We start from the raw sequence: 56,052 nt of genomic DNA, 5'->3' as shown, positions 1-56,052 counted from the left end.
GATGCATTTTTCGCCCGTAAAGGCTGCGGTGCGGCCGTCTGCATCAATCAGATGGATCTGGCGCGAATGACGGCCGTCGTCTCGGTCAACCACGGTATCCAGCACACTTTGCGCCGAAACGCCGGAACGGAGGAGGGTCAAACCCTCGGTTCCATATAGGGGACTGACGAGCGCCTGTGTCGCGATAGCACCGACTTGTCCCGCCAGGTGTGGCACGACGGCTCCGGCGGCAAAAAACCGGCTTGCCACGGCAATACCGAAATGCCCATTGACCTTGTCCCGGGCGACAATTGAAAATGTCATCTGGCGTCCTCTTTCTATCTGCCTGCCGCATATGCCTGCATCAGGCGCGGCGTTGCACCGGCCCGCAGCAAGCCTTGCTGGTCGCGTGCGGCAACGGTCAGCCTGCCAATTGTCCATTCATCCGCCACTTCGACCGAGTGTCCCCGGGTCCTGAGGCTCGACAACGTGTCGGTGCCAAAACTCTCCTCGGCCATGATGTGGCCCGGCTGCCGTTGCCGTGGATGGAAGGAAGCCGGGAAATGCGTGGTGTGAAAGAGCGGCATGTCGAGTGCGGCCTGAAGATTGCGTTCGTGATGGGCCAGTCTCAGGAAAAGAACGAGCTGCCACTGGTCCTGCTGATCGCCTCCGGGTGTGCCGAAGGAAAGGGCGGTACCGTCCTCATGAAACGCGATGCTCGGCGTGAGAGTCGTGCGCGGGCGTTTTCCGGGCGCGAGGGATCCCGGCAGGCCGTCTTCAAGCCAGTACATTTGTGCACGCGAGTTCAGCGCGAACCCGAGACCCGGAACAACCGGAGAAGACTGCAGCCAGCCGCCCGACGGGGTCGCGGACACGATGTTGCCCCAACGGTCGATGACATCAATGTGGACGGTGTCGCCGCGTTTTTCCGACAAATGCGCCATCGTCGGTTCATAGACGCCGGTTTCGGAAATCCCGGTACGCCTGATGACTTCCATGGTGCGTTCAACCTGGTTTTCAAAGCCGGGAATAAGGCCAGGAAGCAGATCTGTGGCCGCGCGTCCGGTGATCTGCGAGCGCCGTGCAGCATTGTAGGTTTCGGACAAAAGCGTATTCAGCGGAACATCGCAGAAATCAGGATCGCCGTAATACGCCTCCCGATCCGCATAGGCGAGTTTCATGGCTTCGGTCACGAGGTGGACGAATTCCGGACCGGTCGGATCGAGCGAGTCGATGTCAAAACCGCGCAACAGCGACAGCGACTGCAATAGGACAGGACCCTGTCCCCAGGGACCGGTCTTCAGAACAGTCCAGCCGTCATAAAGTGCGCTCAGCGGGTCTTCATAGGTTGCGGCAAAACCGGAAAGGTCGTCTGCGGTCAGAACGGCCTTGTGCTTTGCTCCTGACGCGTCCATGACCTCTGCAGTTTCCAGGTATTGGCCGATGGCTTCGGCGATGAAGCCGCGATAGAAGCAGTCGCGGGCCGCGTCGATCTGGTTTTCGCGGCCGGTTGCTGCCTCGGCCTCTTTCAGGAGCCTTGACCAGGTTTCGGCGAGAACCGGGTTGCGGAAATTCGACTCCGGAGCCGGGACATTGCCTCCCGGGACCCATGTCTGATGGGACGTCGGCCATTCGGTTTCAAAGAAGTCCTTAAGCCCGGCAATCGTCATGCTCACTCTTGGCAGGAGCGGGTGCCCGTGGCTGGCGTAGTGAATGGCCGGTTCCAGCACGGTTCGGAGCGGCAGACTGCCGTGGTCCCGCAGGAGCAGCATCCAGCCGTCGAAGGCACCGGGAATGACGGTCGCAAGAAGGCCATTGCCGGGGATGAGGTCCAGGTTCTCGGATCTGTAGTGATCGATCGTGGCGGCTGCCGGGGCCGGACCTTGCGCGCACAAAACCTTGGTTTCGTTCTGGCTTGCGTTGTGGAAGAGGACGGGCAGATCGCCGCCGGGGCCGTTGAGATGCGGCTCGACCACTTGCAGCACCAGCCCGGTTGCGACGGCGGCGTCGAAGGCATTGCCGCCGAGTTCCAGCGTGCGCATTCCCACGGCCGTGGCAATCCAGTGTGTCGACGTGACGACACCGAAGGTGCCTTTGATCTCGGGTCTCGTTGTAAAGACTGTCATTTGGGGATCCGGGTTTGAGCGTTTCCTGAGTGTTTTTATGTTTCCCGGGGATCGAGTGCATCGCGCAGCCCGTCGCCGAGTAGATTGAAGCCAAGGACGACCAGAAAGATCGCGATGCCTGGCCACATCGCCATCCAGGGAGCCTGGGTCATGAAATTCTTGGCGACGTTGAGCATCGATCCCCAGCTCGGTGCCGGGGGCTGCTGGCCGAGGCCGAGGAACGAAAGGCTCGCTTCAGCGATAATGGCTGTTGCGATGGTCAGGGTCGCCTGAACGAGAATCGGAGCAAACACATTCGGCAGGATGTACCGCGCCAGCAGAACCGGCGTGGACAGACCAATGGCATGCGCGCCTTCGACATAGTCTTCCGTCTTGACGGCCAGAACCTCGCCTCGGGTCAGCCGGATAAAGATCGGCATCGCCGACAGGCCGATCGCGATCATCGCGTTGGTGAGGCTTGGCCCGAGAAAGGCGGCGAGGGCGATTGCCAGAATAAGGAAGGGCGTGGCCAGGAGCGCGTCGGTCGCCCGCGAAATGATCTGGTCGATCCAGCCTCCGAAGTATCCGGCTATCAGCCCGAACGGGACGCCGACCGATACGGCGATCAGCACAGACACCACACCGGCGAGCAGCGACGCCTGCGCGCCCCAGATCATTCTGGAAAGAATGTCCCGTCCGAGTTCGTCCGTCCCCAGCCAGTGGGCGGCGGACGGACCCTTTCGAATGGCGCCCCAGTCGGTCGCGGTCGGGTCGGAAATGGGCAAAAGCGGTGCCAGAGCGGCGATGGAGACGAAAAACACGACCAGCAAAAACCCGACAAAGGCACTTTTGTTTGCCTTGAGTTTTTTCCAGGCCCGGTTTCCGGAGCGCGGCTGCTCGTCGGAAACGGCAGCGGGAAGGTCGGCGGCAGCGGTCACAGCGCGGTCCTCATGCGTGGATTGAGGAGGAAATAGAGGACATCGGCGACGAGATTCATGAGAATGAAGCCGACCGCGGTGCACATCACCACGCCCTGCACGACTGCATAATCGCGCGTGAAAACCGCATCGACAATCAGTTTGCCGAACCCGGGAATGGTGAAGATCTGCTCGGTGAGGACAGCCCCGGCGAGGAGTTCCCCGAAGAGGAGAGCGCTCAAGGTGACGATCGGCAACAGGGCGTTGCGGAACGCATGTTTCAGCACGACCACTTTTTCCTGCAAGCCTTTGGCCCGCGCGGTCCGGACATAATCCGTCTTCAGAACACCAAGCATTGCCGAACGGGTGTGGCGCATCAAGGTGGCTGCAAGAGCGGTTCCAAGCACGAAGGCAGGCATGATCATTGTTTCAAGGGAGCGGACGGGATCGACGAATGGAGATTCGTAGCCTGAAGCCGGCAGCCAGCCGAGATGGACCGAAACCAGCATGATCAGCATGATGCCCAGCCAGAAATTCGGTATCGACAGGCCGGACAGCGCAATGATGTTTGCCGTATAGTCGACGGCAGTGCCTTTCCTGACTGCGGACAGAATTCCAGCCGGTATGCCGATGATCATCGCGATGATCATTGCCATGACGGCGAGCTGAATTGTGACGGGCAGCTTTTCGCCGATGAGTTCCAGAACGGGCTGGTTGGTCCGCAGAGATATGCCGAAGTCTCCCTGCAACATGCCGCTGACCCAGTAAAAATACTGCGTCAGGATAGGTTCGTTGAGGTGATACTTTTCCCGAATGAACGCCAGTGTTTCCGGGTCGCGCTCTTCGCCTGCCAGAACCAGCGCCGGATCTCCGGGCAACAGTTTCTGCAGGAAGAAGACGAACACCGAGACCAGAAAAATGGTCGGTATGGCAATCGCGAGACGTCTTGCAATGAAAGACAGCATTTGGGGTTCCGCCGGTGGCCGGAACCCGGCAGTGAGGCCGGGTTCCGAAGCTTTTTTGGACTTACTTGAACTTCACGTTCTCCAGACGGATCATGCCGTCTGGATAAGGTGTGAAGCCCTCGAGCTTGTCCGAAAGAGCCCAGATCCAGGTGACGTGATAAAGATAGATCAGAGGCATATCCGCGTTCAGGATGTCGCGGGCCGCATCATATTTCTCTTTTCTGATTTCCAGATCCGTTGATGTGCGTGCCGCATCGAGCAGGGCATCGATTTCCGGGTTGCAGTACTTGCTGTCGTTGATGCCGCCTTCGCAGGTCACGAACTGGTGGATGTTGCCATCCGGGTCAACGCGTCCCGACCATCCGATCTGGCTGGCCTGATAGTTGCCGGCCGACTGATCGGAAAGAAGGCTGGCAAACTCCATCGACTTCAGTTTGACGTTGAAGCCGGCTTCGGCCGCCATTGACTGAACCACCTGCATCAGTTGCGTCTGCACAGGGTTGTTGGCGACCTGCACTTCCACATCGAGGCTGTCGTACCCGGCCTCCTTCAAGAGTGCCTTCGCCTTGTCAACGTCCCTGGCCGGAACCGGGTGGTCCTTGTCGTACCAGGGGCTGGTCGGCGGGTAGGGCTGGTTGCCGGGCGCAAAAGCGCCTTCAAAGACGACCTGGTTGATTGCATCGCGGTCCAGCGACAGGCTGAAGGCTTCGCGAATCTTGGCATCCTGGCCGATCGGATTGTTGGCGCGATCACCGTTGCCAACATTGATTGTGATACCTTGATAGCCAAGGCTCACGGCTTCCTCGTACTGGAGAGAACCGTCTTCTTTCACGGAGGCTGCATCAGTGGCTGCCAGACGCTCCAGCATGTCGAGATCGCCGGAGCGCAGGTTCGCCAGGCGGACAGTCGTATCCGGAATGGGAAGGAAGGTAACCTTGTCGAAATTGATGCTGTCCGCATTCCAGTAGTCGCTGAATTTTTCCAGAACAATCCTGTCCTGCGCAACCCTTTCAACAAATTTGAACGGTCCGGAGCAGATCGGCTTCGCGCCGAGATCAACACCGGCAGCAGCCGCGGCAGTCGGTGACAGCATCATGCCGGAGCGGTCGGCGAATTGCGCCAGCAGGGTCGCGTCAGGGCCTTTGAGTTTGAACTGAACCTGATGCGGACCAGTGACTTCAACGGACTCAATGTTCTTAACTTCACTCTTGCGTCTGCTTTCCGGCAGGTTCTGAGAGCGGTCGATGTTGGCTTTCACCGCTTCCGCATCAAACGGTGTGCCGTCATGAAAGGTAGCATCGTCGCGCAGGTCCATCGTGAGGGTCAGACCGTCATTCGACCATGACCAGCCCGTGGCGAGCTGCGGAATGATCTCAAGATCCGGCGTGATGTCGACAAGCTTGTCGCACAGGGACGCATAGACGATCCGGCCAACGAAGGTCCGCGACTGATCGGGATCCAGAACGTCCGGATCTTCCTGCAGGCCGATCCGAAGGTCAGCGGCCATCGCAGGTGCGATAAGCGAAGAAACACTGAGAAGAAGTGCAGCTAGGAGAGAGTTACGCATTATTGTCTTTCCTCTGGGTGGTTGTGACACCGGGGGCGGAGGATGGGCCTTTCGACTTGTTTTTTCGGCTCCACTCCCGGTAAAGGGAAAAGCGTTTCGCAGCGGCCGCACTTCGGGGCGGCTCTTGTTTTTGCGGGGTCAGGCTCGCGGCGATCTTTTGCCAGTGGTGGCAGGCGACCTCGCGCTGTCCGTCCGTGGGTTCAAGGGCGGGACGCTCGGCCCCGCAATTCGCGTCCGCATGGTGGCAGCGGGTGTGGAACCGGCATCCGGACGGCGGGTTGAGCGGCGAGGGAATATCCCCGGGAAGCTCAGCCTGCATCGAACGCCGGCCCGGAGCCGGCACCGGGATCGCGCGCATCAGCGCCTGGGTATAGGGATGCCGCGGAGCGCTGTAGACGGTTTCCGTATCTCCGATCTCGACGATTTCCCCGAGATACATGACAGCGACCCGGTCACTCATATGACGGATGACGGCAAGATCGTGGGCGATCAGAACAAGCGTGAGGCTGAACTCGCTTTTCAGATCCTCAAGCAGGTTGATCACCTGTGCCTGGACGGAAACGTCAAGCGCGGAGACCGGTTCGTCGGCGACGATCACCTTGGGTTCGCTTGCAAGGGCGCGTGCGATGCCGATGCGCTGTCTCTGGCCGCCTGAAAATTCGTGCGGGTACCTGTCCGCCATGCTCGGTCGAAGGCCCACCCGTTGCAGCAGACGGGCAACCTTTTCTTGCCGCGCTGGTTTGCCGTCCTGCGTGTGAATGGTCAAAGGTTCTTCAACGATTGCGCCGACGGTCATCCTTGGATTGAGGGACGAAAACGGATCCTGGAAGACAAACTGCAGGTCCTTGCGCAACTCCCGCATGCTGCGTGTAGCCAGATGCGCGATGTCGGAACCTTCATAAAGAACCTGACCGCTGGTTGGTTCCAGAAGCCGCACGAGAGTTCTTGCAAGTGTGGATTTCCCGCAGCCGCTTTCGCCCACAATCGCCAGGGTTTCGCCGCGCCTGACCGTCAGGTCGACGCCATCGACGGCGCGGACAACGGTCTTTTTCTGGAAAAGTCCGCCGCCGCGCGTGAAGGTGCGGCCAAGACCGCGGGTTTCCAGGATGGTGTCTTGCGAGAAGTGTTTCATACCGCTTCCACCACGTGTGCTTCGAGCGGCGCGAAATGACAGGCCGCCAGATGGTTCCGCGACAAGGACGTCAATTCGGGAGCCCGTGCGATGCAGGTCTCGTGCACAAACGGGCAGCGCGGCGCGAACCGGCAGCCGGACGGCATGGTTTCAATCGTCGGGACCATGCCGGAGATTGTCGTCAGCCGGCTCTGGCGCTCTCCAAGCGAGGGCAGGGAACTCATCAGGCCGATGGTGTAGGGGTGCTGCGGATCGTCGAAGATGGCGTCAACCGGACCTTGTTCGACGATCTTGCCGGCATACATCACCGCCACCTGATCGGCGATTTCGGCCACGACACCCAAATCATGCGTGATCATGATGAGCGCGGTTCCCGTTTCCTCCTGAAGGGTCCGCATGAGTTCGAGGATCTGCGCCTGAATGGTCACGTCGAGCGCGGTTGTGGGTTCATCGGCAATCAGAAGGTCCGGGTCATTGGCAAGGGCCATGGCGATCATCACCCGCTGGCGCATGCCACCTGAAAGCTGGTGCGGGTAGTCGTCCAGCCGCTCGGCTGCAGCGGGGATCTTCACCCTGTCCAGCATTTCCACGGCCCTGCGGCGAGCGTCCGCCTGACTTATCGACCTGTGACGCAACACGCCTTCGGCGATCTGATCGCCAATGCGGAAGGCGGGATTGAGCGATGTCATCGGCTCCTGAAAGATCATCGCCATGCGGTCGCCGCGCAGATCTGCACGAGCCTTGGGAGAAAGGGTGAGCAGATCCCGCCGATCGAAGACCATACGCCCGGAAGCAATCTCCGCAGGGGGCATGGGCAGAAGGCCCATAAGCGCGAGCGCGGAGATGGATTTGCCGCAGCCGCTCTCACCCACGATGCAGAGCGTTTCACCGCGGTCGACGTTGAAGGATATGCCATCCACTGTATTGGCAGCGGCGTTGCGGAAGCGGATTGAGAGGTTTTCGACCGTTAGCAGCGGCGGGTCGTCCGGGTGGTTCGCCTGGTTTTCCGGCCGCTCACCCATTGTCGGCGCTTTCCGGCGACTGGAAAAGGAGCCGTTCCTGCAGAGACAGCAGATGCTGACGCATCAACCGTTCAGCGGAAACAGGGTCATGGCGCTCGATCGCATCGACGATGTCGGAGTGCTGCGCCTTGTATTGCGTGACCGTTTCACGGGTGCGCAAGGCTTCGCGCACATGGCGCCAGCTATCATTCTGGCGCATGCGGTCAACAACATCGAAAAGCGCAAGAAACAGCGTATTGCCGGCAGCCTTGGCGATTGCACGGTGCAGGGCACCGTCCCAAAGTTCGCGTCCGTCCATGTCGTCCGCCTCGCCGACCTTGTCCGCGACATGACGCATCTGGATGATGTCCTGCGGCGTTGCCCGAATGGCGGCCAGTTGTGCCAGCGCCGGTTCCAGACGCAGGCGGACTTCCATGACCTCGAGCATGTTGCTCATCTCGGGCAGTTTGTTGAGCTGCGGCTCGCCGTCGCTCGGCTTCGACCCGATGAACGTGCCCGCCCCTTGCCGCCGCCAGATGAACCCTTCGGTTTCAAGAACCTCCAGCGCCCGGCGAACTGCGCGACGACCGACACCAATTTGCTCAGAAAGGTCCCGTTCCGTAGGAAGCTGTCGAACGCCGTCCAGAGCGAGCTGGTCGACAAGAATACGCAGGCGTTCCAAGGCAAGACTGGAGTTTCGTCGGGTTGGACGGTCTTCTGTCATGTGGGATCTTTTCATGGAACCAATTTTGATTGGTTACATTATTTGTCCCTTTTTACGCGCTTGGCAACAGCTCCAGCGGTATTTTTTCAATTGGGGGGCGTCTTTGGACCGCCTGGATGCGCGATTGGTCTCTTCAAACGAAGCACTTGCTTCCTGGCGTGCAGCCAACCGAGTGCTTGAGTCCTAGGAGGTTTGCAGGGCTTTCGCGTCTGTCGCACTTTTGCGGATGGCATTCGCGAACAAGGTGACATCGATGGCCGTTGCAACAAATGTTGCGCCAAGGTCCAGGCAGGTTCGCTGAAGAGCTGTATCCAGCGTGAGAATTCCACCGGCCTTGCCGGAAGCGACGATCGTGCCCATGGCATTGATCACGGCCTTTGCCACGTCAGGGTGCCCCGGATTGCCGATATGGCCCATATCGGCGGCAAGGTCCGACGGTCCAATGAAAACGCCGTCGAGGCCGTCGACTGTCAGAATGTCGTCCAGTGCCGCAAGGCCTTTCAGGTTTTCGACCTGTACCAGCAGGCAGATTTCGTTCCGGGCCGTCGTCAGATAGTCTGGAATGCCGGCAAATCCGGAAGCACGTGCGAGGGCAGAACCCACGCCTCGGACACCATCGGGCGGATAGGTGACGGCAGCGACGAGCTCTCGTGCCTGCTCAGCGCTTTCGACCATCGGAACCAGCAAGGTCTGTGCCCCGGCATCCAGGAGCTGCTTGATCATCCAGGTTTCACCGACAACGGGCCTGACAACCGGATGGCTGTCCGACGCCGCGATCACCTGCAACTGCGCGATGATCGAACGCAGGTCGTTTGGAGCGTGCTCGCCGTCGATCAGGAGCCAGTCGAAACCCGCATGCGCACTGATTTCGGCAATGTAAGGATCTGCCAGGCCCAGCCAGCATCCCATTTGCGGGTTTCCGCTTTTCAGGGCTGCCTTGAAGGCGTTGTGAGGGGCGGGCATCGCTGTCTCCCTAGGCGAAATTGATATCGACCGCTCCGAACGACCCGAAATCGGCATGGATTTCCGTACCCGGAGGGCATTCGATGGGCCGGATGAAGCTGCCGGACAGAACGATATGACCCGGTTCGATCCGCTGCCCGTAGCCGGCCATGCGCCGGGCAAGCCAGGCAACGCTTTCAACCGGGTCGTTCAGAACACCTGCTCCCAGCCCGGTTTCCTCGATCTCACCGTTGCAGAACACCATCGCCCCGACCCACCTGAGGTCGAAGTGATCAGGAAGGTGGCGCCTGTTTCCCAGAACGATACCGGCGTTTGCCGCATTGTCGCTGATCGTGTCATGGACGGTGCGGGTCTGGCCGGTCACCGCGTCTTTCCGGCGAATGCGGGTGTCCAGGATCTCAAGTGCGGGCGCGACATGTCCGGTTGCCGCAAGCACATCTTCGCGCGACACGTCTTCGCCGCCGAGCGAAGACTGCATGACGAAGGCGATTTCGGCCTCGATGCGTGGCTGGATAAAGCGGCCCGCCGGCACCTTAGAACCGTTCAGAAAGGCCATGTCGTCAAACAGGATGCCACTGTCGGGAATGTCTATGTTGAGCGCTGACTGCATCGCCTTGGAGGTCAGTCCGATCTTCCAGCCGATGACTTTGCGCCCCTCATCCAGCTTTTGTGCATAGATGGCGTTTTGGATGGCGTAGGCATCATCCATGCCCATCTCGGGATGGCGCAAGGACAACAGTCCGATCTGCTCACCGGTCCGTTCCGCCTCAAGCAGGTCCCGGGCTGCACGTGCGTGATCGTCCGGTGTCATGCTTCGTCCTCCACGCCGTTGCGCAGAAGGCCGATGCCGTCCACTTCGATCTCGACCACGTCGCCGGGCTTCAGATAGCGGGGCGGGTCGAAACGCGCCCCGGCGCCGGTCGGGGTTCCGGTGACGATCACATCGCCGGGCTGAAGCGTCATGAACGTTGATATGTAGGCGATTTCCTCGCGAACCGGAAACAACATGCGTTTGAGATAATCGTCCTGTCGAACCTCTCCGTTCACCCGGGTGATGATCCGGGCCTCATCGAGTTGTGCGGCATTCCTGAACGGCACCAGCCAGGGCCCCATGGCTCCGGACCGGTCCCAGTTCTTGCCTTGGGTAACATTGAACTTGGCGTGCCGGACCCAGTCGCGGATCGTCCCTTCGTTGCAAAGCGTCAGCGCAGCGATATGGTCATAGGCGTTTTCTGCCTTGATCCGTCTGCCCTCCCTTCCGATAACAATTGCAACTTCGCCTTCGTAATCCAGTGTGTGGTTCTCGGGTGGCCGGATCAGCGGACGGTCATGCCCGGTAAAGCCACTAGCAAAGCGCGGGAACAGAGACATGTATTTCGGCAGTGCGCTGCCGTCCTTGTATTCGGCATTCCTGTCGGGAAAGTTCACGCCGACGCAAAGAATGCGCGGTGCATCCGGCAGCACCATTTCGTAGACAAAGTCAGAGTGGGTTACGGATTTGCCGTTCGCAGCTTCTGCCAAGGTTTCCAATCCTTGGGCGGCCATGGCGCTGTAAAGCGTCGGCCACTGCGGAAACTCGGGAGACAGTGCGATCATGCCTTTCTCGGTCACCGCGCCATAGTAGGATTTGCCGCCGGCGGTATAGGTTGCGAACCTCATGCGATTTTCCTCCAGACATCTCGGATGACATCTGCGGCCATCATCACTTCCTCACGCGTCGTGTTGAACTGCCCGACCTGAAATCGGATGATCTTGCGTCCCTGAAAAGCGCCCTGCGTGAGATAGATGCGCCCGTCGCTGTTGAGCGCGTCCACCAAACGTTGCTGGGCATCGTCATCTCCCGGACAGCGGAAGGAAAACAGGCTGAGGATCGGTTCGGTGACAATCTCGAAGCCCTCCATCGCACGAATTTCCTCGCAGATATCCCGTGACCAGGCGACATGGTTGCGGATGCGGTCTCTCAGGCCTTCGAGCCCGTAGGCACGGATCATGAACCAGATCTTCAAAGCGCGGAACCGGCGGCCGAGCGGAATGGTCCATTCCGAGTAGTTGGTCACCGCATCGCCAGATGTCTTCAGGTATTCGGGTTCGATCTTCAGCGTGTTCAGTTGCGGCGCGGGATCGGCCAGAAACTGGACGGAACAGTCGAACTGGGCACCGAGCCATTTGTGCGGGTTGAAAACGATGCTGTCGAATCCGTCAACACCGTCCCAGAAGTCGGCGCGAAACTCGGGGCAGATCATCGCAGCACCGGCCCAGGCCGCGTCGAGATGGCTGTAAAGATCGTGCGCGCGAATGACCTGAAGAACCGGCGCGAGTGCGTCGGACGCTCCGACGCCTGTCCCACCCGTGATGGCAATGACGCCAGCCGGTGTGTGACCGGCGGCGCGATCGGCGGCAATCGCCTGCTGCAAGGCATTGGTGTCCAGTGCGTATCTCGGACCAGTCGCCGGGAGCTTGACGAGGTTTTCCTGTCCGATCCCGGCGACCCAGCAGGCGCGGTCGATGGAACTGTGCACCTGATCCGATGAATAGATCCGAAGATTGCCCTTGCCCGAGAGCCCCTCCCTGTTGCCTGTAAAACCTGTTGCCCTTTCGCGCATGGTCAGAACGGCCGAGAGCGTTGCCGAAGAGGCACTGTCCTGAATGACGCCGCTGTAGCTTTGCGGCAAGCCCATGGCCTGGCGCAGCCAGTCGACCATGACCGTTTCCATTTCAGTTGCTGCTGGCGACGTCTGCCAGAGCATGCACTGCGCGGCGATCACCGTGACCAGCATTTCCGCCAGCATCGAAGGCGGTGCTGCATTGGCAGGGAAATAGGCGAAGAAACGCGGGTGCTGCCAGTGGGTGATGCCGGGCATGACGATGCGCTCGAAGTCGGAAAGAACCGTCCCCATCTCATCTGCGGATTCGGGCGGCGAACCGGGGAGTTGCGCAGCGATCTCGCCAGGTGCCGTCTGGGCGCGGACGGGCCGCTCGGACAGGGTTTTGTGATAATCCGCTGCCCAGTCGGCGATGTGCTTGCCCCAGTGGGCGAACTCGTCCCAGTCCATGGACTATTCCTTAGAAATGAACGACCCGGTCATGGGCGATTATGAGCCAATTTCAGGGTGCCACAATCGGCTGTGCTGCAAGACTGGACGCCTGGATTTCGGTGCCTTCGAAAAGCGATCCTTCCTCGAACCAGCTTTTCGGGGCAGGCGCCCCCCAAAGGGTCTGGCGCTGCGGATCCTTGAGGTCCCATTTGATCGGTTCGAGGTCCGGGTCCACCGTTTGGTAGTCGGAGCAGTAGATTTCGGTCCGGTGACCGTCCGGGTCGCGGATATAGAGGAAGAACGCGTTGGAGATCCCGTGCCGGCCGGGTCCGCGCTCGATGTTGGATACCCAGCCCGTAGTCGACATGAGGTCGAGCAGGTCGATGATGTTCAGGGGTGTCGGCACCCAAAAGGCCGTGTGATGGAGACGCGGTCCCTTGCCGTTGGTAAAGGCGATGTCGTGCACGCCGCCCTTGCGATGCGTCCATGCCGCCCAGAGACGGCCGGTTTCCTCGTCCTCGGTGTATTCGGTCACCCGGAAGCCGAGTTCGTTATAGAACGCGACGGACTCGTCCACATTCGGCGAGAAGCAGTTGAAGTGATCGATGCGGAGTGGCTTCACACCGCGGTAGAGCGCGTATTTCTGGTGGATCGGGGGCAGGCGGTCCATCCGGCAATAGAATTCCAGCGGGATGCCATGGGGGTCCCGGGTCCGGAATGTGCGCGACTGAAACGGCCGCTCCACCCATTCGACCGGCAGGCCCTTGCTTTTGAAGAAATGCGCCGCCTTGTCGAGGCTGTCTTCGTCAAAGATCTTGAAACCGAGATCGCGGGCGCACGCCTCGTCGGACTTTCGCAGCACGACGCAGTGATGGCCGCGTTCTTCCATTGCGCGCAGATAGATCGCGTCTGAGTTCTCGTCGGTGACCTGCAGCCCGAGCGTGTCGACGTAGAACGCCCGGCTTTTGGCAAGATCCGTGACCGCCAGTTCCACATGGCTGAGGCGGACGATGTTGAAGGGCGGGTAAAGATTGGGAGCGGGGATCGGCATCGTATTTTACCTGCTGGTCTTATTGAACCGGGAAGATGACGTTGGTCTGGCCGGTGCCGGAACTCGGGAAATACTCCGTCACGACTTCGCATTCGCTGTCGTAGGTATCCCAGCCAAGCGCGCCGTAGAGCATCGCCGTATCATGCATGGACCCCTCGCCGCAGCAGTGTTCTGCATAGTCCGGCAGCATTTTCAGGAAGGCGGCATGATCGCCCCGTTGCCACATATCCAGAACATGCAGGTCAACCTGGCGATTGAACTCGGAGGAAATTGTAAAAGTGCCGTTGTTGGCAGCGTAGTCCTTGTTCGCCCATATCTTGTGTGACAGGGACCCGGATGCGACCAGCAGCACCTTCTCATCGCTGGCATCGACCGCCTCCCGGATCGCTTCACCGATACGCCGGCTTTCCTGGTGATCGTGAACGGTGCACCAGGCAGCGACCGAGACCACTTTCATCTCGTGTTCGCGGCTCATGAAGCGCATGGGAACGAGTGTGCCGTATTCCAGTTCCAGGCTGTCGAGATGGTGGGCAAGCGTGTGTGTGCCCTTGTCCATGGCGGCCTTGGCAATGGCGTCGCCCAGTTCCGGATTGCCCCGGTAGCTGTAGGGCAGGTTCTGAATGAAATGCGGAAATTCGTTCGAGGTGAAGAGGCCCTCGAACCGGCTGTTGGCGTTGATGTGAAACCCGGCATTGATCACCCAGTGGGTATCACAGACAACAACGGTGGTGGCACCGAGTTCCTTTGCCCGGCGCGCGATTTCGTAATGCCCGTTGATCGCGGGCTGGCGCTTTCCCTTGACCGGGCCTTCCTGCTCGGACATCAGCATGGTCGGCACGTGCGTGACCTTTGCCGCGAGTACGATCTCACCCATTTTTTCCTCCCGGAAGCCGTCGGCCTGGCTCACTGCGCACCGAGGCGCGGGATCGCATGCTGACCCGTGGCGAAGGCGACATTTTTCTGTTCCATGTAGAATTCGAAAGACCAGTCACCGCCATCACGTCCGATGCCACTCGCCTTGACACCTCCGAAGGGTGTCGGCAGGTGGCGGACATTCTCCGAGTTAACCCAGATCATGCCTGCTTCCAGGTTGTTGGTGAACCGGAGCGCCCGCGTCAGGTCATTGGTCCAGACATAACCGGTGAGGCCGTACTGGACGTCATTTGCAATGCTGAGTGCTTCGTCTTCCGTCTTGAAGCGGATGCTGGTCAGCACAGGCCCGAAAATTTCTTCCTGGGCAATGTTCATGCGGTTGTCTGCATGCGTGAACAGGGTCGGGCGGACGAAGAAGCCGGTATCGCCGACCCTGCTGCCACCGGCAGCAACTGTCGCCCCGTTTTGCCTGGCGACATCGAAATAGGTCGTGACCTTCTCAAAGTGGGTGCTGTGAATGAGCGGGCCGACCTCTGTCTTCGGATCAAGCGGATGGCCGACCCTGATGTTGTTCACCCGTTCGATCAGCCTGGCCTCGAACGCATCGGCAACGCTGTCCTGCACCAGCAGACGCGAGGAGGACGTGCACCGCTCGCCGTTGAGCGAATAGATCATGAAGATTGCGGCATCGAGCGCACGGTCCAGATCCGCATCCTCGAAGACGATGACCGGGTTCTTGCCGCCGAGTTCGAAGTGCACCCGTTTCAATGTATCCGCGCCTTGCTTCATGATCATGGACCCAGTCCGGCTCTCGCCGACAAAGGCAATCGCCTTGATGTCCGGGTGTTCCGTCAGTGCCTTGCCGGCGTCCTCACCGAAACCGTTCACAAGGTTCCAGACGCCTTTCGGCAGACCGGCGTCTTCAGCGATTTCCATGAGGATGCGCGCGGTCAGGGGAGAAAACTCCGCCGGCTTGTGCACGACAGTACATCCGGCCGCCAGCGCAGGCGCGATTTTCCAGGTCGACAACATGAACGGTGTGTTCCAGGGCGTGATCACGCCGACCGGACCGATGGGGACACGTGTCGTTACGTTCATGAGTGTCGGCGATGGCAGGGATTGACCGTCTCGTGCGCCGGGCGCTTTGTCGGCAAAGAAACGGAAGTTTTCAGCGCCGCGCAGTGCGGCTTTTGACATGAAGCGCAAAGCCTGGCCTGTGTCCCAGCATTCACAAAGGGCAATTTCTTCCGCGCGCTCGACGATCTTGTCTGCGATCCTGTGGAGGATTTTCTTGCGTTCCACGGCTCCCATGTCGCGCCAGGCCGGGAATGCTTTTTTGGCGGCCCTGGCCGCCGCGTCGATGTCCGCCGCGCCCCCTTTGGCAACGCTGCAGATCAGGCTTTCGTCGACCGGGGACCTGGTTTCAAAAACCTCGCCGGACAGGGCAGTGAGCGCTTCGCCGTCGATCTGGTTCAAGATACCGGCAGCCTTGAAGCGGGCCAGGTAACCGTCAAGCTTTTGGATGTTTTCCTGAAGATCGGACATGGTTCAGTCAGTTCCCAAATGGTCGCGAATGGTGCCCGTTTTGGGCGCAAGGTCCGGATCGATGTCACGTATCTCAAGGGACAGCGCGAGCGAACTCGTTGAAAGGACCGGTTCCAGGAACGCCTTTGCGGCGTTGAACAGACGTTCTGCGGCGTCTTTTTTTACGTCCATCGGACGTCCGGCGCGCATGCGCACGGAGATGTCGATGAAAGCGTGTTTCGGGTCACCGTCTGCGATGCTGAAATGCTCGGCCCTGAGCGCGCGGACGCGAATGCCGGGCATTGGAAGAGCATCGATTGCGGCAGCTTCGGCGCGCAGGTGGTCACACAGATCCTGAATGTTGACCCGCCCGTCCAGATTGGCGGAATATTCAAGGGAGATGTGTGGCATTGGATTTCCTTAACAACGCAATATTTGCTATGTTAAATATATTGGATCGAAATTGTCAATCTTTTTGTGTCCAATGCGCTGCAAATTCGCTATGAGCCCAGAATGATCGACGACAAGGAACCTGTGGGCGGCCGGGCGCTGCCATCGACAAGACGCTCAATTCCGATTGCGCTCATCCGGGCGCGCGAAAAGGTCATGGCCCCGATCCGCGAGATGCTCGCCGAAACCGGGATTACCGAACAGCAGTGGCGGATCTTGCGTGTTCTGGAGGAATTCGGGCCGCAGGACGCATCGTCACTGGCCGATCGAGCTTGTCTACTGCTACCAAGCCAGACACGAATTGTGCAGACCCTGCTGGAAAAGGGTCTCGTTACCCGGCAGGCCGACGAAAAAGACCGGCGCAAGCAAACCGTTGCGATTACCGAAGCCGGACGGGCAATCATCCACGACAATCTCGCGGAAGCCCAGTCGATTGCCGCCAGGATCGAAGATGTCATCGGCAAGGACCGGCTTCAGGAGCTTCTGGACATTCTGGACGATTTCCAGAAGCTCTAGGGTACGGACCCATAAATGAAGTCGATTTGGTTTGGATCGTTTTGACCAGATGAAAGGAGGGAAAGCGCAGGAAATGTGGTTCATTTTCAAGCCTTTCCCGACGCAGCAAATGGCCAAAACGGACAAATCCGAAGGACGGCAACATGGCTTCACCTCGCAGCGTCACCGTGCTTGACCGGGCAACAAGCCCGCTCTTCACACGTTTCCTCGCGAGATTTCGCCATTTCTGCCGCCAAATCGGCTTCATTTATGAGTCCGCACCCTAGGGTCCGGACCCTTGTGTCAGGTGGGACTGGTGATGGTCAAACGTCACTCAGTTCCTTGGCATGCAGCCAGTCGGCGTGTTTCGGCGCCCGCTTGGTGCGGGACCACTCTTCCAGCATTTCCCATTTCACCTCGTTGAGGCGCGAAAGCATGGCGTCTTCTTCCGGATCGGGGCAGGCGAGCTCGACGCGATGTCCGTTCGGGTCGAAAAAGTAGATCGAATGGAAGATGGAGTGGTCGGTAACGCCGAGAACATCGACGCCGTTTGCTTCCAGGTGATCCTTGAACTTGAGCAGTTCGTCGCGGTCCTTCACCTTGAAGGCGATGTGCTGTACCCAAACGGGCGTGTTTTCGTCGCGGCCCATTTCCGGCTTGGTGGGCAGTTCGAAAAACGCAAGCACATTGCCGTCGCCCGCATCCAAGAAGAGGTGCATATAGGGGTCGGGTTCGTGGGTTGAGGGAACATGATCCTCGGCAATGGCCAGGATGAAGTCCATGTTCAGCATCTTGCCGTACCACTCGACGGTTTCTTTTGCGTCCTTGCAGCGGTAGGCGACGTGGTGGATCTTCTCGATTTTCATGGTCTCAGGTCTCCTTTCCCGGATTGGAAGCGGCTTTGATCGCTTTTCTCAGGATGTCGCGATCGCCGATGTGGTTGGCAAAAAGCAGGACCAGCCTGGCGTTGAGCGCAGCGCTCTCGGCGTCACTCAGGCCCTCGTGCGCACCAATCAGATCGGCGTAAAAACCGTCGGGATCTTCGATATTGGGTTTCAGATTGAGTGTAGACATGGCCTAGTCCTTTCCGCAGGCTTTGCGCAAAGCCGTTCGCATGGCGGTTTCGTCAAACGCCGGCCAGCGGGCGGCAACGTGCTGGTCGGGCCGAATCAGGTAGACGGCAGCGGATGCGTCGCCGAGGTAACGCTCCGCGAGAACACCGGTTGGATCATCGCTGGCTGAGATCGCAAACCGGCGCGCCGTAACCCCGTCCTCTTCCAGCATTTCAGGCGCTTCCGCTCCAATTGTCAGAATCTGGAAGTCATTGCCGAGCCGGGGCAGCAGGAAACCGTCGCCCACGGGAGCGTCCGGACATGGGCTGCCAACGCGTGTCCGGGATGGTCCGCCTGGCAAGGCGTCCGGACCGTTGAGGCTCAGCCCGTCATAGGTACAGGGCAAGCTGAGCCGTCCTGAATTGACCAGCGGTCGTGCAAACTCATAGTGCTCGGCCAGGTCAAGCACGGCATTGCGGAAGATATGGCTGATGGCTGATTTCGGCGTGATGAAGTCGGTCGAGCGGGTCGAGTTCAGAATGTTTTCGTCAGCGCCGTGGATCCGCTCCTCGTCATAGCTGTCGAGCAGGCTCTCGGGTGCCTTGCCGGTGATGACGAGACTGAGTTTCCAGCCGAGATTGTCAACGTCCTGCATGCCGGAATTCGCACCGCGCGCGCCGAACGGGCTGACCTGGTGCGCGGCATCGCCCGCAAAGATCACCCGGCCGTGCCGGAACCTGTCCATCCGCTTGCATTGGAAGGTGTAGATAGAGGACCACACCATTTCATATTCGATGTCCGGTCCGAGCATCGCGTCGAGGCGGCGACGGATATTCTCTTCCTTGATCTCCTCGGCCCTGTCGACGTCCCAGCCGATCTGGAAATCGATCCGCCAGGTATCGTCGGGCTGTTTGTGGAGAAGCGTCGAGGCGCCGGAGCCGTGTGACGGCTCGAACCAGAACCAGCGTTCGGTTGGAAATTCCGCCTTCATGCGAATGTCGGCAATAAGGAAACTGTCCTTGAAGACGCGTCCGGTGAAATCGAGCCCGAGCATGCTTCGGAGCGGTGAATTCGCCCCGTCACAGCCAATCAGCCAGTCAGCTTCCAGCGTGTAGGCGCCATCCGGTGTCATGACCCTCAAGACAACGTGGTCGTCCCTGACGTCAATTGAATCCACCCGGTTCTTGCCGCGCAGTTCAATAGGAGCACCGTCAGCCTGGGCTTCACGAACACGGTCGACGATGAATTTTTCGAAATAGGGCTGCTGCAGATTGATGAAGGCAGGATACTTGTGCCCTTCCTCCGGCAGCAGATTGAATTCGAAGACCTTGCGATCTTCATGGAAGACCTTTCCCAGGTTCCAGACGACGCCCTTTTCGAGCATCGGTTCGCCACAACCGTATCGGTCGGCAACTTCCAGGCAGCGTTTGGAAAAACAGATGGCACGTGAGCCCATGCCGATCCCTTCGTGATCGTCCAGCACCACCACCGGAATGCCTTGCAGACCGAGGTCAAGCGCTGTTGCGACGCCGATCGGTCCGCCGCCCATGACGACGACCGGGTGCCGGACCGGAGTGTCGGCGTCCTGGTCGGCCGAGCGTTTGTAGGGATACAGCTTGAATGCCAACGAATAACGGTCTTGAAACACCTTAGTTTCTCCTCCCGGTTCAGGTCTGGGTCCCACACTCGAAGACCGCGCCCGGCCCTCCAATTTTCAAAAAAAGCCGGCTTCCAATGGCTGGTTTGCCGTCTTTTCCATTAGTTACATCTGTAACTATATTGTTATCGTTGCAATCGCAACGAAAGTCAATATCATTTCATCTGCAACGTTTCGGAGATGGTTTTTTGGCTGGAAAAAACTTCAATCTGTCCGCTTTTTTGCCTTATCGGCTCGCGGTTCTATCGGAGCGCGTCAGCCGCCGGCTGGCCGTTGAATACGAAAGACTTCATGGTCTTTCAGTTGCCGAGTGGCGCGTCCTCGTTCATTTGCTCAGGCACGAAAAAGTCTCGGTCCGGGAGATCCATACCTGCGTCAATCTTGACAAGCCACGTGTGAGCAGGGCGGTCGCACGTTTGGAGGCAGCAGGATTTGTCGACAAGATTCAGGACACGGCGGACGCGCGGCTGGTTGCGATCTCGCTGACAGAAAAGGGGCTTGCCGCACTCGGCGACATCCTGCCGGAGGCGCAGACCATCGAGGCGCATCTTCTAGCGTGTTTGAGCCCGCGAGAGGTGCAGAGCTTTTTCACGGTGATGGAAAAGCTCCACGGCGTTCTCGACGGTGATCCCAAAGCCCGGCCCCGCATGCCGGCGGATGTCGACGGGCTCCGCGACTAGTTTTTTCGCTCTTGATTTCCCGTTCGGCAAACCCCTCAAGAGGCCGCTTCAAAACCTTTGTCGAGAGCGTTCAGGATCGCGTCCACATGCGCTTCGGTCAGGACCAGTGGGGGGGACAGAATGATGTTGTTGCCGGACACCCGGACCATGGCGCCGTTCTCGTATGCCGTCCGGTGGACCTTGCCGATCGTTCCCTTGTCGATAGGCGCTTTCGTTGCCCGATCCGAAACAAGTTCCAGCGCACACATCAGGCCGTGACCGCCGCGCACATCGCCGATCGCTTCGTGCTTCATGAACAGCTTCCGGAGCCCTTCATGCAACTGTTTGCCGCGTGCGGCGGCATTGTCCTTCACATTCAACCGTTCGGTTTCCTTCAGACAGGCGATGGCAGCGGCTGCACCGACCGGGTGACCGGAATAGGTGTAGCCCGACCCGATTGAGCCCTTGCCGGACGCGTCATTTTCAAACGCTTCGGCGACAGCTTCAGACACCATGACGGCACCGAATGGAAAATAGCCGTTTGTGATCGCCTTGGCGCAGCACAAAAGATCCGGTTTGACACCCCAATGCCGGGCACCAGTCCAGCTGCCTGTGCGCCCGAACGCCGTAATGACTTCATCTGAAATCAGCAGGATGCCGTTCTTAGAGCAGATCTCGCGGACGCCAGGCATGAAGCTCTCGTGGGGTGGAATGACGCCGCCCGCACCGAGTATCGGTTCCATGATAAAAGCGGCAATGGTGCTTGGGTCCTGGAACTTGATTTCGTCTTCCAGAGCCGAAAGGCACAGTTGCGCAAGCTTTTCCGGGTCGGTTTCGTTGAACGGATTGCGGTAGGTGTATGGCGACGGGATATGGTAGCAGCCCGGCATCAGCGGTTCGTAGGCGGTTCTGAAATTGGCGTTGCCGTTGACCGATGCGCCCATCGTGTGCGTGCCGTGATAGCCTTTTTTAAGGCTGAGGAATTTTGTTCGTCCGGCTTCCCCGCGAAGCTTGTGATACTGGCGCGCCAGACGAAGCGACACCTCCACACTGTCGGAACCGCCGGAGGTAAAGAAGGCGCGGCTCAGCCCGTCGGGTTCGAAAAACTCCCGGAGCATGGTGCTCAGCTCAATCACCGCGTCGTTGGTCGTCCCGCGGAAAATTGAATAGTAGGGCAGTTTTTCAAGCTGGTCTGAAATTGCCTGTTTCACCGGCGCGCAGGAATAGCCGAGATTGACGTTCCAGAGCCCGCCGACGGCATCGACAACCCTGTTGCCGTCAACGTCGGTGATCTCGACACCGTCACCGCCAACGATGATATCGGGCGGATTGGCAAGGCTGTCAGCCGGATGCGCCATCGGATGCCATAGGTGCCGGGCGTTGTTTTCCTTCAGGAAATTCGCTTCCTTCATATCGGATCTCCTTTATCCGGGTGACAGGCCAAGCAGCCTCAATGCGTCTGCATATGAGGCTGCCGGGTCGAGGACGTTGAAATGCACCGTGCGCATGCCGACCGCATCCGCTCCATTGATGTTCCGGAGCTGGTCGTCGACAAAGACACAGGATTCTGCCGGAAGACCGAGTTCCTTGAGGCAGAGTTCGTAAGCGCGCGGATCAGGCTTGAGGATCTTTGTGTAGGTCGCGTCAATGATGACGTCGAAATCATCCAGGAATGCCAGCTTGCTGCGAAAGTCGGCGCCGTAGAACAGATCCAGTTCGTTGGAAAGGATGGCAAGTTTCCGGCCGGCCTGACGTGCGGTCTCGATTGCTTCCAGGGCTTCGGGCCGCATCACGGCTTCCGGGTCCGCGCCTCGGGCCGCTTTCACGAAATCAGCCATTTCCGTCCATGGCCGGTTCGTCAGCGCCGCGACTTCCTCTGTCCGCCGACGCCAGTAGTCGCGCTCGGAGATCTCGTCGGCCTGCATTGACGTCCACAGGGGATCGGTCTCCGGTGCGAAAGGCCCCCGCCAGGTCAGGGTTCCGGCGGAAAGCCCGAGAGCCTTCTCGGTGAGGTCATGCGTTTCGAACAGGGTTCGTGTCACCACGCCACCGAAATCCAGGACAAGAGCTTCCGTATCACGCGGCATCAGACCAGATCCTTCTGAGATCGACGGGAACGACACCGCCCAGTTGCTCGGTGACGACGTGCGCAGTCCTCGGGAGGGCCGATTTGATTTTGCGTTTCAGATCGTCGGTCATGCGCATCGTTGGCGCGGCGACGGCAATCGTTCCGACCGCCTCTGGCTGATCCGCAAACAGAGGCGCCGCGAACGAGGAAACATGCGCTTCAAATCCCTGGTCGACAAAGGCGATACCGTCCTCGCGCACCCCTGCAACGACCTCTTCCAGAGTTCCGGGATCGGTTATTGTGAACTCCGTCGACGCCGAAAGCGACGACTTGAGCACCTCCGGCAGCAAGTGCTCCGGTCCAAAGGCGAGCATCGCTAGACCTGACGCGGTCGCATGCAACGGCAACAGTTCCGCCTCGTCGAAGTAGACCCGTGTGCCGTGAATGAGGGCGTCATGGTGGAATAGGGGCGACATGTGCGTGCCTTCGCGAAGAGACACATGCACAAGCTCGCCGAGTTCCGACGCCAGCGCTTCCACCAGCGGTGCGACGATGGATCTTGCCGGAAACAGGCGTTCGCGGACTGCGGCAAGACGCAGAATTGCGGGTCCAAGTCTGTATCCGCGCGTCTCGGGGTTCTGTTCAAGGAAGCCGTTTGCAGCAAGTTCAATGAGATGACGGTGCACCGTGGCTTTGTCCTGACCGGACAGGGTCCTGAACTCGGTCAGGCCGATCTCAGCGCGGCCTGGAGAAAAAAAGTTCAGCAAATTGAGCGCTTTGGTGATCGTTCCCATCGATTGCCCGGTCCGTGTCGATTGCCGTTTCATGTCTCGCCGCGGTGTTGCCGCGATCGTTGAGTCGCATTTATCTTGACAGATAGTTACAAATGAAACAATATTTATTTGATACCTAGGGTTCATTATATGAACCGTCTCTGAGTGCAACACAATCCCATCCGCCGTTCGATTGGAGGTTGACAGAACATTATTTAATATGACAATTATTAACATAGCAAATAAAAAAATCGAGACCGGCACAAAGCCCGGCGGATAACCACCAGATGAGGGACTTGATTATGAGAAAGCATGCGATTGCCCTGACTGCGGCAAGCCTGATGAGTGTGACGGCTGCTTTGGCGGACTATCCCGAAAAGCCCGTTTCCTTCATCGTTCCCTGGCCTCCAGGTGACCTGGAAGATGTTCTGACACGGCTGATCGCCGACGAATTTCAGGAAATGTACGGCGTTCCGGCGGCTGTCGTGAACAAGCCGGGCGGTGGCGGTGGCCCGTTCCCGGGTGCCGTGGAAGTCGCGACCGCTCCTGCTGACGGCTACACCATCGGGTCTTTCGTCCCGGCAGTGCCGATCGCAGGCGAACTCATCGGAATTCCGGAGCTGACACCCAATCCGTTCGAGCCGATCGGCATTTTCATGACCTATCCGTTCGTGATTGCCGCGGGCGCTGATGCTCCTTATTCCAACTGGGAAGAGCTGGTGGCCTACGCCAAGGAGAACGATGTTGCCCTCGGTCACTTCGGTTCGGTCTTGCCGCCAACCCGGATTACGCTTGCACTGGCTGCGTCCTCCGATTTCGAATTTGGCAGCGATGCAGCGTTCGATGAGTTGAACTGCAACACGCTGGCGTCGGGCGATGTGGACGTGATCAACACGACATTGCAGCAGATCTTCCCGTGCAAGGACGATTTGAAGATCCTTGCCAGCATTGGCACGGAGCGGATCTCCATCATTCCCGATGTGCCGAGGGTTTCAGAGATCAACCCGGACCTGAACGTTGCGCTGTGGAACGGCCTCTTTGTTCACAAGGATGTCCCGGCTGACGCACGCGAGAAGATCGAGGCTGCTGCCAAGGCGGCTCTTGAAAAGCCGGAAGCGCAAAATCTGATCGGCGAAACCGGCGTTCTGATCTACTGGCAGGATGCAGATGCGTCCAATGCGCAGATCGCATCCGACAAAGAGGTCAATGGAAAGATCTCCGAACTGCTCGGCGAGTAAGGCGAAGGTCCGGCCGGGTGGCGTTTCAAAGCGCCATCCGGCCCTGCAGCGCAAGGGTCGGGACCAATGGCACACCTCAAGACATTTCAGGAATTGTTCCGGCGGCACAGACACCCCGGCGACCTTGTTTTCGCGATTGTTTTCCTGGCGTTTTCCATCTTTCTGCTGACGCAGATCTACGGTGAGACGTCCTGGGTGAAGCGCACGAAATGGTTCGCGCAACCGCGCTTCTGGCCGGCTGCGTCACTGATCTTCATGACGCTGTTCGCGCTCCTGCATTTCATCGGTTCCGTGTGTTCTCCACGCATGCTGGGAAGGTGGTTTGAAGTCCTGTTCTGGCTGCGATCGCTGGAATTCGTGCTGTATTTTCTGCTTTATGTCGCGGTCGTGCCTTTGCTGGGATATCTGCCGTCAACTGTCCTGTTCACGTGTTTTCTGACCGTTCGTGTCGGTCTCGCGTCGCCGCGTTTCATAGCTTTTGCGAGCTTGTTCGCCGTGTGCGTCGCGGTGATTTTCCGGGCGTTTCTTCAAGTGAAAATTCCAGCCGGTCAGATTTACGAGGCTCTTCCCGATCCTCTCAAGGCCTTTGCGCTGACCTACCTGTGAGGCGACGATGGAAACGGTTCTTTCAAGCATTTCCATTTTGGCCCAGTGGCAGGTTCTGGTCGCCCTTCTGCTCGGCTCGATCGGTGGTGTGATCATCGGGGCGTTGCCCGGAGTAGGCGCCGCAGTCGCAATCGCCATTCTGCTTCCGGCAACTTTTGCCTTCGAACCGATCGTTGGCCTGACGCTGATGCTTGGCGTTTATGGCTCGTCCATGTATGGCGGCGCCATCCCGGCCATCCTGATCAACACGCCAGGGACGGCGGTCAATGCGCTGACGACCTATGACGGCTATCCGATGACAAAGCGCGGCGAAGGGCACCGGGCGTTGTCTCTGGCCTATTCCGCTTCGTTTTTCGGTGGGATTTTCTCTGTCGTCTGCCTGATCCTGCTGTCGCCGTTGCTGGCCATGATCGCCCCGCATTTCGGCAGTCGCGAGATCTTTCTGGCAGCCCTTCTCGGCATCATTCTTGTCGTCCTGGCGCATCGCGGACAGGTCTTTGCCGCGGGCATGCTGGCGTCCTTCGGCATTTTCCTGAGCACCATCGGGCTTGAGCCGGTCAAATACACCAAGCGCTTCACCTTCGACATGACCTGGCTGACGTCGGGGATCAATCTGATCGTCGTCGTACTCGGCCTGTTCGCAATTTCCCAGGCGTTGCTGCTGCTGGTCGACAAGGACCACAAGCCCGGCAAGGCGCATGTGGACGGCAATCTCTTCTCCGGCCTCAGCGAGTTGTTCCGCTTCAAGCGGATCGCCTCGGTCTCCTCAAGTCTCGGCGTGCTGATGGGCATGATCCCGGGCGTCGGCGAGTTCACCGCCCAATTCCTGTCCTACACATATGCCCAGAAGACCTCGAAGACACCGGACGACTTCGGCAACGGATCTCCCGAGGGGCTCGTTGCGTCGGAGGCGGCAAACAATGCGGTCCCGGGAGCAGCGATGATCCCGCTGCTGGCGCTCGGAATTCCTGGGGAAGCCCTGACCGCGATGATGCTGTCAGTGTTTTATGTTCACAACGTCATTCCGGGTCCACAGCTCTTTCAGGGACAGCTCGATTTCGTGATCGCGATCTACATCGCGCTGATCATGCTGAACGTCATTGTCCTGGCTTTCCTGTTGTCGTCGACAAACCTTCTGTTGAAGATCATTCAGATCCCGACCCGCTTCCTTGGTGTGATGATCTTGACGCTGTCCTTTGTCGGCGTCTATTCGCTGCGCAACTCGATCACCGATTGTGCCATCGCATCCGCATTCGGTGTCTTCGGCCTGATCCTGAAGCGGCTCAATCTGCCGATCGTTCCCATCATTCTCGGAATGGTGCTCGGCGGCATCATGGAAGTGAAGCTCCGCAGCGCCATGGCACGGGTGAAATCACCGCTCGATTTCGTCGACCGGCCGATCGCCGCCATCCTGTTTGCGATGATCCTGCTCATTCTGGTCCTGCATGTTCGAACCGTGATCAGGGAGCAGAAAGAAAAGCGCGAACAGGAAATGTCAGGCAGCACAGAAACATCGACATAGCAAAGGTGACAGCAATGCTTGATCAGGGCGCAATCGATGTGCTCCGGAAAACAGTGGTTCCGGATCAGGGCCATTTTATTGATGGCCAGAGGATGCCCTCGGAGACAGGCGACTTACTGGACGTCGTTTCACCGATCGATGGCAAGCGTCTGTGCGGACTGGCATCCGGCACCGCCGCCGACATGAACCGGGCAATCGCGTCCGCACGGATCGCGTTCGAGGATGGCCGCTGGTCGAAAACGGCTCCGGCGCATCGCAAGAAAGTGCTGCTGAGGCTCGCCGAACTGATCGAGCGCGATGCCCTGGCGCTAACGGTTCTGGGGGTGCGCGACAACGGCACGGAAATCAACATGGCCTACAAGGCGGAGGCCTTGTCCGCTGCGGGCACCTTCCGCTACTACGCCGAAGCCATAGACAAGGTCTACGGCGAAATCGCACCGACGGCTCCGAACGTTCTTGGCCTTGTCCACCATGCCCCGGTGGGTGTCGTCGGAGCCATCGTTCCCTGGAATTTTCCGCTGATGATCGGTGCCTGGAAAATTGCCCCGGCGCTTGCCGCCGGAAATTCTCTTGTGCTCAAGCCTGCCGAAACGGCGTCCCTGTCCCTGCTCAGAATCGCGGAACTCGCAAGCGAAGCGGGTGTCCCGGACGGCGTCTTCAACATCGTGAATGGCCCTGGAGCGGTCGTCGGGGAAGCCCTTGCGTTGTCGATGGATGTTGACGTGCTGGTCTTTACCGGATCAGGGACAACAGGACGCCGCCTCCTGAATTATTCAGCGGCCTCCAATCTCAAGCGGTGTTACCTGGAACTTGGCGGCAAGTCGCCGAATATCGTCTTTAGCGACGCACCGGACCTTGCCCAGGCCGCCAAGGTATCAGCCGCCGGTATTTTCAGAAACTCCGGCCAGGTTTGCGTCGCCGGATCCCGGCTGCTCGTCCAGGAAGATATTCACGACGCGTTCGTTTCCGAGATCTGCACCCACGCCGAAGCCTTCCGCGTCGGTGATCCGCTCGAACAGACCTCTCAGATCGGCGCCGTGCACAGTCTTGTCCAGCTTGAAGCCGATCTCGGTTTCGTTGGAACTGCAGAAGCTGAAGGAGCGGACCGGCGCACCGGCGGTGAGCGGATCTTGAAGGAAACGGGCGGCTACTACATGCAGCCGACCGTGATGACCAACGTCAAGCCAACGGACACGCTGGCACAAAAGGAAGTTTTCGGACCGGTGCTCGCTGTGACACCGTTCAAGGACGAAGAAGATGCCATCCGGCTCGCAAACGGAACGGAGTTCGGGTTGGCGGCCGGTGTCTGGACCGGAAATCTCGGGCGGACGCACCGCATGATCGCGGCCATACGCGCCGGCGTCATTCACGTAAACACCTATGGCGGCGCAGATCTGACTGTTCCTCTTGGCGGTGTGAAGCAGTCCGGCAACGGGCATGACAAGTCCCTGCATGCGCTCGACAAGTACCATGATCTCAAGACTGCGTGGATCCAGCTTTGACGGAGCCAGGCACCATGACCATTCATCAAGCAGCGGAGGCGCGAAAGGAGCTGCTCTCCCGGCGGACCCGGCTTTTGGGGCCGAACGTTTCCACCTTTTACGACGACCCGGTTCATTTCGTGAAAGGAGAGGGCGTCTGGCTTTGGGATGCTGACGGCCGCAGATATCTGGATTGCTACAACAATGTGCCGCATGTCGGTCATTGCAACCCACGTGTCGTTGAGGCGATCTCTCGCCAGGCGGCCCGCTTGAACACGCACACCCGATATCTGCACGAGGGTATCCTCGACTATGTCGGGAAGCTGACCCGCACGTTTGATGAGACATTGTCGACCGCGATCCTCACCTGTTCAGGGTCCGAGGCAAATGACATTGCGCTCAGGATGGCCGAGGCGATGACCGGAAAGCGCGGGATCGTCGCAACAGATGCGACCTATCACGGCAACACCACCCTGGTCAGCCATCTTTCCAGAAGCAACGTGCCGGAAGTCGGTTTCGGGCTCGGAGACTATATTCGCCATGTGGAAGCTCCGGACAGCTATCGGATCGAGGACCCGCGCGGAGAGCGGTTTGCGCAAAACGTTCAGGCAGCCATTCAGGATCTCGAGGAAGCCGGGATCGGGTTTGCCGCCCTGATCGTGTGTCCGCTCTTTCTCAACGAAGGGTTTCCCACCCAGGACAAGGGCTGGCTTCAGCCTGCCGCCGAGGTTGCCAGAAAGGCTGGTGGCCTCCTGATCTGCGATGAGGTCCAGTCCGGTTTTGGCCGGTGCGGAACGCATTTCTGGGCGCACCAGAAACAGGGCGTCGTGCCGGATGTCGTAACAATGGGAAAACCCATGGGCAATGGCCACCCGGTTGCCGGTCTCGTGACCACACCGGAGATCATGGCCCGGTTCCGCAATGCCTTCCGCTACTTCAATACATTCGGTGGCAATCCGGTTTCCTGCGCTGCGGCCATGGCTGTTCTGGAGGAACTCGAGGACCGGGATCTTCAGGCTAATGCGCTCAAGATCGGTGCTCTCGCTCATGAACGGTTGTTGGCGCTGGCGGAAAAATACCCGGTCATCGGCGATGTGCGCCAAAGCGGGATGGTGTTTGGTGCCGAGTTCGTCCTCGACCGCGAAAGTCGAGAACCGGCAACCGGGTTTGCTGACAGTATCGTCAATGAGATGCGCCGGCGCGGTATCATTCTGAGCAAGCTCGGCCGGTACAAGAACACCCTCAAGATCAGGCCACCCATGCCGTTTTCCGAGGAACACGCGGACTTGCTGTTTGAGACACTGGACGATGTGCTTGCATCGACGCCGTTGCGCCATGCATGACGCTGTCTCAAACCTGTTGGCACTGTGGGGTCTGGAGCGCGCCCGCGCTTCACTGATTGCTGAACGGGAAAACCGCGTTTTCAAGATCACCGACGGTACGCGCACAACTGCGCTGCGACTGCATCGCCCGGGCCTCAGAACAAGCGAGGAATTGCGCTCTGAGCTTTTGTGGATGGCGGAACTCAGCCGCGCCGGCATCAGCGTCCCGGCGCCCGTTCCATCCGGCAATGGCGACTTCTTGAGAGAAGTGGATGGCCAGCAGGCGAGCATGCTCACCTGGTTGCAAGGGTCTCCCTTCGGTAAAACGGCCGAACCGCTCAACCATCCGGACCGTCGCGGCGTCTTTCGGAAACTCGGCCAGCTTATGGCCAGAATGCATGCGGTTTCGGATCGCTGGGAACCGCCTGAGGGATTTGTGAGGCTTCGCTGGGATACAAAGGCCCTTGTTGGACCCGATCCCTTGTGGGGCCGGTTTTGGGAGAACCCGGATCTTGCCCCGGACGAAAGGGGCATGTTGCTGACGTTTCGAACCGAAGCGAACCAGCGACTGAGGGATCTCGAAGACGGGCAAGATTTCGGCCTGATCCACGCTGATCTCGTTCGGGAAAATGTCATGATCGACGGGGAGGCGCTTCATCTGATTGACTTTGACGATTGCGGCTTCGGTTTCCGCCTTTTCGACGTTGCGACCGCGCTGATCAAGAACAGACACGAGCCGGACTTCCCCGAACTGTGTGATGCTCTCTTGAAAGGCTATGTGCTGGAACGTCCCCTGGATACAGCGGAGCTCGAACTCTTTTTCGCATTAAGAGCAGTCACTTATGTCGGCTGGATCATTCCGCGTCTTGAAGAACCAGGTGGCCGCCAACGCAACAAACGCATGATTTCCGAAGCAGTCGCGCTTGCTGGCGCCTACCTGACGACATTGAACGCTCCGTCCACACGGTGCCTGGGAGTATCGCCATGACCAAAACAATCCTTTCTATCGGTACCTACGATACCAAGAACGCTGAACTGGAATTCATCCAGAGCTGTATCGAAGAACAGGGCGGCAAGGTTCTGACCATGGATGTCAGCGTTCTTGGCGACCCGGACAAGCCAACCGCGATTTCGAAACATGATGTCGCCCGGGCTGGCGGGATGACGATTGACGAGGTCATTGCGCTCGGCGACGAGAACAAGGCGTTTCGGGTGATGTCGGCCGGTGCGGCGAAGGTCGTCGCCGAGGCCTGGCGGGCGGGGCGCATCGACGGCATGATCGCCCTTGGCGGCACCATGGGAACCGATCTTGCGCTCGACTGCGCCCAGGCGCTACCGCTCGGTGTGCCGAAATTCATCGTCTCAACAGTGAGTTTCTCGCCGCTCATTCCACCTGAGCGACTGGCTCCGGACATTCAGATGATCTTGTGGGCGGGGGGACTGTACGGGCTGAATTCCATCTGCAAGTCCTCGCTCGCCCAGGCCGCCGGTGCAGTGCTGGGTGCCGCGAAGGCGGCCCAACCGCCGGACAATGAAAAGCCGCTCGTCGGCATGACCTCGCTCGGTTCAAGTTGCCTGAAATACATGAAGACGCTGAAACCGGAGCTGGAAAGCCGCGGCTTTGAAGTCGCCGTGTTTCATTCCACGGGCATGGGCGGCATGGCTTTTGAAAGCCTGGCGAAAAACGGAGCATTCTGCTGCGTCATGGACTTCTGCCTGCAGGAGTTCGGCAATCTGCTGGCAGGGTCGCTGGTCAGCAGCGGCTCGGACCGGCTGACCAACGCGGGCAAATACGGCATTCCGCAGATTGTCGCGCCCGGTGCACTTGACCTAGTTGATTTCGCGGGTTGGCAGGAGATCCCGGAGCAATATGCCGACCGGCCGTTTCACGAACACAACCGCTTGATCAAAAGTTCGGTCTTCAATGAGGAAGAGCGGCGGCAATGGGCGCGGGAACTTGCTCAGCGCCTGAAAGGCGCCAAGGGCGCCACTCACTTCCTGCTGCCGCTGGGCGGTATAGAGGAATGGGACCGGGAGGGTGAAGAGGCCTTTGACCCTGACGGATTGAGTGCGTTCATCGACGAAGCCAGAACAGCGCTTACGGGAAATGTGCCCATGACAGAAGTGAATGCGCACATTAACGATCAGGCCTTTACAGACGCTGCCTTGGCAGTCTTTGACAAGTGGATCGAGGATGGTGTCGTCAAGACCCGGTAACCTGAACCCCTAGCGTTCAAGAGTGCTCTAGCGTCCTGGCCGGTGCGCTTTCAGCACTGCCGGATCGGTTTCAATGTATCCGGCTCCGATCAGGTCCAGGCAATAGGGAACTGCGGCAAAGACCGCGGTCAGACAGACGTCGATACTGGCCGGCGAGCCTGGCAGGTTGAGAATGAAGGTCTTGCCGCGAATGCCGGCGGTCTGGCGCGACAGGATGGCCGTTGCGACATAGTCGAGGCTAGTGCGCCGCATCAGTTCCCCGAAACCCGGCAGTTCCTTTGACAGAACAGCCTGTGTCGCTTCTGTTGTCAGGTCCCGAGGTGCCGGACCGGTTCCACCTGTTGTGAGCACCATGTCGAAGGATTTCTCGTCACAAAGCGCGATCAGTGTGTCGCGCACCGTTTCGAAGCCGTCCGGAATAATGATCCGTTCGATCTCCATGGGTGTTGTGACCGTGCGCTTGAGCCAGGCTTCGATTGCCGGGCCGCCCCGGTCTTCATAGTCTCCGCGCGACGCCCGGTCGGAGATTGTCAGGATGGCAGTGCGCATGGAGGTCATCCCCCGAGCGTTGACATCGACCGTGAAAGGCCGTTGAACCCGTCCTCGCCGATGTGAAAGTCGTGGCCACACGGTTTTTCGAAGACCTTTTCGCGGATCAGCTGGGCAATCTTGTCATTGCCGTCCGACTGACGCAGGACATCGCGCAGCGGCAGGCCACCTTCCTGACCCATGCAGGTAAAAAGCTCTCCGGTACAGCTCAGGCGGATGCGATTGCAGTCGGAACAGAAGTCGCAGGACATCGGCGTGATGAAACCGAGCTTGCCGCCCGTCTCGCGCAGGCGAACATATTTGGCCGGGCCGCCCGTTGTCTCGGCCAGCGGTTCGAGTGTCCAGTCGGACTCAAGGCGCTGGCGCAGTTCGGCAAGGGACAGGAAGCTGCGCTTGCGGCAGGAACTCGCGCCGCCAAGCGGCATTTCCTCGATGAGGGTCAGGTCCATTCCCCGATCATGCGCGAACCGGATCAGATCGTTGAGTTCTGTCTCGAACGGTCCCTTCTGGGCAACGGCGTTCAGTTTGACGTGAAGCCCCGCATCAAGGGCAGCATCAAGCCCGGCAAAGACCCGGTTGATACTTCCCCAGCGCGTTATCTCCCGGTATCTGTCCGCATTCAGAGTATCAAGTGAAACGTTGACGCGGCGCACGCCGGAAGCGGCAAGATCCCGGGCATAGCGGGACAGCAGCGAGCCGTTTGTCGTCAGCGTCAGCTCATCCAGTTCCCCGGTCTTCAGATGTCGGCCGAGGTTTTGAAACAGGCTGATGACGTTCTTGCGAACCAGCGGCTCGCCGCCGGTCAGCCGGATCTTGCGGACGCCATGATCCATGAAAGTTGTTGTAAGCCTGTAGAGCTCCTCAAGCGACAACAGGTCCCTGCGCGGCAGAAACGTCATGTTCTCGGCCATGCAATATGTGCAGCGCAAGTCGCACCGGTCGGTAACCGACAGGCGCAGGTAGGTCGCCGTGCGGCCGAACTGATCCGTCAGGGCTCCGCAGGCATTCCTTGGCTCATGCATTGGCAGCTACCGGCAAAGGTTCGGCTGTCGCCTCAAGACACCAGTCCAGGATTGAATCGTAGACCGGCGGCAGTTCGACCGAGAGCTCGCCGGCAAAATCCCGCCAGGCTTCGAGGTAAGGGGAGCGAACCGCCGTGAGGACCGGAATGGACCGCTCAACAGCATGGCCGATCAGTTGACGAAAACCCTGTCCGTCCTGCTCACCCTTGCCAAAGCGGTTGAGGATCAGAAGGTCCGGTTGGTGTTCCAGTTCAACTGTCAGCCGCGCCGTGATTTCGGCAAGGCCGCGCGGGTCGAGGCGGCAGCCCTGAGAGCCGCTGCCGAGCGCTTGCGAGATTTCGATTGTCTCGCCGGTCGAAATCAGTTCCAGCCCCATATCAGCGCAACAGGTGTCGCTAAATTCAGCGCGGCGCTGGACAACGCCCGCAACGCGGATTCCTCTGGAACTCAAACGGTTTGCCAGTGTTTCAAGCAGGCGGTCAACGATGTCGCCCTGATGCGTTCTGATCGCTCCGCAGAGTGCTGCATATTCAACCATCGTGAAATTCCAATTCGATTGCGGCCGCCTGATCGGTGGCGTCCAGCCAAGCCTGCTTTTCTCCGCGGGCAAGATAGAATGAGTTTTCGCTCGTCCGACATGACTTTGGTCAAGGATTGACGGTGTTTCCTGCGAAAAATTGGCCCTCATGGAGAAGAGGGCGGACAATGTCGGCGCTGAGTAAAAGGGCCTTTCTAAGAGGCCGTTTCAAAGAAGAAGAATCCATTCGTCCGCCGGGGACGAGCGATCACTTTGGTGATTTGTGTACCCGGTGCGGCGACTGCGCGAGCGCGTGCCCCCAGGACATCATTGTTTTCGACAGGTGCGGATTGCCCGAGGTTGACCTGAACAAGGGTGCATGCCTGTTTTGCAACGCCTGCGCGGAGGCCTGCGAGCCGGCTGCGATCGAGCCTGCCGATGGTTGGTTCGTACGCGCGAAGCTGCTGCCCACCTGCCTTTCCTACAATGGCATCGCCTGCAGGTCCTGCCAGGATCATTGCGAGACACAGGCCATACGGTTCCGGCTCATGACCGGAAACCGGTCACTTCCCGTCATTGATCTCGACACCTGCACCGGATGCGGCGAATGCGCTGCTGCATGCCCGTCCGCATCCATCAGCTTTTACGAACACACAGTCAACGAGGACAAGTCATGTTGAACATCTGCGGTTGCCTCGTCCATGTGAAGCCGGGAGTGACCGACGACGTCATTGCGGCGATCGAATGCATGGCCGGGTGCGAGGTCCACGCACACGATAGCGGTCGCCTCGTTGTCACCGTCGAAGACACCGACGACAAGCGCGCCTCGGAGCAGATCATGGACATGCACCAGATACCCGGCGTCCTGACCGTCACGCTGACCTACCACCATTTCGAACCGCACGGCCCGACCACGGCCGCAGCGCCTGCGCTCTGAGGAGGCAAAAATGACACTCGATACATCCCGCCGTTCCTTTCTGAAAGCGTCCGCAGCCGCGGCAACGGCTTCTGCAGCCGGCATCACCCTGCCGCAGGGGGCGGCAGCTCAGGTGGGCACACCCGATATTCGCTGGGACAAGGCAGCCTGCCGCTTTTGCGGAACAGGCTGCTCGGTTCTGGTCGGAACCAAGGATGGACGCGTTGTCGCGACCCAGGGCGACCCGCACGCACCGGTCAACCGGGGGCTCAACTGCATCAAGGGCTATTTCCTGTCCAAGATCATGTATGGCGAGGACCGCGTGACACAGCCGCTCCTGCGCAAGACCAATGGCGTTTACGACAAGGAGGGTGAATTCACGCCTGTGTCTTGGGACGAAGCTTTCGACATCATGGCCGAGAAATGGAAAAAGGCCCTGAATGAGAAAGGTCCGGAAGGCATCGGCATGTTCGGCTCCGGCCAATGGACCGTATGGGAAGGCTATGCCGCCTCCAAGCTGATGAAGGGTGGCTTCCGCTCCAACAACATTGACCCGAATGCACGCCACTGCATGGCGTCCGCCGTTGCCGGCTTCATCCGGACCTTCGGCATCGACGAGCCGATGGGCTGTTATGACGATCTGGAGCATGCGGACACGTTTGTCCTTTGGGGCTCCAACATGGCGGAAATGCACCCGATCCTGTGGTCGCGGCTGACCGACACCCGTCTGACAAAGCCGGGCGCCGAGGTGCATGTTTTGTCCACCTTCGAGCACCGCTCCTTCGAGCTCGCCGACAACGGCATGATCTTCGCGCCACAGACCGACCTGGCGATCCTCAATTACATCGCCAACTACATCATCCAGAATGATGCGGTGAACTGGGACTTCGTCAACAACCACGTCAACATCACCAAAACCAACACCGATATCGGCTATGGCTTGCGTCCGCAGCACGCCCTTGAGCAGGCTGCCGCCAACCCGGCGCATGAAGGCAAGCACGGCAAGCTGGAGAAGATTTCCTTCGACGAATACAAGGACTTCGTCTCCGAATATACGGTTGAGAAAGCGTCTGAAATGTCCGGCGTGCCGGCAGCTCAGCTGGAGCGTCTCGCCGCCCAATATGCCGACCCGAACCGCAAGGTGATGTCGCTGTGGACCATGGGCTTCAACCAGCACACGCGCGGCACTTGGGTCAACTCGTTGATGTACAACGTGCATTTGCTGGTCGGCAAGATTTCCGAACCCGGCAACTCGCCGTTCTCGCTCACCGGTCAACCCTCGGCCTGCGGCACCGCCCGTGAGGTCGGTACCTTTGCCCACCGTTTGCCGGCGGACATGGTCGTTGCCAATGAAGCGCACCGCACCTTCTCGGAAGAAAAGTGGAAACTGCCGAAAGGTCTTTTGAACGGAAAGGTCGGCGCACACGCCGTCTTGCAGCATCGCAAGCTCAAGGATGGCGACATCAACGCCTATTGGGTCCAATGCACCAATAACATGCAGGCCGCGCCGAACATGAACGAGGAAGGCCTCCCGGGGTATCGCAATCCGGACAACTTTATCGTCGTGTCGGATCCTTATCCGACGGTCACCGCGGTCGCCGCCGACCTCATTCTGCCGACGGCCATGTGGGTGGAAAAGGAGGGCGCATACGGCAATGCCGAACGCCGCACCCAGTTCTGGCGTCAGCAGGTCAAGGCGCCGGGTGAGGCGAAGTCGGACATGTGGCAAGTGATGGAGTTTTCCAAGCGCTTCACCACCGATGAAGTCTGGCCTGCCGAGATCCTCGATGCCAACCCGGACTACAAGGGCAAGACCCTGTTCGAAGTCCTGTTTGCAAATGGCCAGGTCGACAAATTCCCGCTGTCGGAAACCGCGGAAGGCTACGACAACGACGAAAGCGAGCATTTCGGTTTCTATGTCCAGAAAGGTCTGTTCGAGGAATATGCCGCCTTCGGCCGGGGCAAGGCTCACGATCTGGCGGACTTCGACACCTATCACCAGGCACGCGGACTGCGTTGGCCTGTGGTTGACGGCAAGGAGACACTTTACCGCTTCCGTGAGGGCTACGATCCTTATGTGAAGGAAGGTGAAGGCGTCCGCTTCTACGGCAAGAAGGACGGCAAGGCGAACATCATCTTTGCGCCGTACGAGCCGCCGGCAGAGGCCCCGGACGAAGAATTCGACTTGTGGCTGGTCACCGGGCGTGTGCTGGAGCACTGGCATTCCGGGTCCATGACGCGCCGGGTCCCGGAACTGCATCGCTCGTTCCCGACAGCGCTTGTCTACATGCATCCGGATGATGCCCGGGACCGTGGCCTGCGCCGGGGTCAGGAGATCACCATCTCGACCCGCCGTGGTGACGTCATCACCCGTGTCGAGACGAGGGGCCGCAACAAGGTGCCGAAAGGCGTCGTGTTCTATCCCTGGTTCGACGAAGGCCAGCTGGTCAACAAGCTGACGCTTGATGCCACCTGCCCGATCTCCAAGGAAACCGACTTCAAGAAGTGCGCCTGCAAGGTCGAGCGCGCCTGATCTGAACGGTAAAAACCCATGCCCGCCGCAACGCCCATGAAACCGAAGAACCCGGACCGCCGCCGTTTCCTCACGGATACGGCGCGCGGCGCCGCGGGTTGCGCGTTGGCGGGCATGGGACTGGCCTGGCTGGCACGGGATGCACGCGCGCTTCCCGCGACCGCTATCAGGCCACCGGGAGCCCTGGCGGAAGACGATTTCCTGTCCGCCTGCATCCGCTGCGGGCTCTGTGTTCGCGACTGTCCTTACGACACACTCAAGCTGGCTGAACTTGGCGATGACGGCGCCGCAACCGGCACGCCGTATTTCACGGCAAGGGACATCCCATGCGAAATGTGTGACGACATTCCCTGTGTCGCCGCCTGCCCGACCGGAGCGCTCGATAAAGAGCTCGATCTGTTCGACGATGCCGACATGGGCGTTGCGGTTCTGATCGATCTGGAAAACTGCCTCAATGCGCTCGGGCTGCGTTGCGACGTTTGCTACCGGGTGTGCCCGCTGATCGATGAAGCGATCACGCTGGAACAGTCCCATAACCCGCGTTCCGGTCACCACGCGATTTTCATGCCGACGGTGCATGCAGACAAATGCACCGGTTGCGGCAAATGCGAAAAATCCTGTGTTCTTCCGAACGCGTCCGCGATCAAGGTCCTTCCGGCCCGGATCGCGCGCGCAGAAGCTGCAGATCACTACCGCCTCGGCTGGGAGGAAAACCAGCCGATCGTCGATGAGCTGATCGACCTGCCCGACCGGTTGCCGGGACCTGGAACCGATAATCTTCAAGCACCCGGCGGCTACGTTGAGGAATTCAAGCCGACATTCAAGTTGCCGAAAGGAGGGGTTGGTCAATGAGCACCAGGTCAAACACTCCCGTCGGTCACGAGGCCGTTGCTCTCAAAGGCTGGTTTAGTGCGCACAGGTATCTTTTGCTACGCCGTCTGTCGCAGGTATTCTTCCTCGGCCTGTTCCTGCTCGGACCATGGTTTGGCATCTGGTGGGTGAAGGGAAACCTTGCCGGCTCGCTAACATTCGACACGCTGCCGCTGACAGACCCCTTTGTGCTGCTGCAGTCCCTCGCTGCCGGGCACCTGCCGGAACTAACGGCAATTGTCGGGGCCATCATTGTCGCAATCGCCTATGCCTTGATCGGCGGACGTGTCTATTGCAGTTGGGTGTGCCCGATCAATCCGGTGACCGACGCTGCGAGCTGGCTGCACCGGCGCTTCGATCTGCCGAAGGGATGGCAGCCGAAACGGCAGACACGGTTCTTCATGCTCGCCATGGTGTTCGTGGTTTCTGCTGCGACCGGCACGATCGCCTGGGAAGTCGTGAACCCGGTCTCGATGGTCTATCGCGGCCTGATCTTCGGCATGGGGTTCGCCTGGGCCTTCGTAATCGGTGTGTTCCTGTTTGATCTGATCCTGGCCCGCCGCGGCTGGTGCGGACATCTGTGCCCGGTCGGCGCTTTTTACGGTCTTGTTGGAGAACGTTCGGTGCTGCGGGTCTCGGCAACCAATCGGGCGGCTTGCGACAACTGCATGGATTGCTTTGCCGTCTGCCCGGAAAACCATGTGATTTCGCCCGCCCTGAAGGGCAAGGCAGGTGACACCCCGCTTATCCTGTCCCCGGACTGTACCAATTGCGGGCGCTGCATCGATGTCTGCGCCGTTGATGTCTTTGCCTTCACCCACCGATTTGACGATCGCGTCAACAACACTGTCACGCGGGCAGTGGACGCGCCCACAGAACCTGCCGTTTGAACGGAGCAAGGGAGAATAGAGATGAAAATGCCACTCCTTGGGGGCCTGTCAGCCCTCGTGATCTCTACAATTCTGGTAGGCTTTGCAGTAGCCCAGTCTTCAGGACCGGTTCAGAGCCTGCGCGGGGGAGAACTGCAGGAAACGCTTCCTGCAGAACAGGTGCCCAAGCAGATGGAGGGCCGTATTCCGCGGAACTACCGCCAGCAGCCGCCTCTTATCCCGCATTCCGTATCCCAGTACCAGATGGATAAGCGCACCAACCAGTGCCTCAACTGTCATGACTGGACGGTTGCCGGTGAACGCGGTGCTCCAACCCTTTCCATGACCCATTACCTGGATCGGGACGGCAACCAGCTCGACAGCGTCGCCGGGACCCGCTGGTTTTGCAATCAGTGCCATGTTCCGCAGGCCAATGCGCCCGAACTCGTTGGCAATGAATTTCTTCCGTCCAACCAACTGCGCTGACGCGGTAACAGGAGAGACAGAAAATGTCCGAACCGCATGAGAAACCGAAACAGGGCCTGATCCGCAGGCTTTGGAACGCAATCTGGAGCCCGGTTTCCGCCTTTAGCGTGGGCTTCATCGTGATCGGAGGTTTCCTCGCCGGGATTCTGTTCTGGGGTGGCTTCCACTGGACGCTGGAGTTGACCAACACGGAAGAATTCTGCGTGTCCTGCCACACAATGGAGACGAACCTGGGCGAGTACCGGGAGACGGTGCACTACAACAACCACTCTGGCGTGCGCGCAATCTGCTCGGACTGCCACGTCCCGCACGAATGGCAGCACAAGATCAAGGCGAAGATCATGGCGGTCAAGGACGTCTACCATGAGCTTGCCGGCACGATCAGCACGCCCGAGAAATATGAAGAGCATCGTTTGCAGATGGCTTCTGTTGTGTGGCGGAAAATGAAAGCCTCCGACAGCCGTGAATGCCGCAACTGCCATAACTTCGACTACATGGACTTCACGATCCAGGAGAACCGTGCCGCCGCCGAACACCAGAAGGCGATCGACGAAAACATGACCTGCATCGACTGTCACCAGGGCATTGCCCATGCGCTGGCTCCCGGCTCCGCGGAGGAATACCGTCGTGTCGTCGAGCAGCTTGAGGCAAAAAATGCGCCTGCTGAACCGAAGACCGATGATGTCGCGGCAATGCGCTCGTACTTGAAAAAAACCTCGAACTGATACGCTTTGAGCGCGCCACCTGAACTCCAGGTGGCGTCCGCTCGCGTTCCAAACAAAAGGCACTGGCATGCTTGGTATTCTTGATTTGCTCGGAACCATCGGCGCAAACGTCCTCAGCCTCCCCGGTATTCTCGGACTTGGCCTTGGGATGATGACCCGAAACTGGATCCTGGCCTCCATCATGGGAGGCATCGTTGGCGTTCTGGAGCCGTTGCTCTTCGCCGGTTTCAATTTCTCGCAGGTTGGTATGTTCGATATGGCCGTTGCTGTCATCGTCGGCGTTCTGGCGGGAAGCCTGGGATGTGCGATCAGGCACAGGGGCGCGACTGTTTGAGAAGGCAATGCGCGCTCAGACAACCTGCTTTGAAAAATCTGCCGAGTGATCGTCAGGCAAACGGATCAACGCCTGCAAAGTAAATGTGCAAGTGCGCCAGGAGGGCGAAGGCGATTACAGCTGCAAGCAGCCTGACCAGCATGGGCATCTTGGCGATGGCCAGAAAAGGCGGCGCTTCTTGGGTCGCGTCGAGCAACCGCGACCACTCTTCCCCCATCTCCCGCTGCCGCCGCCTGTCAATCAGCTTCATGCCGAGAAGCGAGAACAGGGCAAAGGCGCCGAACAGGATCACATGTGCAAGATTGCCGTTCGGTACGAGATGGGATGTTGACCAGAGAAACAGCGCGACCAGGATCGGGTGACGCATCCACTTGACGATGCTCGCGCTCTGCGGGTCGAAGCGTTCGTTGTGAAGTCCGCCGAAGGAAAACGGGTTCGGAACCGCGATCCCGAATGCCAGGATCAGGCATACCGGCAGCATCGCGATGATCGGTATCCAGTTCTGCCACGGCGCCCAGTCCCAAAGGGCGATGTAAGGCGCGGTTTGCGCCGCCCTGATCAGCCACCAAAGGATAAGCAGCGAAAGTACCGAGTAGGCTGCCGAAAAACCGCGAGCCGTCAGGACCCTGACAAGAAAGGGACGAACGGGCGGGCGGACCAGCACCATGTGAGAGGCGAAGAAGACCGCAAACGCCAAAGCGTAGTTGGACCAGCCAGTAACAAGCATTGCAGTTTCCGAAAACTTTGCTGGAATATTCCAGGCCGAACAGCCTGAGCAGCCTTAGGCCAAATGGCCCCGACGACGGAGGATAGCCTCTTTCTTTCGCAGGCAATCAGCTCTCGAAGGCAGCGGCCAAAGGTTCGGGCAGATCAAATTCCTGCAGGACGCGTGCCCTGCCGTCCGCCGACATTTTCTTTGCCGTCTTCTGCACGATGCCGAGCACCTTTTCATCCGTGTGCTTGGCGGCAAAGGGTGAAAAGTACCATTTGAGGAACACGAAACAGATCACGTCCTCCAGCGCCTGAACGTCATCATGACGCTTGATGCCCTCCTTTCGGAGCATGCGTCCGGCCGCTTCGACGTCCTCTGCGCCATAACCGGCTTCCGTCATGATCGCGCCGATCCGTTCCGCGTGGCGTTTGGCCAGATCGCGGCGCCAGGCATGGTATCCGGCTTTGCCTTCCGGATAGGTGGTTCTTGGCACGGTCCAGCGTTCGATATGCTGCCCGCGCGCGGCAATCCGGAGCGTGTCGGAGGCTTCGGGGTGAAGCCGTTCGAGCTCTGAACTCATCCGCTGACCGTAAAGCAGGGCAGCCGGCTGCCCGTCTTCCAGATTGGGGTCGGCCGCGTTGGCATCGTCTATGGCTTTTAGGGCGGATTCGAGTTGTGTCATCGGCTTGTGCCTGGCTTCAACCGGTGGGTTTCGGTGATCTTGTCAGCTTTACATGACATATGAAAAGAGCGTCGTCACCCCCTTACTGACCTGGGTAATGTGACGGCTCCAGCGAGGGGCAGTGCGCTTTTGGAAATTCGGTTCCCAATCGGCCATGTCAGCCTCGGGCACACAAAAAAATGAAATCTCATGCGTGTCGAGTGTCGCGCGTCACAGGTGAGTCAGTCAGTCCATTCCTACCTTAAAGACATCGGAGGGCACGAGGTCTTCCGAACAGCAGTGTTTCCCGGTCATGGAGAAGAAATTTACCTGATCGGGTTACCAGTTGAAGCCGGATTGAAAACCGGGGGGTGAGTTCCGTGTCCGAGAGAATGACCATAGGTGCGCAATCGCAAGTCGGTTTGCCGGCGGACGCGTCCTATGCCCGCTACGGGACACCAGCCCGGCTTTTGCACTGGGCGGTCGCCGTCCTGGTGCTGGCGACTTGGCCGCTCGGTCTCATGATCGGATATGCCAAGAAGGATGTCGTGTCGACCTTCTACCTTCTTCACGAGAGCCTTGGGTTCCTGGTTCTCTGGCTGATGCTGATCAGGGTTGGAAACAAGTTGACGTCAAAATCTCCGCCTTTGGACGGATCTGCGATCGAACGTTTTGCCGCATCGGCTGTGCACGGTCTGCTCTATGCAGTTCTCATCATCATGCCAGTTTCGGGTTTCCTGGCAACAAATGCTCACGGTTTCCCATTGAATTGGTTTGGTCTTGTCGAGGTCTGGAGCCCCATCGGCAAGAGCCCGGACATCGCCTGGACGCTCTCCGCGATACACGAATGGAGTGCCTGGACGTTGCTCTGCCTGTTTGTGCTTCACATTGGTGCAGTCCTTTTCCACCACACGATTAAGAGAGACAAAACTCTGTACCGGATACTTTAAGTGATTTTAGGCACCATCGAAGCGCAAGGGGGCCGGCGTTCTCAGGAATGCCGGCCTCTCAGCTTTGTTGGTGGCTGGAGACGCGCACGAGAGGGTTTCGGCCAGCTGGGAGCGTCGCGGCATCAGGCCCGGATCGGTCATTCCGGTTTGTCGTCGAGATCTGAAAATTGCGAAATGTCTCCGGACGCCCAGAGCCCGACCTGAAGCGCCTGCCGCCGGCCCCTGATCGAGACGGTCTCCAATCTGGGCGGGACAATCTTCTCGCGTCCGGCATCCTCATATGCCTCCAAGAGTTCTGCCGAAATGACGACAGAAGCCCCATGATCCTTGGCAACTTCAAGCAAGCGGCTGGCGACGTTTACGCAGTCGCCCGTCGCGGTAATTTGCTGTTGGCTGTCATGGCCGAGGCGCGAAAGAACCGCGTTTCCGCAATGGGCGCCGACCCGGACGCTATGGACGGTCGTCGCCATGCCCGCACCCTCCAGCCACGTTCCGATGGCTCTTCCCAGCTTGAAGGCGCATCGAACAGCGTGAACCGGATCTTGCGTGCCCACATCCGGAATGCCGAAGCCGAGCATCGCGCCGTCGCCCATGAAGTCCAGGACAACACCGTTATCCTCGCTGACGACATCGACCACGATGGTATGAAATTCTTTCAGGAAATCGCGCGTTCTGACGGCACCGAGCTCTTCGCTGAGACCTGTGTAACCTGACAGATCAACAAACAGGATCACAGCGTCCTGCTCGCGCGGCTCGGACAAAAAGGCCGGATCTTCTGCGATCCGGCCGGCAAGCTGTGGAGACTGAAAACGGCTTAAGGCTTCCTGCGCGCGCATCAGCTGCCGCGACTGGAACCTGTCGAAAAGTTGCCGGGTGATGATCAGTCCGATAACCGGCGGCAAGCTGGCCGCGAAGGGGAGCGCGCCGTTGAGCCAGAGCCCTTGCCCGAATAGGAAGGCACTCACGGCCAGCCAGCTGCCAAGCAGAACGATATAGAACACCGATGCTGGTGCTAGCGGCAGAAAGACAACAGCTATCAGCCCCAGGGCGGTAATGGTGAGAGCGGCTGCGCTGTCGATCAACCTTGTCGTGGGATCGCGCACGAGAGGGGATCCGTCGAGGAGATTTGCAAGCCCGGTCGCCTGCACCTCGACACCTGGCATCACGGGATCGAAAGGTGTGCTGAACCTGTCACCAACCGCCGTTGCGGTCACGCCGAGCACCACCAATCGGTTACGCAAGTCCACCGGTTTCCCCTCGAGCAGGCTGTCAGCGCTGATAGTCCTGATTGTTCCTTCCGGTCCGTAGTAATTCAGTGCCAGGTGCCAGCCGATGTCGAGCGGCTGCACACGGTTTTTCATTCGGATGCCGGTCTCGGTCAGACTGGCGGGCTCACCCTGAAAAAGTCCGAGTGCCTGCAGGCCGAAGGAAGGTTGCAGACCTTCCGGACTCAAGAACAGGAGCGGCACATGGCGCGGCGTTCCGCCGCTGTCCGTCACGATGTTGGCCAGACCGATTGCCGCATGTTCAGCCAGCTCTGGCGCGGGTGAAAGTACCTTGTTGATGACCGGGACAACGCTTGCGGCAGGTTGAGCTTCGCCGACATGTGCGGCGCCTGCGATCACGGTTGGAAGCGACCCAATCGCCCTTGCCAGCGACGTGTCGTCAGCGCTGTCGGAAGCACCAAACAAAAGGATGTCGACGGCGAGAGATCTAGCGCCTGCCTCGTTGATTGCGTCAACAAGATCGGCAAGCCGGTTGCGGGCCAGCGGGTATTGGCCCGTCCGTGCGACAGTCTGATCGTCGATAGCAACGATGACGACGTCTTCAGGTGCCAGGCGCTGACCTGCAAGAAGAATTCTCAAGTCGAGCAGCACGGTCTCGAACCGGTCAATAACGCTGGCTGCGCCTGCGATGTGACCTTTTAACAGAAATCCGGCCCACACCAACCCGAGTACGAGGGCCAGTGCGGAAAGCCAGCGCGGAAGCACCGGCTTCATCGACCAAAGCGGCTCAACAGTCTGGCAACACGTTCAGCGCCCCATTCCCGGGCAACAACCGGCTCGCCCGCCGAGACGTCAACGCCGAAACCGGCGGGCAGGAGTACCTGATCAGATCCGTCAAGGCGCGAGACCGTGACTTCGCCTTCGCTGACGAAAACGGAGGTGGTGCCATCCTGAACGTCAACGGCGTATACCGTTCCGCGCACCGCTGCTATCGCGTGGGGCGTCCTGATCTGAAACGGACCGCTGCCGGGGGCAATCTCGATCAGAACGGCATCCGACGACACTTCAACGTCTGTCGGGCGCTCGTTCGGGCCATTTGCGAGAACTCCGAGAGCAGCGGCGGCCTCCGCTTCCAGAACCACGCCGCCCGCGCACTGATAGACCACACGTGGCGGATCGCCGAGATTGGTTGATGTACATCCGACCAGGGTTTGCGCCGATCCTGACCCTGACGCGAATGTGACCAGCAGGGTGAACATCGCGAATACGATAAAATTCTTCATTTCAATTTCCCAAAATCGCACTTTTCAAGCGTCCCCTTTGGTCTCATACATCTATGGTTGAGGCAAATTGGCTACGACCTTTGCAATCAGCGTCGTGCTGAAAAATCTAAGGGACCGAGAATAGATCATGGACGTCGACGGCGACTTTAACAAAGAGAAACTTTTGAGCAAAAGCTTTGTGTTTGAGGCACTCGACGGTCAGGCTCGACAGGAACTGGCAAGCTTTGCCTATGTCAAACGCGTCACGTCCGGCGAGACGATTTTCACCATGGGAGCACCGGGACAAAGCATGATGGCGATTGCTGAGGGCACCGTTCGCGTGACCATGCTGACGCCCAGTGCGAGGGAGATCACCCTGAACGACATGCAAGCCGGCGATGTTTTCGGAGAAATTGCGCTGCTGGATGGTGGGGAGCGGTCGGCCAATGTGAAGGCGCTGACAAATTGTACGCTCGTCGTTCTCGAAAGACGTTCATTGCTGGACGTCTTGCAGCGCAATCCGGAACTGTCCGTTCGTCTGATTGAACTTTTGTGCCAGCGGGTGCGTCGCTCCGACGAGCGCATGATCGAAATTGCGTTTCTGGAACTGCCGGTCCGATTGGCGCGGCTCCTGCTCCGCCTGACGGAGGCAGCTCCGGGGTCTCCAGACAGACCCCTGAAGAAACTGTCCCAGTCCCAGTCGGAACTTGCCAGCATGATCGGGAACACCCGGGAAAACGTCAATCGTTGCCTCAGAAAGTGGCAGAAGGCAGACCTGATCAGCCTTCAGGACGGCTGGCTGATTATTGATGACCGAGAGGCGCTGGAGGACATAGCCACCAGCGACTGACCGGACAAGTCTCTCCCGGCAGTGCCTGTTACCGCGAATTCCTGACCTTGATTGGAGCTGTGCTTCCAGGGTGTCGCGCGTCACAGGCGGGTTTTCAGTTTCTTTCCTAAGCATGGGTCAGCGGCACACGAAAGATCTGCCGAAGATCAAAAAAAGAAGGAAATTGAAAATGTTTCGCAAGTCTGTTTTGAAAGCTGTTGCTCTGACGGCAGTGTCTGTTTCCGTCGTAGCGCTGGGAGCAAATACGGCATCTGCCGGCAATTACGGCCACGGCAAGACTTACGGAAAGAGCCACGGTTTTGTAAAAGTGAAGCCCGTTCGTCCCTTCAGCCACATCCGCGACAACGTTTGGCAGCAGCACGTCGATTGGTGCTATGGCCGCTTTAGAACCTACAACGCCTTCGACAATACTTATCAGCCCTATAGCGGTCCGCGTCAGCAATGCTGGTCTCCGTTCATCACAAGCTGAGGCAACTGACCATCGACGATGGCGGATTGGGATGGGATCCGCATCGCATTTCGATCAAGTTATGACCTCAAGAACCGTAGTTATTCCGTGCGGTTCGGCCTGCGTGACGCGCGGCACAGGTCAAGGGAAAGTCAATGGCCTAGGTTCTAGTTCAACCGCAGCAAGCTGCCCCCTTTAAGCTGCGGCATTTTGAGGAACCAACTGTTTCCTCCGCCTTATCCCGGACGCCCACCCACCGCGTCCGGGTCTTTCCTGCCATGATCGGCCATCTGGCCTACGCAGGTGTGCGCTCGTCCGAATCTGGATGAGCACGCGCTGCAAACGGTTTCTTTCAGTTTGCGAAACCGTGAGCTCATCAGAAAAGAAAATTGTATACAGTGCTGCGCTCAAATTTGTATATTGGAAAACGGTCAAGTCTGGAGCGCAGGGGATATCGCGGTGAAATCACAATACGGCGGCAAGACCGTCTATGGTGCAAATATCGGCATCCTGATGCTTGAAACACGATTCCCGCGCATCCCGGGCGACATGGGCAACGCACTGACGTGGCCTTTTCCGGTCCAATACCGTGTTGTGCGCGGCGCGACCCCGGATCTGGTTGTCCGCACCGACGCTCGCCCGCTGCTTCAGACATTCATCGACGCCGCCAAGGATCTTGTGGCAAGCGGTTGTGACGGCATCACGACGAATTGCGGTTTCCTGTCGATCCTGCAGCATCAACTGGCGGAAGAGATTGACGTGCCACTCGCAACATCGTCGCTGATGCAGGTTCCGATGGTGCAGTCGACGCTGCCGCCGGACAAACGTGTTGGTATCCTGACCATCTCCAAGGAAACCCTGACAATAGATCATCTGAAGGCTGCCAATGTGCCACTGGATGCGCCGATCGTTGGAACCGAAAGCGGCAAAGTGTTTTCCAGGGACATTCTGGGGGACGCGCCGGAGATCGATTTCGCCGCGTGCTTGGAAGATATGCGTGAGGCTGCAAGGGAGCTCGTTGCACGTCACAAGGACATTGGCGCCATCGTTCTGGAATGCACCAACATGGTGCCTTATGCCGCCGACATCCGCCGCCTGACGGGCCTTCCGGTCTATTCCATCTACAACTATGTGCTCTGGTTCCAGCAAAGTCTCGCTCCGGCCCGTTTTCCGGTCGAGCTGGATGATCCGCGCTGGGGGTAGTTTTCTTTCGCGGCGGTGAAAGCCTGTTTAGTAGCTCGGAACGTAGAGCTGGGAATAAGCGAGGCGGACGAGTTCGATTGTCTCTTCACTGCGGCGTTCGATGTGACTGCGGAGCGCTGTGACCGCCGTTTCCGTGTCCCGGTTCTTGACGGCCTCGACGATCTTGCGATGTGCGGGTAGAGACGGATCCTCGCCGGCGCCGTCCTGCATCTGCTCGCGGATCTGGCGGAAATTGATCAAACGGACATAGCGAATGCGTTCGTTCAGATTGCTGAGCAGCCGCACCAGCTCACCATTTCCGGAAAGGGCCGCAAGACGCAGGTGAAATTCTTCGTCCTGTTGCAAGACCTCGGTGAGGTCGGTGCAGGTGAAATAAGTCTTTTCGAATTCGTCCAGATAGTCGCAAAGCTCGGCGATCTTCTCATCACTGGCATTTTCGATGCCGCGAATGATGCCTTCCGTCTCGATCGCGCAGCGCGCCTGATAAAGCTCCAGAACCTTGTTCGGCTCCAGCGGGCGGCAAAAGAAACCCTGGCCCTTTGCGAGTGTCAAAAACCCTTCGGCGACAAGGCGGTTCAGTGCCTCGCGCAGCGGTGTGCGGCTGGCGCCGAGCTTCGTCGTCAGGGCGGATTCGTTGATCCGTTCGCCGGGCTTGAAGTCGAAGTTAATCGCCATGTCGCGCAGCGTCTCGTAGACGCGGTCCACGCTGCTGAGGCGCTTTGTCATTGTGGTCCTGCCGTGCACATCCAGTCTGTCCGTCTCGTGATAAATCAAAAAAACCGCTTTGTGAACATTTGCGCCTTCACATTTGCCTACAGAGCTGTATACAATATTGAGTGCAGAACCGAAATCCGTGATCGCCTTCGGGAGGCAGCAGGCTTGGGGGATTCTTTGCGAAACGAACTGAATGGCGCCGAGGCGATGGTGCGGTCTCTCGAAGCACATGGCGTCAGGCATATTTTCGGGCTTTGCGGCGACACGACGCTGCCCTTTTACGATGCCATGCATAACCTCGACCACAACATCACTCACGTCCTGACGCGCGACGAACGCAGCGCGACCTATATGGCAGATGCCTATGCCCGGGTAACCGGACGCGTGGGTGTTTGCGAGGGTCCTTCAGGCGGTGGTGCCACATACATCCTGCCTGGCCTGATCGAGGCGAATGAGAGCTCCTTTGCGGTGCTTTCGATCACGACCGACATCTCAGTCGGGTCTTACGGCAAGTACCCCCTGACCGAGGTCGATCAGGAGGCGCTGATGCGCCCGCTGACCAAATTCAACACGGTGATCAAGCGCGCCGACCACATTCCACGCATGGTGCGTCAGGCGTTCCGCGCCATGACCACGGGCCGCTCCGGCTCCTCTCATCTCGGGTTGCCTTACGACATTCAGTATGATCCGGTTCCGGTCGACGACATCTGGGGTGATCCGAAGCACCAGACTTTTCCGAGCTATCGCGCAGCGCCCGAGCCGGGTGCCATCGAGGCGGCGGTCGAGGCGATCCTGACGGCCAGATCACCGCTGATCGTCTGTGGCGGCGGTGTCGTGATCGCTGGCGCCATGGACGAACTTGACCGGTTGGCGAGCCGTCTGGATCTGGCGGTGGCGACGTCCATTTCCGGCAAGGGCTCCCTGGCGGACACTCATCCTCTGTCGCTTGGTGTTGTCGGGTCGAATGGCGGCACGGACGAGACCTGGGAGATGATGGAGGCGGCCGATCTTGTTGTGTTCATGGGCTGCCGCGCCGGATCGACAACGACATCGCGCTGGGAAGCGCCCAAGCCGGGTCAGCGGATCGTCCATTTCGACAGCGACCCGATGACAATTGGTGCCAACTACCCGACCGAGGTTGGCGTGGTTGCCGACCTGAAGCTGGCACTTGGGGAAGCCAATGCTTATCTCGACGCGCGCTCTGGCGACTTGCCCGCATTTGGCGGGGCGGTGAAGGTTGCCGACATCAAGGAACGCAAATTCGCGAAATTCCAGGCACTGGCCAAAAGCGACGCAGACCTGATCGTTCCCGAGCAGATCATTGACACATTGAACAAAAACCTTCCTGATGATGCGATTGTGGTTTCGGATCCTGGAACAAGCTGCCCTTATTACAATGCCTACTCGCAGCAGAAGCACCCTGGGCGGCAATACATTACAAACCGCGCTCACGGCGCTCTTGGTTATTCGCTGTCGGCAGCGCTCGGTGCCTGGTATGGCCGTCCGGACAGCAAGGTGGCGGCGTTGATGGGCGACGGGTCATTCGCGTTTGCCTGCGGCGAGCTCGAAACGGTCGTGCGTGCCAACGCTCCGATCACCTATGTGGTCTTTTCCAACTCGGCCTTCGGCTGGATCAAGGCGAGCCAATATGCCGATTGCGACAAGCGCTACTACAATGTCGACTTCAACCGCACCGACCAGGCGGCGGTTGCCGAGGCATTCGGCTTGAAGACCTGGAAAGTGGAAAAGGCAGAAGATCTTGACCGGGCCATGAAAGAGGCCATTGCGCATGACGGTCCGACCCTGATCGACGTGATTTGCCAACCTCTGGAAGAAGCCGCCGCCCCGGTGCGGCGCTGGATGGGCTGATGTCATGAACGGAGCGGCGTCAAACCATGTCGTAGTGATCGGTGCTGGCGTCGTCGGCGTCTCCTCTGCGATCTGGCTTCGCCGCGCCGGTGTCAAGGTTACGGTGGTGGACCGCGTGGAGCCGGGCAGTTCCTCTTCCACTTCCTACGGCAATGCCGGCGTGATCGCGGCTTGTTCTGTTGCGCCCGTCACAGCGCCGGGCATGGTTCGCAACAGTCCGCGGATGCTTCTTGATCCGGATTTTCCGCTGTTCCTGCGCTGGTCTTACTTGCCGAAACTGACACCCTGGCTTTTGAAATACCTGTCGCATGCAAATGACAAGGACACGCGCCGGATTTCCGAAGGGCTCGCGCCGATCCTCTACGATTCGCCCTCCCAGCACGAAGCACTTTCAAAAGGCACGCAGGCAGAAGAGTGGCTGGTCAGTTCAGACTACAGCTTTGTCTATCCCTCGCGAGAGGCGTTTGAAGGCGATCATTACACCTGGATGCTACGTCGCCTCGCCGGCTTTGAGCCAGAGCTGCTGGAAGGGCCTGCGGTCCAGGAATATGAGCCGAATCTCGCGGCAGACATGAACCTCCTCGCGGTGATGCACGATCATGGCTACATCCGTGATCCCGGCCGCTACATTGCTGCCCTGGCAGAAGAAGCCAAAGAGCTTGGTGCGGTCTTCGTGAAGGCCGAGGTTAAGGATTTCGATCTCACTGGTGGACGGGTGACGAAGGTCGTCACGACGGGTGAAGATCTGGACTGCACCGAAGTCATTCTGGCAACTGGTGTCTGGTCCGGGGCGCTGGCAAAAAAACTCGGACTGAGCGTGCCGTTGGAATCTGAACGCGGGTATCACATCGTCTTCCGGTCCGCGGAAAACGGTCCGCGCACACCGATGATGGTCACCAGCGGCAAGTTTGTCGCAACACCGATGAAGGCGGGATTGCGCTGCGCCGGTGTTGTCGAATTTGGCGGTCTGGAGGCGCCGGCCTCAAAGGCGCCGCTCGAGCTTCTGCGCAGGAAGGTGGCGCAGACATTTCCGAATATGACGTTCGAAAAGGAAGAAAGCTGGCTCGGTCACCGTCCGGCTCCTTCCGACAGTTTGCCACTGATCGGAGAAATCGGGGCATCGGGCGTTTTTGCTGGTTTTGGACACCATCACATCGGCCTGACGGCCGGGCCCAAGACCGGACGGATTCTGGCAGGCCTCATTTCGGGGGATCGCCAGAATATCGACTTGTCGGCCTATGACCCGCAGCGGTTCTAGACCGGCCACACAAGAGTAGCGTGTCCCGCGGCCGCGGGGCATGAGGGGACTAGAATGAGGAGGTTTTTCATGTCCAGACTTACCAAAGTACTTATGGCGGGTGTCGCTGTTTCCACGTTCGCGGCAGGCGCCGCAACCGCTGAAACATGGGACATGCCCATGGCCTATGCGGCGACCAACTTCCATTCCGCAACGGGTGAGAAGTTCGCCGAATGCGTGACCCTGGGCACAGGCGGCGCGCTTGAAATCAAGACCCATCCGGGTGGCTCGCTCTATTCGGGTGCCGAGATCAAGCGTGCGATCCAGACAGGGCAGGTGCCGATCGGTGAGCGTCTGCTCTCAGGTCACCAGAACGAGAACGCCATCTTCGGCTTCGACAGCGTGCCGTTCCTGGCGACATCCTTCGAAGATTCCGAAAAGCTTTGGGAAGTGGCAAAAGAGCCGCTGACCGAAATCCTCGCGGACCAGAACCTTCACCTGCTTTATTCCGTGCCGTGGCCGGCGCAGGGTCTTTATTTCGACCGTGAAGTGAACTCTCTTGAAGACGTCAAGGGCCTGAAGTTCCGCACCTATAACAACGCCAGTGCAAGAATGGCAGAGCTCGCAGGCATGCAGCCGGTACAAATCGAGGCAGCGGAAATCAGCCAGGCCTTCGCAACAGGTGTCGCACAGGGCATGGTGTCTTCCGGATCCACCGGTTACGACCGCAAGATCTGGGAAAGCCTGTCCCACTATTACGCTGCTGATGCGTGGTTGCCGCGGAACTACGTCATGGTCAACATGGACAGCTGGAACGCGCTGGACGACACCACCAAGAACGTGATCAACGGGTGTGCGGCCATGGCCGAATATGCCGGTGACTGGCGCTCCATCCAGTACAACGAGTTCACCGTGAACGAGCTGGGCAAGAACGGCATGACCACCGGTCGCGTGAGCGACACCATGGCCGGGGAACTGCGGGCCATCGGCGAGACCATGACCGGAGAATGGCTTGAAACTGCCGGCGAACAAGGCAAGGCCATCGTCGATGCCTTCAAGGCACAGCAATAGACTACCCGCATGAACACTTCTGCCCGGCGGTTTCCGCCGGGCACATATGCTTTTGAAGGGGGACGGCGGTGGCTATTTTCAAGCTTTTGCGCACCAGTCTTGATGCGCTCTATAAATTCGCTGGATATCTGGGGGCGATTTTCCTGATTCTCATCCTGTTCTTCGTGGCCTCGCAGATGGTCGCAAGATGGGGTGGCGGGATCATCACCGGCGCGCCCGACTTCACGGGTTACTGCATGGCAGCGGCATCCTTCCTTGCCTTGCCTTACGCGCTCAACAGCGGCAGCCACATTCGGGTCAGCCTGTTGCTGACTGCACTTGGGCGCTACCGCAAGTTTGGTGAGATCTGGTGCTGGGCGATTGCCAGCTACCTGACTTATCTGTTCGCGCGCTATGCCATCAAGTTCACGTATGAAAGCTATCGCTTCAACGAAATCAGCCAGGGCCATGACGCCTGGCCGATCTGGATACCGCAGATGTCCATGGCCATCGGAACAGTGCTTCTGGCCATCTGTGCATTCGACAATCTTGTAACAACGCTGTTTACCGGCCGCGACAATATCCACGTCCCCGGCGGAAAAGCGCAGGAGGAGTAAGACATGGAAGAGTTCTACCTCGTTCTCATTTTCCTGTTCGTTCTGTTCCTGCTTCTGGGAACGGGCGTCTGGGTCGGGCTGGCCCTTTTCGGTGTTGCCTATCTCGGGCTTGAAATGTTCACCTCGCGCCCTGCCGGCGATGCCATGCTGACGCGCATCTGGACAGGATCGTCCAGTTGGACCCTGACCGCGCTACCACTCTTCATCTGGATGGGCGAAATCCTGTTCCGAAGTCGATTATCGCAGGACATGTTTCGTGGCCTCAGTCCCTGGATGCAACGCCTGCCGGGAGGTCTTGTCCACGTCAACATCGTCGGCTGCACGATTTTTGCGGCCGTGTCGGGTTCGTCCGCCGCAACCCTGACCACTGTCGGCAAGATGTCGATCCCGGAACTCAGGAAACGCGGCTATCCCGAATACATGACGATCGGAACGCTGACCGGAGCGGCAACGCTCGGGCTGATGATCCCGCCGTCGCTGACGCTGATTGTTTATGGTGTTGCCGTCGAGCAGTCGATTTCCAAGCTGTTCATGGCCGGTATTCTGCCGGGCATCGTGCTTGCGGGCATGTTCATGGCTTACGTGGCGGGCTGGTCGTTCCTGCGGCCCAAGGAAGTGCCGACGATTGCCAATCGCATGAGTTTTTCCGAAAAGCTGCGCGAAAGCCGGTTTCTGATCCCGATCATCCTGCTTATCCTTGTTGTCATCGGATCCATGTATGGCGGTTGGGCGACCGCAACCGAGGCGGCCTCCATCGGTGTTATCGGGGCGTTCATCCTGGCGGCCGCACAAGGCTCGCTTACGAAACAGACCTTCATCGACAGTCTGCTTGGCGCAACCAGGACATCGGCGATGATCGCGCTGATCCTGATGGGCGCGACGGCCCTGACGCTCGCAATGGGCTTTACCGGGTTGCCGCGGGCCCTGGCCGAATTCATCGAGAGCCTGCAACTTTCAACATTCTCGCTCCTGATGGCGCTCATGCTGTTTTACATCCTGCTCGGCATGTTCCTCGACGGAATTTCCTCTGTCGTGCTGACCATGGCGATCGTTCAGGAAATGGTCGTCGGCGCGGGCATTGATCTGATCTGGTTCGGGATCTTCATTGTGATCGTGGTTGAAATGGCTCAGATCACCCCGCCGATCGGGTTCAACCTGTTCGTCATGCAGGGGATTACCAATCACGAAATGGGCTACATCGCCAAGACCGCGGTCCCGCTGTTCCTGATCATGGTGTTGATGGTCTTCGTGATGATCTTCGTTCCCGAGTTGGCCACCTTCCTGCCGGAAAACATGCGCGGTCCTCGAGGGTGACTTTGGCTGGAGGCGGCTGCTGCCGCCTCCTGTTTCGCATTCGCATTCAGCGTTCAAAGGGGTCTCGTCATGGCAGACGTCAAGATCATTGCCGCCGTGGATCTGCATCACCGGGAGTCCGACGCCTGTGTGGTGGAGGAAGCAATCATGCTTGCGCAAAGCCACGATGCTGAAGTCGAGCTGGTCTTCGTAATCCCGGATCAGCAGAACACATATGTCCAGGCCTACATTCCCGAAGAGATGCGCGACCAGGTCGAGGTGGACGCCCGCAAGGATCTCGCCGCTTATGCGGGCCAGTTTGACTGGAAATCGGTGCCCCACACGACGGAGGTGCTGCGGGGTGTCGTTTACGAAAAACTGATCTCGCATGCGGACGATCTGTCTGCCCGGTTCATTGTCATCGGTGCAAACCGTCCAACTGTGAAGGATCTCTTCATCGGCCCGAACGCAGCTCGGGTGTCGCGCTTCGCGTCCTGCTGTGTTTTGGTCGTTCGTCCAGAATAGCAGCCCGTTCCCATCGACCCTTCCTTGCTTTCCGGAGCCCTGCGTGAGCAACCACAAGATCGAAAAAATCCGGGTCCACCGGATCCACATTCCCGCAAAGGCGGTTCATTCGCATGGCAGCGGTGACGTCGCCGGCATTCACGTCGCGATCCTGGAGGTAACCACAGATACCGGCCTGACCGGATGGGGCGAGGCCTCGCCCTGGCCGGTGTTTACCGGAACGGCGGAAGGATGTGCGGCGGCCCTGCACTTTCATCTGCGTCCCCATCTGATCGGCCAGGACCCGATCCAGGTGGAAAGGCACCTGTCGATGGCCGACAAGATTGTCGTTGGACACCCGGAAGCCAAGGCTGCGCTCGAAATGGCATTGCTCGACATTACCGGCCAGATCACCGGCTTGTCGGTGTGCGAGTTGGTCGGCGGCCGGATGCGCGACGACATGGGCATGAGTTTTTCCATTGCCAATCCGGACTTCGACAAGGACCTGGAAGATGTTGCGGCCATGTGGGCGGACGGCGTCAGGATCTTCAAGTTCAAGACTGGATTTTCCGACCACCGGTTCGATCTGATGCGACTGGAAAAGATGCGTGAGATCTACGGCGACGAAGCCGATATCCGCATTGACTACAATCAGGGCCTGCCGGCCTACGATGCCGTGCGACGGGTTCGTGATCTGGAAGCGTTTCGTCCGACCTTCGTTGAGCAGCCGGTCAAGATGCACGAACGCGACGTGATGGCCCATATCACCCAGGTTATCGACGCGCCGATCATGGCAGATGAAAGTGTCTTCGATCCGAAGGGCGCGCTCTATGCGGCCAATATCCGCATGGCGGATATCTTCTCGCTCAAGATCATGAAGTCGGGTGGCATTCGCCGTGCTCTCGAAGTTGCCGCGATTGCGCGGGCTGCCGGGATCGAGGTCTATGGCGGCTGCATGTTCGAAACCGGCCTTGCCCACGCAGCCGGCACGCATCTCATGGCCGCGGTTCCGGATCTGATCCTGCAATGCGAATTCTATATGGCAACCTACTACGCCGAGGACGATATTCTGACCGAACCGTTCCCGGTGCGAAGCGGGCGCGTGCACGTGCCGTCAGGACCCGGTCTCGGTGTAACGGTCGATCCGGATCAGCTAACGAAGTATTCTGTTGCTGAAGTTCTTGAGTGAGGTCGGAGGCTGGTCCGGAAGCCTGATGGCCTTTGGACCCCCACCCCTAACCCCTCCCCCTTGTGGGGAG

General features: G+C 59.0%; 57 protein-coding genes and 1 pseudogene (1 of these 58 only partly in view). 28 read left to right on the top strand and 30 right to left on the bottom strand.

Annotation, left to right across the window (positions count from 1 at the left end):
* From RBB47_RS27915 to RBB47_RS27840, 16 genes are all read right to left on the bottom strand, one after another.
* Nucleotides 1-303, bottom strand: the 5' end (the start) of a protein-coding gene (locus RBB47_RS27915) for a DUF1028 domain-containing protein (protein ID WP_305989208.1). It extends 450 nt beyond the left edge of the window; the window shows 303 of its 753 coding nt (coding positions 1-303); its start codon is at nt 301-303; the stop codon falls past the left edge of the window.
* Between the two features lie 14 nt (nt 304-317).
* The gene (locus RBB47_RS27910; RefSeq protein WP_305989207.1) at nt 318-2,105 is read right to left on the bottom strand and encodes a gamma-glutamyltransferase family protein; all 1,788 of its coding nucleotides are present in this window, start codon (nt 2,103-2,105) and stop codon (nt 318-320) included.
* Nucleotides 2,106-2,140: 35 nt separating this feature from the next.
* A complete protein-coding gene (locus tag RBB47_RS27905) occupies nt 2,141-3,022 on the bottom strand; it encodes an ABC transporter permease (protein WP_305989206.1) in 882 nt (293 codons plus the stop codon).
* Nucleotides 3,019-3,966 carry an ABC transporter permease gene (locus RBB47_RS27900; RefSeq protein ID WP_305989205.1) on the bottom strand — a complete coding sequence of 316 codons (948 nt, stop codon included), beginning with the start codon at nt 3,964-3,966 and terminating at the stop codon, nt 3,019-3,021. The genes RBB47_RS27905 and RBB47_RS27900 overlap by 4 nt, the downstream gene beginning before the upstream one ends.
* Before the next feature lie 61 nt (nt 3,967-4,027).
* Nucleotides 4,028-5,533, bottom strand: coding sequence for an ABC transporter substrate-binding protein (locus RBB47_RS27895; protein ID WP_305989204.1), 1,506 nt, complete (start codon nt 5,531-5,533; stop codon nt 4,028-4,030).
* Nucleotides 5,526-6,665: an ABC transporter ATP-binding protein gene (locus tag RBB47_RS27890; RefSeq protein WP_305989203.1), complete on the bottom strand. Its 1,140-nt coding sequence runs from the start codon at nt 6,663-6,665 to the stop codon at nt 5,526-5,528. Before RBB47_RS27890 ends, RBB47_RS27895 begins: the two co-directional genes overlap by 8 nt.
* A complete protein-coding gene (locus RBB47_RS27885; RefSeq protein WP_305989202.1) occupies nt 6,662-7,687 on the bottom strand; it encodes an ABC transporter ATP-binding protein in 1,026 nt (341 codons plus the stop codon). The genes RBB47_RS27890 and RBB47_RS27885 overlap by 4 nt, the downstream gene beginning before the upstream one ends.
* Nucleotides 7,680-8,390, bottom strand: a complete 711-nt coding sequence (locus RBB47_RS27880; protein WP_305989201.1) for a FadR/GntR family transcriptional regulator — start codon at nt 8,388-8,390, stop codon at nt 7,680-7,682. The genes RBB47_RS27885 and RBB47_RS27880 overlap by 8 nt, the downstream gene beginning before the upstream one ends.
* A 183-nt stretch (nt 8,391-8,573) precedes the next feature.
* Nucleotides 8,574-9,353: a 4-hydroxy-2-oxoheptanedioate aldolase gene (gene hpaI, locus RBB47_RS27875; RefSeq protein ID WP_305989200.1), complete on the bottom strand. Its 780-nt coding sequence runs from the start codon at nt 9,351-9,353 to the stop codon at nt 8,574-8,576.
* Between the two features lie 10 nt (nt 9,354-9,363).
* Complete coding sequence (gene hpaH / locus RBB47_RS27870) at nt 9,364-10,164, bottom strand: 2-oxo-hept-4-ene-1,7-dioate hydratase (protein WP_305989199.1); 801 nt, start codon at nt 10,162-10,164, stop codon at nt 9,364-9,366.
* A complete protein-coding gene (locus RBB47_RS27865; protein WP_305989198.1) occupies nt 10,161-11,012 on the bottom strand; it encodes a fumarylacetoacetate hydrolase family protein in 852 nt (283 codons plus the stop codon). The genes hpaH and RBB47_RS27865 overlap by 4 nt, the downstream gene beginning before the upstream one ends.
* Entirely contained in the window at nt 11,009-12,406 is a 1,398-nt protein-coding gene (locus RBB47_RS27860) for a pyridoxal-dependent decarboxylase (protein WP_305989197.1), read from the bottom strand. The genes RBB47_RS27865 and RBB47_RS27860 overlap by 4 nt, the downstream gene beginning before the upstream one ends.
* A gap of 52 nt (nt 12,407-12,458) precedes the next feature.
* Entirely contained in the window at nt 12,459-13,439 is a 981-nt protein-coding gene (hpaD, locus tag RBB47_RS27855) for a 3,4-dihydroxyphenylacetate 2,3-dioxygenase (RefSeq protein ID WP_305989196.1), read from the bottom strand.
* Nucleotides 13,440-13,458: 19 nt separating this feature from the next.
* On the bottom strand, nt 13,459-14,313 hold the full coding sequence (gene hpaD, locus RBB47_RS27850) for a 3,4-dihydroxyphenylacetate 2,3-dioxygenase (RefSeq protein ID WP_305989195.1): 855 nt from the start codon (nt 14,311-14,313) through the stop codon (nt 13,459-13,461).
* A 29-nt stretch (nt 14,314-14,342) separates the two neighbouring features.
* Entirely contained in the window at nt 14,343-15,857 is a 1,515-nt protein-coding gene (hpaE, locus tag RBB47_RS27845; protein ID WP_305989194.1) for a 5-carboxymethyl-2-hydroxymuconate semialdehyde dehydrogenase, read from the bottom strand.
* Between the two features lie 3 nt (nt 15,858-15,860).
* On the bottom strand, nt 15,861-16,247 hold the full coding sequence (locus RBB47_RS27840; RefSeq protein ID WP_305989193.1) for a 5-carboxymethyl-2-hydroxymuconate isomerase: 387 nt from the start codon (nt 16,245-16,247) through the stop codon (nt 15,861-15,863).
* A gap of 102 nt (nt 16,248-16,349) precedes the next feature.
* Between RBB47_RS27840 and hpaR the strand changes: the two genes are divergently transcribed.
* On the top strand, nt 16,350-16,802 hold the full coding sequence (gene hpaR / locus RBB47_RS27835; RefSeq protein ID WP_305989192.1) for a homoprotocatechuate degradation operon regulator HpaR: 453 nt from the start codon (nt 16,350-16,352) through the stop codon (nt 16,800-16,802).
* Nucleotides 16,803-17,104: 302 nt separating this feature from the next.
* Here the strand turns inward: hpaR and RBB47_RS27830 are convergent, their stop codons facing one another.
* Genes RBB47_RS27830 through RBB47_RS27820 form a run of 3 tightly spaced genes read right to left on the bottom strand, consistent with a single transcriptional unit; the run spans nt 17,105 to nt 19,481 of the window.
* Nucleotides 17,105-17,647, bottom strand: coding sequence for a VOC family protein (locus RBB47_RS27830; protein WP_305989191.1), 543 nt, complete (start codon nt 17,645-17,647; stop codon nt 17,105-17,107).
* 4 nt (nt 17,648-17,651) lie between these two features.
* Complete coding sequence (locus tag RBB47_RS27825; RefSeq protein WP_305989190.1) at nt 17,652-17,855, bottom strand: DUF2783 domain-containing protein; 204 nt, start codon at nt 17,853-17,855, stop codon at nt 17,652-17,654.
* 3 nt (nt 17,856-17,858) lie between these two features.
* A complete protein-coding gene (locus tag RBB47_RS27820; RefSeq protein WP_305989189.1) occupies nt 17,859-19,481 on the bottom strand; it encodes an FAD-dependent oxidoreductase in 1,623 nt (540 codons plus the stop codon).
* Nucleotides 19,482-19,678: 197 nt separating this feature from the next.
* Here RBB47_RS27820 and RBB47_RS27815 point away from each other — a divergent pair, with 197 nt between their 5' ends.
* Nucleotides 19,679-20,170 (top strand): MarR family winged helix-turn-helix transcriptional regulator, encoded by a 492-nt coding sequence (locus RBB47_RS27815; protein WP_305989188.1) that lies wholly within the window; start codon nt 19,679-19,681, stop codon nt 20,168-20,170.
* Between the two features lie 35 nt (nt 20,171-20,205).
* Here RBB47_RS27815 and RBB47_RS27810 read toward each other — a convergent pair whose 3' ends face one another.
* The 3 genes from RBB47_RS27810 to RBB47_RS27800 are packed head-to-tail and all read right to left on the bottom strand — an operon-like array spanning nt 20,206 to nt 23,044.
* Complete coding sequence (locus tag RBB47_RS27810; protein ID WP_305989187.1) at nt 20,206-21,561, bottom strand: aspartate aminotransferase family protein; 1,356 nt, start codon at nt 21,559-21,561, stop codon at nt 20,206-20,208.
* A 12-nt stretch (nt 21,562-21,573) separates the two neighbouring features.
* Nucleotides 21,574-22,236 carry an HAD-IA family hydrolase gene (locus tag RBB47_RS27805; RefSeq protein ID WP_305989186.1) on the bottom strand — a complete coding sequence of 221 codons (663 nt, stop codon included), beginning with the start codon at nt 22,234-22,236 and terminating at the stop codon, nt 21,574-21,576.
* Complete coding sequence (locus RBB47_RS27800; protein ID WP_305989185.1) at nt 22,226-23,044, bottom strand: IclR family transcriptional regulator; 819 nt, start codon at nt 23,042-23,044, stop codon at nt 22,226-22,228. The genes RBB47_RS27805 and RBB47_RS27800 overlap by 11 nt, the downstream gene beginning before the upstream one ends.
* Nucleotides 23,045-23,292: 248 nt before the next feature.
* Between RBB47_RS27800 and RBB47_RS27795 the strand changes: the two genes are divergently transcribed.
* From RBB47_RS27795 to RBB47_RS27765, 7 genes are all read left to right on the top strand, one after another.
* Entirely contained in the window at nt 23,293-24,228 is a 936-nt protein-coding gene (locus RBB47_RS27795) for a tripartite tricarboxylate transporter substrate-binding protein (RefSeq protein ID WP_305989184.1), read from the top strand.
* Nucleotides 24,229-24,294: 66 nt separating this feature from the next.
* Nucleotides 24,295-24,834: a tripartite tricarboxylate transporter TctB family protein gene (locus RBB47_RS27790; protein ID WP_305989183.1), complete on the top strand. Its 540-nt coding sequence runs from the start codon at nt 24,295-24,297 to the stop codon at nt 24,832-24,834.
* 7 nt (nt 24,835-24,841) lie between these two features.
* A complete protein-coding gene (locus tag RBB47_RS27785; protein ID WP_305989182.1) occupies nt 24,842-26,356 on the top strand; it encodes a tripartite tricarboxylate transporter permease in 1,515 nt (504 codons plus the stop codon).
* Between the two features lie 14 nt (nt 26,357-26,370).
* Nucleotides 26,371-27,858 carry an aldehyde dehydrogenase gene (locus RBB47_RS27780; protein ID WP_305989181.1) on the top strand — a complete coding sequence of 496 codons (1,488 nt, stop codon included), beginning with the start codon at nt 26,371-26,373 and terminating at the stop codon, nt 27,856-27,858.
* Between the two features lie 14 nt (nt 27,859-27,872).
* Nucleotides 27,873-29,180 carry an aspartate aminotransferase family protein gene (locus RBB47_RS27775; protein ID WP_305989180.1) on the top strand — a complete coding sequence of 436 codons (1,308 nt, stop codon included), beginning with the start codon at nt 27,873-27,875 and terminating at the stop codon, nt 29,178-29,180.
* Entirely contained in the window at nt 29,152-30,147 is a 996-nt protein-coding gene (locus RBB47_RS27770) for a phosphotransferase enzyme family protein (RefSeq protein ID WP_305989179.1), read from the top strand. Before RBB47_RS27775 ends, RBB47_RS27770 begins: the two co-directional genes overlap by 29 nt.
* Nucleotides 30,144-31,376: a Tm-1-like ATP-binding domain-containing protein gene (locus tag RBB47_RS27765; protein WP_305989178.1), complete on the top strand. Its 1,233-nt coding sequence runs from the start codon at nt 30,144-30,146 to the stop codon at nt 31,374-31,376. The genes RBB47_RS27770 and RBB47_RS27765 overlap by 4 nt, the downstream gene beginning before the upstream one ends.
* 27 nt (nt 31,377-31,403) lie before the next feature.
* Here RBB47_RS27765 and mog read toward each other — a convergent pair whose 3' ends face one another.
* The 3 genes from mog to RBB47_RS27750 are packed head-to-tail and all read right to left on the bottom strand — an operon-like array spanning nt 31,404 to nt 33,485.
* Nucleotides 31,404-31,925, bottom strand: coding sequence for a molybdopterin adenylyltransferase (mog, locus tag RBB47_RS27760; protein WP_305989177.1), 522 nt, complete (start codon nt 31,923-31,925; stop codon nt 31,404-31,406).
* A 5-nt stretch (nt 31,926-31,930) separates the two neighbouring features.
* Complete coding sequence (moaA, locus tag RBB47_RS27755) at nt 31,931-32,947, bottom strand: GTP 3',8-cyclase MoaA (protein WP_305989176.1); 1,017 nt, start codon at nt 32,945-32,947, stop codon at nt 31,931-31,933.
* Nucleotides 32,940-33,485 (bottom strand): DUF2478 domain-containing protein, encoded by a 546-nt coding sequence (locus RBB47_RS27750; RefSeq protein WP_305989175.1) that lies wholly within the window; start codon nt 33,483-33,485, stop codon nt 32,940-32,942. Before RBB47_RS27750 ends, moaA begins: the two co-directional genes overlap by 8 nt.
* Nucleotides 33,486-33,652: 167 nt before the next feature.
* On the opposite strand from RBB47_RS27750, the gene napF reads away from it, so the two are divergent.
* The 8 genes from napF to RBB47_RS27710 all read left to right on the top strand — a co-directional run bounded on the left by napF (nt 33,653) and on the right by RBB47_RS27710 (nt 40,197).
* Entirely contained in the window at nt 33,653-34,144 is a 492-nt protein-coding gene (gene napF / locus RBB47_RS27745; RefSeq protein WP_305989174.1) for a ferredoxin-type protein NapF, read from the top strand.
* Complete coding sequence (locus tag RBB47_RS27740; RefSeq protein WP_305989173.1) at nt 34,138-34,401, top strand: chaperone NapD; 264 nt, start codon at nt 34,138-34,140, stop codon at nt 34,399-34,401. The genes napF and RBB47_RS27740 overlap by 7 nt, the downstream gene beginning before the upstream one ends.
* A 10-nt stretch (nt 34,402-34,411) precedes the next feature.
* Nucleotides 34,412-36,913, top strand: a complete 2,502-nt coding sequence (gene napA, locus RBB47_RS27735; RefSeq protein WP_305989172.1) for a nitrate reductase catalytic subunit NapA — start codon at nt 34,412-34,414, stop codon at nt 36,911-36,913.
* Between the two features lie 36 nt (nt 36,914-36,949).
* The gene (gene napG / locus RBB47_RS27730) at nt 36,950-37,765 is read left to right on the top strand and encodes a ferredoxin-type protein NapG (protein WP_305989171.1); all 816 of its coding nucleotides are present in this window, start codon (nt 36,950-36,952) and stop codon (nt 37,763-37,765) included.
* Complete coding sequence (gene napH / locus RBB47_RS27725; protein ID WP_305989170.1) at nt 37,762-38,673, top strand: quinol dehydrogenase ferredoxin subunit NapH; 912 nt, start codon at nt 37,762-37,764, stop codon at nt 38,671-38,673. Before napG ends, napH begins: the two co-directional genes overlap by 4 nt.
* Before the next feature lie 21 nt (nt 38,674-38,694).
* A complete protein-coding gene (locus RBB47_RS27720; RefSeq protein ID WP_305989169.1) occupies nt 38,695-39,138 on the top strand; it encodes a nitrate reductase cytochrome c-type subunit in 444 nt (147 codons plus the stop codon).
* A 23-nt stretch (nt 39,139-39,161) separates the two neighbouring features.
* Nucleotides 39,162-39,863: a NapC/NirT family cytochrome c gene (locus RBB47_RS27715; protein ID WP_305989168.1), complete on the top strand. Its 702-nt coding sequence runs from the start codon at nt 39,162-39,164 to the stop codon at nt 39,861-39,863.
* A 67-nt stretch (nt 39,864-39,930) separates the two neighbouring features.
* Nucleotides 39,931-40,197 carry a hypothetical protein gene (locus tag RBB47_RS27710; protein ID WP_305989167.1) on the top strand — a complete coding sequence of 89 codons (267 nt, stop codon included), beginning with the start codon at nt 39,931-39,933 and terminating at the stop codon, nt 40,195-40,197.
* A gap of 52 nt (nt 40,198-40,249) precedes the next feature.
* Here RBB47_RS27710 and RBB47_RS27705 read toward each other — a convergent pair whose 3' ends face one another.
* Entirely contained in the window at nt 40,250-40,924 is a 675-nt protein-coding gene (locus RBB47_RS27705; protein ID WP_305989166.1) for an NnrU family protein, read from the bottom strand.
* Between the two features lie 106 nt (nt 40,925-41,030).
* Entirely contained in the window at nt 41,031-41,591 is a 561-nt protein-coding gene (locus RBB47_RS27700; RefSeq protein WP_305989165.1) for a DUF4202 domain-containing protein, read from the bottom strand.
* A gap of 371 nt (nt 41,592-41,962) precedes the next feature.
* Here RBB47_RS27700 and RBB47_RS27695 point away from each other — a divergent pair, with 371 nt between their 5' ends.
* On the top strand, nt 41,963-42,520 hold the full coding sequence (locus RBB47_RS27695) for a cytochrome b (protein WP_371932868.1): 558 nt from the start codon (nt 41,963-41,965) through the stop codon (nt 42,518-42,520).
* A 137-nt stretch (nt 42,521-42,657) separates the two neighbouring features.
* Here the strand turns inward: RBB47_RS27695 and RBB47_RS27690 are convergent, their stop codons facing one another.
* Complete coding sequence (locus RBB47_RS27690; RefSeq protein WP_305989163.1) at nt 42,658-44,520, bottom strand: CHASE2 domain-containing protein; 1,863 nt, start codon at nt 44,518-44,520, stop codon at nt 42,658-42,660.
* Nucleotides 44,517-45,029 carry a FecR family protein gene (locus RBB47_RS27685; RefSeq protein WP_305989162.1) on the bottom strand — a complete coding sequence of 171 codons (513 nt, stop codon included), beginning with the start codon at nt 45,027-45,029 and terminating at the stop codon, nt 44,517-44,519. Before RBB47_RS27685 ends, RBB47_RS27690 begins: the two co-directional genes overlap by 4 nt.
* A gap of 163 nt (nt 45,030-45,192) precedes the next feature.
* On the opposite strand from RBB47_RS27685, the gene RBB47_RS27680 reads away from it, so the two are divergent.
* The 3 genes and pseudogenes from RBB47_RS27680 to RBB47_RS27670 all read left to right on the top strand — a co-directional run bounded on the left by RBB47_RS27680 (nt 45,193) and on the right by RBB47_RS27670 (nt 47,509).
* On the top strand, nt 45,193-45,858 hold the full coding sequence (locus RBB47_RS27680) for a Crp/Fnr family transcriptional regulator (RefSeq protein WP_305989161.1): 666 nt from the start codon (nt 45,193-45,195) through the stop codon (nt 45,856-45,858).
* Between the two features lie 352 nt (nt 45,859-46,210).
* Nucleotides 46,211-46,327: pseudogene (locus RBB47_RS27675) on the top strand (BA14K family protein); the annotation flags it as partial.
* Nucleotides 46,328-46,765: 438 nt separating this feature from the next.
* Nucleotides 46,766-47,509, top strand: coding sequence for an aspartate/glutamate racemase family protein (locus RBB47_RS27670; protein ID WP_305989160.1), 744 nt, complete (start codon nt 46,766-46,768; stop codon nt 47,507-47,509).
* A gap of 27 nt (nt 47,510-47,536) precedes the next feature.
* Here the strand turns inward: RBB47_RS27670 and RBB47_RS27665 are convergent, their stop codons facing one another.
* Nucleotides 47,537-48,235 carry a GntR family transcriptional regulator gene (locus RBB47_RS27665; RefSeq protein ID WP_305989159.1) on the bottom strand — a complete coding sequence of 233 codons (699 nt, stop codon included), beginning with the start codon at nt 48,233-48,235 and terminating at the stop codon, nt 47,537-47,539.
* 153 nt (nt 48,236-48,388) lie between these two features.
* On the opposite strand from RBB47_RS27665, the gene RBB47_RS27660 reads away from it, so the two are divergent.
* The 7 genes from RBB47_RS27660 to RBB47_RS27630 all read left to right on the top strand — a co-directional run bounded on the left by RBB47_RS27660 (nt 48,389) and on the right by RBB47_RS27630 (nt 55,982).
* Entirely contained in the window at nt 48,389-50,092 is a 1,704-nt protein-coding gene (locus RBB47_RS27660) for a thiamine pyrophosphate-binding protein (RefSeq protein ID WP_305989158.1), read from the top strand.
* A 4-nt stretch (nt 50,093-50,096) separates the two neighbouring features.
* Entirely contained in the window at nt 50,097-51,350 is a 1,254-nt protein-coding gene (locus RBB47_RS27655) for an FAD-binding oxidoreductase (protein ID WP_305989157.1), read from the top strand.
* 69 nt (nt 51,351-51,419) lie between these two features.
* Complete coding sequence (locus tag RBB47_RS27650) at nt 51,420-52,400, top strand: TRAP transporter substrate-binding protein (RefSeq protein WP_305989156.1); 981 nt, start codon at nt 51,420-51,422, stop codon at nt 52,398-52,400.
* Nucleotides 52,401-52,468: 68 nt separating this feature from the next.
* Complete coding sequence (locus RBB47_RS27645) at nt 52,469-52,996, top strand: TRAP transporter small permease (protein WP_305989155.1); 528 nt, start codon at nt 52,469-52,471, stop codon at nt 52,994-52,996.
* Between the two features lie 3 nt (nt 52,997-52,999).
* Nucleotides 53,000-54,310, top strand: coding sequence for a TRAP transporter large permease (locus RBB47_RS27640; RefSeq protein WP_305989154.1), 1,311 nt, complete (start codon nt 53,000-53,002; stop codon nt 54,308-54,310).
* Between the two features lie 69 nt (nt 54,311-54,379).
* The gene (locus RBB47_RS27635) at nt 54,380-54,814 is read left to right on the top strand and encodes a universal stress protein (RefSeq protein ID WP_305989153.1); all 435 of its coding nucleotides are present in this window, start codon (nt 54,380-54,382) and stop codon (nt 54,812-54,814) included.
* A 43-nt stretch (nt 54,815-54,857) separates the two neighbouring features.
* Nucleotides 54,858-55,982: an enolase C-terminal domain-like protein gene (locus tag RBB47_RS27630; protein ID WP_305989152.1), complete on the top strand. Its 1,125-nt coding sequence runs from the start codon at nt 54,858-54,860 to the stop codon at nt 55,980-55,982.
* Nucleotides 55,983-56,052 lie beyond the last annotated feature (70 nt).

Origin of the sequence: Roseibium sp. MMSF_3544, assembly GCF_030732845.1 — a bacterium.
Taxonomy (GTDB): domain Bacteria; phylum Pseudomonadota; class Alphaproteobacteria; order Rhizobiales; family Stappiaceae; genus Roseibium.
The sequence above is the reverse complement of the archived record's forward strand: the minus strand, read 5'-3'. Positions and strand labels throughout refer to the sequence as shown.

What these genes read in the sequence shown, in the direction of transcription:
- RBB47_RS27910 (WP_305989207.1), bottom strand. Translation starts at nt 2,105, where the DNA reads ATGACAGTCTTTACAACGAGACCCGAGATCAAAGGCACCTTCGGTGTC.
- RBB47_RS27900 (WP_305989205.1), bottom strand. Translation starts at nt 3,966, where the DNA reads ATGCTGTCTTTCATTGCAAGACGTCTCGCGATTGCCATACCGACCATT.
- RBB47_RS27895 (WP_305989204.1), bottom strand. Translation starts at nt 5,533, where the DNA reads ATGCGTAACTCTCTCCTAGCTGCACTTCTTCTCAGTGTTTCTTCGCTT.
- RBB47_RS27890 (WP_305989203.1), bottom strand. Translation starts at nt 6,665, where the DNA reads ATGAAACACTTCTCGCAAGACACCATCCTGGAAACCCGCGGTCTTGGC.
- RBB47_RS27885 (WP_305989202.1), bottom strand. Translation starts at nt 7,687, where the DNA reads ATGGGTGAGCGGCCGGAAAACCAGGCGAACCACCCGGACGACCCGCCG.
- RBB47_RS27880 (WP_305989201.1), bottom strand. Translation starts at nt 8,390, where the DNA reads ATGACAGAAGACCGTCCAACCCGACGAAACTCCAGTCTTGCCTTGGAA.
- hpaI (WP_305989200.1), bottom strand. Translation starts at nt 9,353, where the DNA reads ATGCCCGCCCCTCACAACGCCTTCAAGGCAGCCCTGAAAAGCGGAAAC.
- hpaH (WP_305989199.1), bottom strand. Translation starts at nt 10,164, where the DNA reads ATGACACCGGACGATCACGCACGTGCAGCCCGGGACCTGCTTGAGGCG.
- RBB47_RS27865 (WP_305989198.1), bottom strand. Translation starts at nt 11,012, where the DNA reads ATGAGGTTCGCAACCTATACCGCCGGCGGCAAATCCTACTATGGCGCG.
- RBB47_RS27860 (WP_305989197.1), bottom strand. Translation starts at nt 12,406, where the DNA reads ATGGACTGGGACGAGTTCGCCCACTGGGGCAAGCACATCGCCGACTGG.
- hpaD (WP_305989196.1), bottom strand. Translation starts at nt 13,439, where the DNA reads ATGCCGATCCCCGCTCCCAATCTTTACCCGCCCTTCAACATCGTCCGC.
- hpaD (WP_305989195.1), bottom strand. Translation starts at nt 14,313, where the DNA reads ATGGGTGAGATCGTACTCGCGGCAAAGGTCACGCACGTGCCGACCATG.
- hpaE (WP_305989194.1), bottom strand. Translation starts at nt 15,857, where the DNA reads ATGTCCGATCTTCAGGAAAACATCCAAAAGCTTGACGGTTACCTGGCC.
- RBB47_RS27840 (WP_305989193.1), bottom strand. Translation starts at nt 16,247, where the DNA reads ATGCCACACATCTCCCTTGAATATTCCGCCAATCTGGACGGGCGGGTC.
- hpaR (WP_305989192.1), top strand. Translation starts at nt 16,350, where the DNA reads ATGATCGACGACAAGGAACCTGTGGGCGGCCGGGCGCTGCCATCGACA.
- RBB47_RS27830 (WP_305989191.1), bottom strand. Translation starts at nt 17,647, where the DNA reads ATGAAAATCGAGAAGATCCACCACGTCGCCTACCGCTGCAAGGACGCA.
- RBB47_RS27825 (WP_305989190.1), bottom strand. Translation starts at nt 17,855, where the DNA reads ATGTCTACACTCAATCTGAAACCCAATATCGAAGATCCCGACGGTTTT.
- RBB47_RS27810 (WP_305989187.1), bottom strand. Translation starts at nt 21,561, where the DNA reads ATGAAGGAAGCGAATTTCCTGAAGGAAAACAACGCCCGGCACCTATGG.
- RBB47_RS27805 (WP_305989186.1), bottom strand. Translation starts at nt 22,236, where the DNA reads ATGCCGCGTGATACGGAAGCTCTTGTCCTGGATTTCGGTGGCGTGGTG.
- RBB47_RS27800 (WP_305989185.1), bottom strand. Translation starts at nt 23,044, where the DNA reads ATGAAACGGCAATCGACACGGACCGGGCAATCGATGGGAACGATCACC.
- RBB47_RS27795 (WP_305989184.1), top strand. Translation starts at nt 23,293, where the DNA reads ATGAGAAAGCATGCGATTGCCCTGACTGCGGCAAGCCTGATGAGTGTG.
- RBB47_RS27790 (WP_305989183.1), top strand. Translation starts at nt 24,295, where the DNA reads ATGGCACACCTCAAGACATTTCAGGAATTGTTCCGGCGGCACAGACAC.
- RBB47_RS27785 (WP_305989182.1), top strand. Translation starts at nt 24,842, where the DNA reads ATGGAAACGGTTCTTTCAAGCATTTCCATTTTGGCCCAGTGGCAGGTT.
- RBB47_RS27780 (WP_305989181.1), top strand. Translation starts at nt 26,371, where the DNA reads ATGCTTGATCAGGGCGCAATCGATGTGCTCCGGAAAACAGTGGTTCCG.
- RBB47_RS27775 (WP_305989180.1), top strand. Translation starts at nt 27,873, where the DNA reads ATGACCATTCATCAAGCAGCGGAGGCGCGAAAGGAGCTGCTCTCCCGG.
- RBB47_RS27765 (WP_305989178.1), top strand. Translation starts at nt 30,144, where the DNA reads ATGACCAAAACAATCCTTTCTATCGGTACCTACGATACCAAGAACGCT.
- mog (WP_305989177.1), bottom strand. Translation starts at nt 31,925, where the DNA reads ATGCGCACTGCCATCCTGACAATCTCCGACCGGGCGTCGCGCGGAGAC.
- moaA (WP_305989176.1), bottom strand. Translation starts at nt 32,947, where the DNA reads ATGCATGAGCCAAGGAATGCCTGCGGAGCCCTGACGGATCAGTTCGGC.
- RBB47_RS27750 (WP_305989175.1), bottom strand. Translation starts at nt 33,485, where the DNA reads ATGGTTGAATATGCAGCACTCTGCGGAGCGATCAGAACGCATCAGGGC.
- napF (WP_305989174.1), top strand. Translation starts at nt 33,653, where the DNA reads ATGTCGGCGCTGAGTAAAAGGGCCTTTCTAAGAGGCCGTTTCAAAGAA.
- RBB47_RS27740 (WP_305989173.1), top strand. Translation starts at nt 34,138, where the DNA reads ATGTTGAACATCTGCGGTTGCCTCGTCCATGTGAAGCCGGGAGTGACC.
- napA (WP_305989172.1), top strand. Translation starts at nt 34,412, where the DNA reads ATGACACTCGATACATCCCGCCGTTCCTTTCTGAAAGCGTCCGCAGCC.
- napG (WP_305989171.1), top strand. Translation starts at nt 36,950, where the DNA reads ATGAAACCGAAGAACCCGGACCGCCGCCGTTTCCTCACGGATACGGCG.
- napH (WP_305989170.1), top strand. Translation starts at nt 37,762, where the DNA reads ATGAGCACCAGGTCAAACACTCCCGTCGGTCACGAGGCCGTTGCTCTC.
- RBB47_RS27720 (WP_305989169.1), top strand. Translation starts at nt 38,695, where the DNA reads ATGAAAATGCCACTCCTTGGGGGCCTGTCAGCCCTCGTGATCTCTACA.
- RBB47_RS27715 (WP_305989168.1), top strand. Translation starts at nt 39,162, where the DNA reads ATGTCCGAACCGCATGAGAAACCGAAACAGGGCCTGATCCGCAGGCTT.
- RBB47_RS27710 (WP_305989167.1), top strand. Translation starts at nt 39,931, where the DNA reads ATGCTTGGTATTCTTGATTTGCTCGGAACCATCGGCGCAAACGTCCTC.
- RBB47_RS27705 (WP_305989166.1), bottom strand. Translation starts at nt 40,924, where the DNA reads ATGCTTGTTACTGGCTGGTCCAACTACGCTTTGGCGTTTGCGGTCTTC.
- RBB47_RS27700 (WP_305989165.1), bottom strand. Translation starts at nt 41,591, where the DNA reads ATGACACAACTCGAATCCGCCCTAAAAGCCATAGACGATGCCAACGCG.
- RBB47_RS27695 (WP_371932868.1), top strand. Translation starts at nt 41,963, where the DNA reads ATGACCATAGGTGCGCAATCGCAAGTCGGTTTGCCGGCGGACGCGTCC.
- RBB47_RS27690 (WP_305989163.1), bottom strand. Translation starts at nt 44,520, where the DNA reads ATGAAGCCGGTGCTTCCGCGCTGGCTTTCCGCACTGGCCCTCGTACTC.
- RBB47_RS27685 (WP_305989162.1), bottom strand. Translation starts at nt 45,029, where the DNA reads ATGAAGAATTTTATCGTATTCGCGATGTTCACCCTGCTGGTCACATTC.
- RBB47_RS27665 (WP_305989159.1), bottom strand. Translation starts at nt 48,235, where the DNA reads ATGACAAAGCGCCTCAGCAGCGTGGACCGCGTCTACGAGACGCTGCGC.
- RBB47_RS27655 (WP_305989157.1), top strand. Translation starts at nt 50,097, where the DNA reads ATGAACGGAGCGGCGTCAAACCATGTCGTAGTGATCGGTGCTGGCGTC.
- RBB47_RS27650 (WP_305989156.1), top strand. Translation starts at nt 51,420, where the DNA reads ATGTCCAGACTTACCAAAGTACTTATGGCGGGTGTCGCTGTTTCCACG.
- RBB47_RS27640 (WP_305989154.1), top strand. Translation starts at nt 53,000, where the DNA reads ATGGAAGAGTTCTACCTCGTTCTCATTTTCCTGTTCGTTCTGTTCCTG.
- RBB47_RS27635 (WP_305989153.1), top strand. Translation starts at nt 54,380, where the DNA reads ATGGCAGACGTCAAGATCATTGCCGCCGTGGATCTGCATCACCGGGAG.